A 55196-nucleotide genomic window follows, 5' to 3' on the forward strand; every position below is an offset into this window, starting at 1 on the left:
TGCGTGTATCGGCAGCACCCGCGTCGCCTGTCTGGACCAATGAAGATCGTTAGGGGAGGAGATCGCTCATGTCTACGCCTGCGGAAACCACCAACCCGGTCACCGAGGAAGCGCCTGTCCTTCCGCCGCTGCCGGAGGTTCCGAAAGAGGACCACGACCACGATCACGACGTCACCACCAACTGTGCTGGTGGCTGCCCTCAGAAGATCGAGCCCTGAGGCGCCGAACGTGATTTGACAGCCCGCCTGCCCAGCTCCTATGGGCAGGCGGGCTTGTTTTGCCTACAGCCTGTGTTGTCATAGTGAGGTGCCCGTAACGAAGCTTGGACCACTCGACACCATCAGAAAGGCTCGTGAACTCCACCGAGCCGGCGTCGACGCGGCATGCTCCGAGCGTCAGCGTGAGGGAATCCGGCTACTGCGACGCGGTATGAGCCTGCTGGAGTCGATTCATCCGGTCGACGCGGACTACCACGACGAGTGGCTCGTGGTCCGCATTCGGCTGTCGAGCACCTTGGCGTTCTGGTCGTCCGAGACACGGGGCGGCGTCGCTTCGGGCCTTGCCGGGCTGGACGACGTCCGCTTGCTTACGCGGGGAGTGTCCGACCCCGGAATCCTGGCGGAGCTGAGCGGGGCGATCGATCACAACTACGGGCTGCTGCTCATGGCGTCAGGCCGCAACGAGGACAGCATCCGGTACTTCGACGCCTCGATCGAACACCAGGAATGGCGGCTGGCCAACACCGCCGAACCGGCCGCGTTGCTGGGCGGGTACCTGAATACCCTGTCGACACGAGGAATGGCGTACACCCGGCTAGGTGATGTCAAGAGGGCACGCGAGGATTTGACCAGGGCCATCGCGACCGCGGAGAAGGGCGAACTTTCGTTACTGGCCGCGGATATCCGGCGGCGTCTCGGCGCTCTGGAACTACGGATCGGTGATGTCCCGGTCGCGTTGAGTCTTCTGGAGAAGAGTGAGCGGGCTTACCGCGCGATCCCGGCGGAAATTCCTCCCCTGCTCCGATGGGAGCAGGCGCAGGCGCTGTTGACCGCCGGTTTGGCCGATGAAGCCGGTAGGTATCTCGACGATGTACTGCCTACGATGCGCGAGAAACACAGCCTCACCAGAGATCTGGGAAGTGTGGAGCTGTTTCGGGCCGTGGCCGCGTTGATGCAGGACGATCTGGATCTGGCACGACGGTCCGCGGCGTCGGCACGCCGCCGGACGCTGCGATGGGGCTGCCTGACCTGTGTCGCGGAAGCGACTGTCGTCGCCTTACGAGCCGACGTACGGGATGCCCTGAGTTCCCACGACATCCCGCCGACGCTGTCCGCGCGCGTGCTGCGAGCGGCGAAAGCGATGCCACCACGGCTGACCGAGCAGGCGGGATTGGCGCGAATGCTGGCGACAAGACTCGAAATCGCCCGCGGAAAACTCAAGCGGGCAGCGGAACTGCTGGCACAGGTGCCCCGCCCCGGGCAGGTCACCTCGATCGACTACCGCATGCTGCGCCGGCTCTGCCGCGCCGAACTCGCCGCCGCGGAAGGAAACCAGCGCAAGGCACTCACCGAGATCCGTGCCGGGCTGACCGAGCTCGACCGGGTCCGCGACCGCATGGGCGGGCTCGAACTGGTCTCCGGCACCGCTCTGCACGGCCAGGAACTCGCCGACCTCGCGGTGAAGCTCGTCCTCGCCGGTGCCAACGCCAAACGGCTCTTCGACTGGCTCGAACGCACCCGCGCCCAGACCTACCGCTACGAGCCGCTCGCGGACTCCGAGGATCCCGAACTCGCCGACCGGGTCGCCGAGGTGCGCGGGCTCAGCCAGGCCATCCACCAGGCCCAGCACGACGGCCATCCGACGGCCGCGCTTGAGGCCCGGCACGCCGAGCGGCTGCGCGAGGCGCACCGGCTCGGCTGGCACAGTGGTCGCTGGGGCAAGCCGAGGCCCGTCGTCGACCTGGCCGACGTCGCCGAGCAGTTGGGTGAGCGCGCGCTGGTGAGTTTCGCGTCGTCCGGGGACGAACTGGTGGCGGTGATCGTCGCCGGGGGCAAGTCGCGGTTGGTGCGCCTCGGGTCCACCGCGCAGGCCGCGCAGAGTGCCCGCACGCTCAATGCCGACCTCGACGCGCTCGCGCCGGACAACCTGCCGCCGATGCTCGTCACCGCGGTCCTGAGTTCCGCCCGCAAACAGGCCGACCGGCTCGACGAGCAGCTGATCGCGCCGCTGGCGGAGTCGCTCGGGGACCGCGAACTGGTGATCGTGCCGACGGGAGCGCTCTACGCCGTGCCGTGGGGCGTGCTGCCGAGCCTGCACACCCGCCCGACGGTCGTCGCGCCCTCCGCGACGGCGTGGGTCGCGGCGGAGCACACCGAGACACCGCGCGCCCGCAAGGTCGTCCTCGTCCGCGGGCCAGGACTCCTTGCCGCACAAGGGGAACTCGACAAACTCGCCACCCACTACCGGACCGCGAAGGTGCTCGACGGGAAGCGCGCGACGGTCAAGTCCGTGCTGCAGGCGCTCGACGGCGCGAAACTCGCCCACATCGCGGCGCACGGCGCGCACGAGCCGGAGAACGCGTTGTTCTCCCGGCTCGAGATGACCGACGGCGCGCTGTACGCCCACGAGATGGCCGGGCTCAAACAACCGCCACGGCAGGTCGTGTTCGCGGCCTGCGAGCTGGCGCTCAACCGCATCCGGCCCGGCGACGAAGCGCTGGGTTTCGCGAGCGCGCTGCTCGCCGCCGGCTCCCGCACGGTCATCGCGCCGCTCAGCCGCGTCGGCGACCAGGCCTCGGCGGCCGCGATGGACGACTACCACCGCGGCCTGGCGGGAGGGGCGAGCCCGGCGACCGCACTGGCCGACGCGATCGCGATCGACCCGTTCCGGCGCCCGTTCGTCTGTCTCGGCGCCGGGTGACGGCCGAGGCGATCACGGCGCTGACACCCCGGCCGGTGGGGCTCTCGACGTTCGTCCAATGGTGGCGTGACGTCACGTTCCTGCACTGGGCGGTCGACCCGGAACTGGTGGCTGGGCTGCTGCCCACGGGTACGCGCCCGGACACCCTCGACGGCGTCACCTACATCGGGCTGGTGCCGTTCCTGATGGACCGCGGCGGGATCGGGCCCGGACCCGCGCTGCCGTACCTCGGGAAGTTCTGTGAGACCAACGTCCGGCTCTACTCCGTGGACGACCAGGGCCGCCGCGGTGTGGTGTTCCGGTCCCTCGACGCCGCGCGGCTGCTGCCTGTCCTCGTCGGCCGGACTTTGCCGCGACTGCCCTACAAGTGGGCGAAGATGAGCGTGCGCCGCGATGGAGACGTGCTCACCTACACCTGCCGCCGCCGATGGCCGGGACCTCGCAGCGTCGAGAGCCGCGTGGTCGTCAAGGCGGGGGAGCCGATCACCGAGCCGACCCCGGTCGAGCGGTTCCTGACCGCGCGCTGGGGCATGCACCTCGAGTGGCGCTCCCGCACGCTGTATCTCCCCAACGAACATCCGAGCTGGCCATTGCACCGGGCTGAACTGCTGGCGCTCGACGACCGGCTGATCACCGCCGCCGGACTGTCACAACCGTCCGAGCCGCCGGTCAGCGTGCTCTACTCGCCGGGGGTCCCCGCGAGGTTCGGCACCCCGGCGGACCGTACGTCCTCTGGAAACGAAAGGGAAACCGCGAATTGACCACGGATGCCGGGCCCCGGGTACTGATCACCAACGATGACGGAATCGACTCGCCGGGCCTGGCGGCACTCGCCCGGTGCGCGATCGACAGCGGCATGAGCGTGGTGATCGCCGCCCCCGCGAAGGAAGCCAGCGGCACCAGCGCGGGTCTGACGGCGGCCGAGGGGGACACCCGGCGGGTCGAGGTCGAGAAGCGGGAATTGCTTGGCCTGGAAGGCATCGAGACCTACGCCGTCGCCGCGCATCCCGGCTTCATCGTCCTGGCCGCCTGTGAAGGCGGACTCGGCGTCAAGCCCGACATCGTGTTGTCCGGTATCAACCGGGGTGCCAACGTCGGCCGCGCCGTCGTCCACTCGGGAACCGTTGGTGCCGCGCTCACCGCCGCCGTCAACGGTGTTCGGTCGATGGCGGTTTCGCTGGACGTCGGCCTGACCGAAGAGCCGGGCCGGCATTGGCAAACCGCCGCGAACGTGGTCCGGGAGCTACTCCCGGTTCTGATGGCCATGGACAAGGACACCGTCCTCAACGTCAACGTGCCCGATGTCCCGCCAGACACGCCCTTGAAGTTCACGTGGGCAGCGCTGGCCGAGTTCGGCACCATCCGCAGCCGCGTCGAACGGCCGGAGGACGGCGTCATCCAGACCACCGCGGTGATCGCGGACGGCGAGCCGGCCCCCGGCACCGACGCCGCCCTCCTCGCCCAAGGCCACGTCACCCTCACGCCCCTGAATTCCGTCACCGAAAACACCACCACCCACCGCCCCGCCCTCTGACGACCACGCTGCCAGCCGACCCCGAGTCGTTACAAAGTCGAAGAGAAGCCGCCTGAAAGCGCCCCCGCTTACGTTTCCCCCGCACGCCCATGACCGGGATGTGCGATCGCACTTTTCGGAAGCGGGGGCTTGGGCCGAATGTCGCGTGCACAGACGAAACGAAGACTGGGTTTCCTGGGGCTGCTGGCTCACTGGCCGGTCAAGCTCATCGCGGTAGGTCTGACCATCAGTCTCCTGGCGGGCACCGCCGGGGACGCCGTGCTCGGCATCCCCGGCAGCGGCACCGGCAACCCCCAGGCACCGCAAACCCCGGTCCAGCAATGGGGTTCCGCGGCCGGAGACCTCGACCACCTCGACGGCCGGCCGAACAACCGAACCCTCCCCACCTCACTGCGTGGCCGCTATCCGCAGCAGGTCTGGGACCAGAACCTCAACACCGCCTCGGTCGAAACCCCGCCGCCCGCCGAAGTCCGCGGCTTCGACCAGGCGACCAGCAAGGAACTCCCCGAGAGCCGCGGCGCCCACGACCGCACCTACGCCAACACCGACGGCACGGAAACCACCGAGTTCTCCACCGACCCGATCAACTACCGCACCGAGTCCGGGACCTGGTCGCCGATCGAGACCGCGCTCGTCGCGATCGAAAACGGCACCGGCTGGCACAACACCGCCGACGCCGTCGACGTCCGCCTCGCCCCGACCGCCGACGCGCCGGAGCTGGCCACCCTCGCCGTCGACGCCGACCACGCCGTTTCGTACTCTCTCGCCGGTGCCGCACCCGCCGCGGCCAGGATCGACGGCAGCACCGCCACCTACCCCGGTGTGCAGCCCCACGTCGACCTCCGGCTCGAATCGCGCCCGGGTGGCGCCAAGGAAACCCTGGTCCTCACCGCGCCCGAAGCCGCGACCAGGTACCTGTTCCCCTTGAAGCTCAAGGGACTCACGGCCACCATCGCCAACGGCCAGGTCGTGTTCAGCGACGCCTCCGGCGCGCAGCGGGCGGTCATCCCGGCCGGCGACATGGTCGACGCCCACCAGGCGCGCTCCACCGGCGTCACCTACCGGCTGATCACCACCGGCGCGCAGCCGGCGCTCGAAGTCACCCTCGACACCGCCTGGCTGCGGGACCCGGCACGCGCCTACCCGATCCTGGTCGACCCGACCGTCCAGCTCCCAGTGACCGGCGAAGCCGCCGACAGCGCCATGTACGTCCAAGGCGACAGCTCGGCTTCGGGGAGTTCCCAGCTGCGCGTCGGCACGATCGACGGCGCGAACTCCGCCTCCTACCTCAAGTTCGGCGGCCTGGTCTCGAAACTGCAGAACCACACCATCTTCGGCGCGCAGCTCTGGGCGGTGAACTACGACGCCGACTCCTGCACCCCACGGGAGGTCAGCGTGCACCCGGTGACCGGCGCCTGGACGGCCGGGACCGGCTACTCCTACCCTGGGCCCGCCGTCGGCGGGGCACTGGCGAGCAAGTCGTTCGCGCACGGCTACATCGCCTTCGGCCAGTCGTCGTCGGCCTGCCCGACCGCCGGTGAGCTGTTCAACCTCGGCGGCGGTGGCCGGGACCTGGTCCAGCGGTGGGTCAACGGCGAGCAGGCCAACAACGGCCTGTCCCTGCGGGGCTCGTCGGATTCCCTGTCCGGCAAGCGGTTCACCGGTCCGGGCACCGCGAACCCGCCGAAGCTGTTCGTCACGCACAGTCCGTACAACGCGACCTACGCGATGCCGAACCCCGTGCCCAACCCGCCGGTCCTGCAGAACCAGGACGGCAAGGTCAAGATCACCGTCACCAACAAGAGTGCCGCGGCCTGGGCGCCCGGCGACTACTACCTGGCCTACCGCGCGTTCGACGCCAAGACCGGCGCGGCGGTGGTCCAGCAGCGCTCGGTGAACCTCACCACGACGGTCGCCAGGAACGCCCGGGTCACCCTCGACGCGACCATCAAGGCGCTCCCGCCGGGCAAGTACTTCTTCGACTTCACCATGGTCAAGTCGGGCGGCCCGGTGTTCACCGACCACCAGGTCCCCCCGGCCAGGCTCGTCCTGCAGGTGTTCGACATCCCGCCGGTGGTCCAGGAACTGTTTCCCCCCAACGGTTATCAGGCGTCGACCCTGACCCCGATGCTGTGGGCGAGGGCGCTCGACATCGACGCGCCGCCGAAATCGTCGCTGCAGTTCAAGTTCGAGATCTGCGAACGCGACCCGGCGGACAAGCCGGTCAAGTGCGTGAACTCGGGCTACCAGGCCAAAACCGCGTGGACCTTCCCGGCGGGCACCCTCAGCTGGAGCAAGGCCTACCTGTGGCGCGCGTTCGTCCAGGACGCCACCACCGAGATCATCTCGCCCTACTCGACGCTGCTGACGACCGTCCCGCAGCCCGAGATCACCTCGCACGTCGCGGGTTCGCCGTACAGCACCGCGAACCGGGAGTTCGACCCGCAGGCCGGCAACTACACCACTGCCGCGATCGACGCCTCGGTGACCACCGCGGGGCCTGGTCTCAGCCTGGTCCGCACCTACAACAGCCTCGACCCGCGCCGCGACGGGCTGTTCGGCGCCGGGTGGACCACCCAATACGACATGAAGCTCGTTCAGGACGACGACGGTTCGGGCAACGTCGTGCTGACCTACCCGGACGGCCAGGCAGTGCGCTTCGGCAAGAACGCCGACGGCACCTACGCCGCGCCCTGGGGACGCACCGCGTCGCTCACCGTCGACGGCACCGCGTGGAAACTGCTCGACCAGACCGGCACCACGTACCAGTTCTCCCTGAGCGGCAGGCTGAACAAGATCACCGACAGCGCCTCGCGCTCGGTGGTGCTCACCTACAACACCGCCGACGGGAAGCTCGCCAAGGCGCAGGTCTCCAACAGCCAGACCAACACCGCCGGGCGGGCGCTGAGCTTCGTCTGGTCCGGCGCGCACGTGAAATCGGTCAGCACCGACGCGGTCAACGGCGCCCCGCTGACCTGGAACTACACCTACTCCGGCGATCTGCTCACCACGGTGTGCGGGCCCACCGTCGCCTGCACGAACTACGAGCACACGCCCGGCTCGCACTACCGCACCACCGTGCTCGACTCGCGGCCCGACTCCTACTGGCAGCTCGGTGAGCCCGACGGCACCGGCGCGGGCAGCGAGGTCGCGATCAACCTCGGCAAGGACGCGGGCCTCTACAAGTCCGTGACACTCGGTACCCCTGGCCCGATCGTGGGCAGCACCGGCACCGCGGCGACGTTCAACGGCACGACGTCGGCGGTCGAACTCCCCAAGGGAACGGTCAAGAAGAGCCGCGACGCGGCCGTCGAGCTGTGGTTCAAATCCTCGCTCACCGGCTCCGGCGGCCCGCTGATCGGTTACCAGGACAAGGCGCTCGGCACCGCGTCGGCCACCGGGGTCCCGGTCCTCTATGTCGGCACCGACGGCAAGGTGCGCGGCCAGTTCGCCACCGGCGCGGTCACCCCGATCACCTCGGCGGCCGCGGTCAACGACGGCAAGTGGCACCACGTCGTGCTCTCGTCGATGGGCACCTCGCAGACGCTGTACCTCGACGGCGCCAAGGCCGGAGAGCTGACCGGCAAGACGATCGACCACTCACTGCTGACGTTCAACCAGGTCGGCGCCGCCTACGCGAGTACCCCGGCGTCCTGGCCCGGCTGGGGTTCCACGGCCCAGCGCTCGTATGCGGGCACGATCGACGAGGTCGCGATCTACTCCCACCCGCTCGGGCAGGCGTCGGTCACCGCGCACCTCCGCTCGGGGCTGGCCCAGTCCGACTCGCTGAGCAAGGTCACGCTGCCCAGCGGGAAGGTCGCCTCCTCGGCGGTCTACGACGTCGCCGCAGACCGGGTCAAGGAGTACACCGACGCCAACGGCGGTACCTGGAAGATCGGCCCGCCCGCGGTCTACGGCGACAGCACCGACCTGCGTCGCAGCGTCGAGGTGCTCGATCCGGCGAACCGGCCCAGCCTCTACGAGTACGACGCGCTCGGCGGCTGGGTGCTGCGCCTGGGTGTCCCGCTGGGCATGGAGACCCGGCCCGACGACAAACCGGGGGAGCCGGCCGTGCCCCCGGCGCCGCCGGTGGAGAGCTGCACCAAGCCCGATCTCAACGACCCGGCGTTCTGCACCACCATCCCGAACAGCTCCGGCGGCCCGGTGTTCGTCCGCTACGGCTCCGAGGGCATGAGCATCCGCACCTTCTTCTACGACGATCTCGGCAGCCTGACCTCGGTCACCGACGAGAACGGTGATTCGGTGTCGATGACCTACGACGCCCGGGGCAACGTCACCTCCAGCAAGACCTGCCGCGGCCCGAACGACTGCCAGACCAGCTACACCACCTACCCGGCGACCGCCACCAACCTCTACGACCCGCGGAACTCCCTACCGATCGAGACCAGGGACGGCCGGTCCGCGAGCGCGACCGACAACACCTACCGCACGAGCTACGCCTATCACGCGAGCGGTCAGCCCGCCTCACAGACCGCGCCGGACGGCGGCGTCATCCAGAACACGTTCACCAACGGCAGTGAAGCGGCGATCGGCGGCGGCTCGCCCCCGGCCGCGCTGCCGGCGACCACGACCGACGAGCGCGACAAGGTCACCCGGTTCACCTACTACGCCAACGGCGACCTGGCGAAGATCACCGAGCCGTCCGGTCTCGTCACCGAGATCACCTACGACGCCATCGGGCGGAAAACGTCCTCGAAGGACATCACCACCGCCTACCCGGCGGGGCTGGTGACCACCTACACCTACGACGGGATGTCCCGGCTGCTCACCCAAACCGATCCCGCCACTGCCAACGCCGTCACCGGCGCGAAGCACCAGCTGCGCACCACCAGCACCTACGACCCGGACGGCAATCTCACCGCGCTCGGAGTGGCCGACGCGCTCGCCAACGACCCGGTCCGCGTGACCTCCTACCGCTACGACGAGCACAACCAGCTCGTCCGGCTCACCGACGCCGGGGGCAACGAAACCTCCTACGGCTACGACGCGTTCGGCAACCGGACGTCCGAAACCGACGCCAACGGCAACCGCTACGACTTCGCCTACACCGCCCGCAACAGCCTCGCCGAGGTGCGGCTGCGGGACTGGCGCAGCGACCCGGCGGGCGCACCGGCCACCGGCACCGGCGACTACCTGGTGCTGCACTCGTACTCCTATGACTTCGCCGGCCGGATGACCAGCGACACCGACGCCATGGGACGCCGGCTGGAGTACAGCTACTACGGCGACGGCCAGGTACGCCGGAAAACCCTGAAGAACTTCCGCAATCCCGACGGCACCAAACGCGACTTCGTCGTCGAGGACAACACCTACGACGGCGCGGGCAACCTCAGCCGGCAGATCACCGGTAACGGGAAGGCCGTTACGCAGTACACCACCGACAAAGCAGGCCGGGTCGCGTCGGTCACCGCCGATCCCGGCGGGCTCGCCCGCTCCACGACCTACAGCTTCGACCAGGGCGGGAACGTCCTGCGTGCCACCACCGCCGGGAAACCGTCGAACGTGCCGTGGATCGTCTCCACCACCCCCGCCGTCGTGGACTACACCTACGACGACGCCGGCAACCGGACCCTGGAGACCGTCACCGACGGCACCGCCAAGCAGAGCACCAAGTACGGCTATGACCAGCGCGGGCTGCTGATCTCCACCACCGACCCCCGCGGCAACGCGGCAGGTGCGGACCCCGCGGCCTTCACCACCAAGTACGGCTACGACGAGGCCGGCCGTCAGGTCAGCACGACCGGGGCGCCGGTGAGCGCCGAGAGCACCGGGCAGCCGGCGAGAACGGTCACCCCCGTCCAAATCTTCGGCTACAACACCTACGACGAGCCGACCGAGGTGAAGGACGAACTCGGCAAGGTCAGCACTTCGGCGTTCGACCTGACCGGACGACTGGTCAGCGCGACCGCGCCTGCCTACCAGGCCCCCGGCCAGCCCGCCGCGGTCACCGCCACCATCACGGCGAAGTACGACGGCAACGGCAACGCCGTCGAGATCACCAGCCCGCGGAGCGGCGTCACCCGCGTCACCTACGATCAGCTCAGCCGGATGGTGAGCCTCGACGAACCCGCCTCGACCGACCTCGAGCGGGCGGTGTGGAAGTACACCTACGCCAGGGCGGGCGGGTCGCTTTCGGTCACCGACCCGGCGGGCGGGCGCACCGAGGCCACCTACGACGACCTCGACCGCCAGGTCAGCAGCACCCAGGTCGAACGCCGCCCCACGGCGGGCGTGTTCACCACCAAGTTCGCCTACGACGACATGGGCAATGTCACCAGCGCGGCCGCCCCCAGCGGCGCGAACACGGTCAACGTCTACGACGCCGTCGGCGAGCTGACGAAGTCCACCGACCCCGCGGGCGTGCCGACCCAGCTCGGCTACGACTACGCCGGGCGTCAGGTCCGCGCCACCGACGGGCTCGGCCGCACGAACCAGGTCGCCTACGACCTGTTCGGCAGGCAGGTCGCCGAGTCGGACCTCAAACCCGACGGCACAACGCTGCGTACGTCGAAGTTCGGCTACGACCTCGCCGGGAACCTCCTCACCGCCACCGACCCGCTGCAGGCCACCACGACGTTCGCCTACGACGCCGCGAGCCGGATGGTCAAGCAGGTCGAACCCGTGTCGGGCACCAAGACCATCACCACGACGTTCGGCTACGACGAAGCGGGCAACCGCACCCGCCTCACCGACGGGCGCAACAACTCCTCGATCACCACCTACAACAGCCTCGGCCTGCCCGAGTCGACGATCGAACCGGCCACCGCCGCCCAGCCGAACGCCGCCGACCGCACCTGGACCGCGGCCTACGACCGCAACGGCAACGCGGTCAGCCTCACCGCTCCCGGCGGTGTCGTGCGGACACGGACCTTCGACGCCGCGGACCGGCTGACCGGCGAGACCGGCACCGGTGCGGAAGCGGCCACCGCCGCCCGCACCCTCGGCTACGACCTCCTCGGCCGGACCACCGCGGTCAACGGCGCCACGGGCACGAACGCCTACACCTACGACGACCGCGGCAACCTGCTCACCACGACCGGCCCCGGCGGCACCGCCGGGTTCGCCTACAACAGCGACGGAAACCCCACCACCCGCACGGATTCGGCGGGCACCGCGGGCTTCGGCTACACCAGCGGCAGGCTGACCTCGATGACCGACGGGATCACCGGCGCGGCCCAGCAGATCTCCTACGACGGCGCCGGGGCCCTCAAGACGGTCGGCTACGGCGCGGGCCGCACCCGCACCTTCGGGTACGACGACCTCGGCAGGCGAACCTCCGACACGCTGGTCAACTCGGCGGCCAAGCCGGTGAGCTCCTCGGTCTATGCCTTCGACCTGAACGACAAGATGGCAGGAGAGACCACGACCGGCACGGCCGGAGCGGGCGCGCAGAGCTACGACTACGACCAGGCGGGCAGGCTCACCGGGCTGACCGCGGGCGGCGTGTTCACCGAGTACGCCTGGGACGACTCGGGCAACCGGGTCAAGGCCGGCGCGAAAGCGTCGGCCTACGACGAGCGGAACAGGCTGCTCTCCGACGGCGACTACACCTACGCCTACAGCCCCCGGGGAAACCTCAAGACCAGGACGAGTTCCGGGCTCACCGAGCAGTTCTCGTTCGACGCCTTCGAACGGCTCGTCACCGCTGCCGGGCAGAACTACACCTACGACGGCCTCGACCGGGTGGCCGCTCGCAACGGCACCGCGTTCACCTACGCCGGGCTCGACGACGGTGTCGTCGCCGACGGCGCCGGGACCTACGGCCGGGGCGCGAGCGGCGAACTGCTCGCCACCGCCAAGGGCGGCACCGAGCGACTGTCCCTTTCGGACGGTCACGGTGACGTCGTCGGCGGGTTCGACCCGGCCGACACCGGATTGGCCCAGCTGCCCGATTCCACCGCCTACGACCCGTTCGGCAAGGTGACCGCCAAGTCCGGCAGCACCGGCTCGCTCGGCTATCAGGGCGATTGGACCGACCCGGCCACCGGCCAGGTCGACATGGGCGCCCGCTGGTACGACCCGGGCACGGGCGCGTTCAACGCCAAGGACGACGTCGACTACTCCGGCGGCGATTCGGTACTGGCCAACCGCTACACCTACGGCGCCGGCGACCCGATGGGCTCCGTCGACCCGGACGGGCATTACCCGACTCCGAGCGGCAACCTCGTGACCTGCGACCCGAGCTTCATGAACTTCGTCTGCCTGCAGTACCAGTCCCAGTTCACCTACTACGCGATCATGGACCAGGTCCGCGCCCAGCAGCGGGCGGCGGGCAAGAAGTCGAACTCGCAGAAACCCCGCACCAGCTATCCCTCCTACGCACCCGGTCCCGCCTCGAGCGGGCGGGGCAGTGGCGGGGGCTGTGGCGCCTGCTACGACCCGGCCGCCGCCGCGCGCGAGGCCGCACGGCAGAAGTACCTGAAGGCCAAGGCCACCAGCGACGCCGCCAGGGCGGGCAACGCCGCCAACGCGCGAAACGTACCCCGAGGGGTCTCCTCGGCCGCGAAGAAGCCGGTGGTGTCCTCGTCCGACGTCGCGTCCTCGAGCCCGTCGCTGCCCGCGCAGTCGACCGGTTCGAACGGGAACGTCGTCGCGGACCAGAAGAAGGCGACCGACAAGATCTACCAAAAGGCGGTGGAGGCGGTCGGCCCCGTCGTGCAGAACACGTCGAAGGCCTCCGGTGCGCCCAGCGAATCCACCTCGGCTGGTGGATTGGGTGGCGGATCGGGCGGCGACTTCTCCTTCGGCGACCTCTTCAAGAAGAAAACCTGGCAGGACGCGGACTTCAGCGAACTGGGCGACCCCGGCATGTGGTGGGAAGGGGCCAAGGGCGCGGCCGACGTCATCGGCGAGGTGACCGGGATCAACGACGCCCTCGACTGCGTCACCGAGCTCGACCTCGAAGCGTGTGCGTGGACCGCCGTCACCGTCGCCAGCATGCTGACCGGCCCCGGCGGGGTCGCGGCGGTGCGCGCCGCCAGAGCCGGGCGGGTGGCCGCGAAGTACGGCGATGACGTCGTGGACGCCGTCCGCCAGAGCTCGAAGGTCCTCGACGACGTGTCCTGCGCGGTCACAGCCGTGGCGAAGAACAGTTTCACCGCCGACACCGAGGTCCGGATGGGCGACGGCACGGCCAAGCCGATCAGCGAGGTCAAGACCGGCGATCAGGTACTGGCCACCGATCCCACCACCGGCCGCACCGGCGCACAAGCGGTGACCGCGGTGATCGTCGGCGACGGCGTCAAGAACCTGGTGGCGGTCACCGTCGCCACCGGCGAGATCACCGCGACCAGCGAGCACCCCTTCTGGCTGGCCGACGAGCGGCGCTGGGCCAACGCCGGAGAACTCCGGGCCGGGCAACGGATCCAGACCGCCGACGGCCAGGGCGCCGTGGTGACCGCGACGCGGGCGTGGACCGAGCAGGAACGGGTCTACAACCTCACCGTCGACGCCCTGCACACCTTCTACGTCGTCGCCGGCGGCGTGGATCTGCTGGTGCACAACACCGAAGTCAACAGCAATTGCCCGGTGCACGGGTCCACTGCCGTGCCGGGGACCGACCCGGCGAAGTGCACCTGCCGGCACAGCGCCAACGAAGACAGCACCCAGAGCGAGTCGGTCGTCAAACAGCAGCAGGAGCAACGGGAGACACAGGCCAAAGCCACCGTCGGCACGGCCCCCAATATCGCCAAAGGGCTCGGGCACCCCGCGGGCAGTCCCACCGACGCCTGGAGCGCGATCGCTTTGGCGGTCAGCGTGGTGGGCATCAAAGCCACCCAGGCGGGCCAGAAGATCGCCCGCTGGTGGAAGGCGCGCGGAAGCCGTTAGCGACGCACCATAACCGCGGTCCCGCACCGATTTCACGGTCTCAACGAACACAGGGAGAATGAAGTGTCCACAAAGGATTTGACGGTTTCCGGCACCGGTCGCCGGAGACCAGGGAGATGGACGGCGCTCGCCGCCACCTTCCTGATCACGGTCGCCGGCGCGGTGTCCTCGCCGCTGGCGCCCGTCGCCCACGCCGACGCCGCGGGCGGTGCCGGTGACTTCATCCCGCTGCCGGCCGCCCCGGTCGTGCTCGACACCCGGGTCGGCACCGGTGGGGTCACCGGTGAGCGCGGCCCGGCGAGCACGAGCTCGTTCCCCGTCCTCGGTGTCGGTGGTATCCCGGCGACCGGCGTCGGCTCGGTGCTGATCCGGCTGGCGACCCTCGCGCCGACGGCGTCGACCTTCCTGACCATGTTCCCCGAGGGCACCACCCGGCCCACGCCGACCCATCTTTCGGCGGGCGCCACCGAGAACATCTCCGTCGCCGCGGTGGTGAAGGTCGGTGCCAGTGGCAAGATCTCGGTGTACAACAGCGCCGGCAAGACCGACCTCACCGCCGAGGTACAGGGATACTTCAAGTCGACACAGGGCAGCACGGGCGGCGGGTTCTTCCCGGTCACCCCGACCCGGCTGATCGACACCCGCAGCGCACTCGGCACGACGAAGGCGACCATCGCCGCCGGCGCCACCCGCACGGTGACGATCACCGGCGCGCTGGTCCCCGCCGGCTCTTCGGCGGCGTTCGTGAACCTGCTCGTCCCCAGCGCACCCGAACAGGGCTGGCTGACGGCCTCACCGGCCGGCGGCACCGCCCGGCCGATCATGAACTACGAGAAGGGCTCGACGCAGACCGCCGCGTCACTGGCCCTGCCCGCCGACGGCAAGGTCACCTTCACCAACAAGGGCGCCTCGGCGGTCAACCTCGTGGTGAACGTGGAGGGCTACTTCTCCAAGAGCCCGCTCGCCGGCGCTGGACTGCGCCAGGTGTCCGGCAGGCTGGTCAACACCCGCAACGTCGGTTCCGGGCTGCCGATCCCCGCCAACGGCACCCTCGACGTCCAGGTCGGCGGCACCTTCGGCCTGCCGACCCGTGGCATCGCCGGAGCGGTCCTGTCCCTGACCGGGACCCCGGAGAAGACCGGGTACATCAAGGCGTGGCCGCTCGGTGAGACCGAAAGCACGCTGTCGATCCAGGACTTCGTCACCGCCGGGGTGTGGCGGACGAACACCATGGTGCTCAAGCCCGGCACCGACGGCAAGATCCGGATCCGCAACAGCACCGCGGGCACCATCCACCTGATCGCCGACCTGCAGGGCTGGTTCGCCGACCCGCTGCCCGCGGCCCCCGTGCGACCCGACACCCGGATGAGCGCGCTGCAGCTGGCGCCGGTGGTCGGCGCCGGAGCGGGCGCGATCGAGTACGCCTACGTGGACAACTCGGGCCGGGTCGTCCACGGCACCCAGACCAACGTGGACAACTTCGGTTCCGTGGTGTGGACCGTGCTCTCCGGCAACGAGGCGTTCACCGGGCAGCCGACCATCACGCAGCTGGCCGACGGCCGGATCCAGATCACCGCGCAGTACAGCGACGGCGACATCTGGGCCATCAGCCAGACCGCGGCCGGGGCGAAGACCTGGAAGGCGTGGGAGGACCTCGGCGGATCGATGGCCTCACCACCGGTCGCGGCGAAACTGTCCACCGGCACCGTGACCCAGTTCGCCGTCGACGCCGACGGCAAGCTCTGGGTGTTCGCGCAGACTGGCTCGGTGCCGTTCTGGCGGAACCTGGGTGACCAGGACCTGACCGCCACCTTGAGCGTGACCCCGGTGCGCGACGGACTACGGGTCTTCGCGCTGAACGGCGCCGGCACGGTCAAGACGATCCTGTACTACAACGACGGATCGCTGTCCCCGTGGACCGACCTGGGCGGCACGGGCTTCTCCGGCGCACCCGCGGTCGTCGTCCGGCCCGGTTTCCTCCTGCAGGCCTTCCTCCACGCCGCCGACGGCACCATCGTGACGAAGGTGCAGGACGCGGCCGGCGCCTGGTCCGCGGACTGGCTGCCGATCGGCTCCTACTCCGACCCCGCCCAGCCCGACGCTCCGGTCGCGCCGCACGCGGCCGGTGCGCCCTCGGCGATCCTCGATTCCGCGGCGGGCAAGGTCGTGGTGGTGGTCCGCGGCACCGACGGGGAGATCCACCACCTGTGGGAGACCGCCACGGGCAGCAACAGCTGGGGCCGGTGGACGAAGTCGGTGGAGGCGACCGATCCCGCCGCGACCGACCCCACGGTCATGGCCTTCGCCAACTCCAACGGCCAGTCCAGGCTGATCACGTTCCTCAGCAGCAACGGCACGCCGCGGTTCTACGGCCAGGAGGGTTCGGGGAGCTGAGCCGCCGCTGACACGTATCGATTGAGCAACATCGACGAACCGGAGATCCTCGCCCGACAGGCGAGGATCTCCGGTTCGCGCCACCAGATAGCCCGAACCGCCGGTATGAGGTGACCGAAGGTAATAGGGTGCCTCCGCGCGGGTCACGGAGCGCCACCCGGAGCCGCCGGACGTGCACTGACCGTGTTGGGCAGCCATTGCGCAACTAGCGGTGGTGTGCGTTACTTTTCGGCCTTGGGGTGGACCAGACACAACGACAGAGGTGGTCATGGTGCGTTTTTCCAACCGGCGGCGCGGACGAAGCGCGGTCGCGATTCTTGCCGCGGGGATGCTGGTGGCGGGTCCGTTCGCGGCCCCGGCGCAGGCGCAGCAGCAGGGCAAGACATTGCGGGTGGCGATGGTCACCGGGATCGACCATCTGAACCCGTTCACCGCGCAACTGGCGGCGAGCGCGCAACTGGGCCGGCTCATGTTCGAGTTCCTGACCCTGCCCTCGGCCGAGAACACCCAGCCGACCGGCGGTGTCGCGGAGAAGTGGGAGACCTCGCCGGACAAGCTGACCTGGACCTTCACCATCCGCCAGGGCATGAAGTGGTCCGACGGGCAGCCGGTGACGGCGAAGGACCCGGCGTTCACCTTCAACAAGATGCTGACCGACGAGAACGCGCGCACCGCCAACGGCAGCTACGTCGCGAACTTCGACACCGTCACCGCGCCGGACGACCGGACCCTGGTCATCAAGAACAAGGTCCCGCAGGCCAACATGCTCTCCCTCGACGTGCCGATCGTGCCCGAGCACATCTGGAAGGACATCACCGACCTCAACGACCCGAAGACCGACACGCTCGCCGTCGTCGGTGTCAACGACGGGCCGTTCGTGCTGTCGGAGTACAAGCCGAACGAGTTCGTGAAGTTCAAGGCCAACAAGGACTACTGGCGCGGCGCCCCGAAGTTCGACGAGCTGCAGTTCCTCGTGTTCAAGGACGCCGAGGCCGCGGTGAACGGCCTCAAGCAGAACGAGGTCGACATCATCAACCGGCTCACCCCGACGCAGTTCGACGCACTGCAGGGCCAGCCGAACATCGGCACCAACAAGGCGCCCGGCCGCCGCTACACCGAGATGCTGCTCAACTTCGGCGCCACGACCAACAAGAACGAGCCGATCGGTGACGGCCACCCCGCGTTGAAGGACCTGCGTGTCCGCCAGGCCATCGCGAAGTCCGTCGACACCCAGGCGATCGTCGACCGTGTCATGGGCGGCTACGCCCAGCCCGGCGGCAGCGTGATCCCGCCGGTCTACAGCGCGTTCCACTACGACCCCACCGCGACGCAGAAGCTGAAGTTCGACACCGCCGCGGCGAACGCACTGCTCGACCAGGCCGGCTACCCCAAGGGCGCCGACGGCGTGCGGACCGGTCCCGGCGGCAAGCTGGAGTTCCGGCTCGTCGGGCACTCCAACCGCAACTACGACCAGCGTGCCACCGAGTACGTCACCGGCTGGCTCAAGGACGTCGGCATCACGGTCAAGCCCGAACTGGTCTCCGACAACGAGGTCGACGAGCGGACCTCCGCCGGGCAGTACGACCTCGCGTTCTCCGGCTGGGGCACCAACCCCGACCCGGACTACGCCCTGTCCCTGCAGGTCTGCGACAGCCGCCCCAACGCAGGTGGCTCCGGCGGCAGCAGCGCCGCGTTCTTCTGCGACCCACAGTTCGACGCGCTCTACAAGCAGCAGGCCACCGAGTTCGACCCGGTCAAGCGCGCCGACCTCGTCAAGCAGGCCCAGTCCCGGTTGTACGACCAGGTCCCGAGCGTCGTCCTCGACTACGACAACGCCCTCGAGGCCTACCGGTCGGACAACTTCGACAGCTTCCGCAAGCAGCCGCAGCCCGACGGCGTGATCCTCGAGCAAACCGGCTACTGGGGTATCTACGGCGCCACCCCGCCTGACAACAACAGTGTGCAGGGCTCGTCGTCGCCGAACGACGACGGCAACGACAACACCGGCCTCTGGATCGGGATCGGTGCGGTCGCGCTGCTCATCCTCGTCGGCGGTGGCGTCCTGCTCTCCAGGCGCGGCAAGTCCTCGGACGACCGGGAGTAGGACCGGTTGACCGAGGCATTGAGTTCGATCGACACAGCCGCGCCGCTCGTCGACCCCGACGAGCGGCGCGGTGGTACCGGAACAGCCAGGTTCGTGGCGACCAAACTGGCCGAAGCGGCCGGCAGCCTGATCCTGGTGGTGGTACTCGGGTTCCTGCTCTTCCGCATGATCCCGGGCGACCCGGTGCTCACCATGACCAGGAACCGGCCCACCACTCCGGCCCTGCTGGACGAGCTGCGCGCCAAGATGGGCGTCGACAAGCCGATCCTGACGCAGTTCGGCGACTACATCGGCGGGCTGTTCCGCGGTGACATGGGCACCTCGTACATCCTGCAGCGCCCGGTCGCCGACCTGATCGCGGAACGGACCTGGCCGACGGTGCTGCTCGTCGGCACCGCCACGCTCCTGGCCATCGCGCTCGGGCTGTGGCTCGGCGTGCGGGCCGCGTGGCGCCGGGGGAGCTTCTTCGACCGCGCGCACACCGGCATCGCGCTGACGCTGTGGTCGGTCCCGCAGTTCTGGCTGGGACTGCTGCTCCTGGTGGCCAGCAACGGGTTGTTCCCCAGCCGGGGCATGCACTCCCCGGACGCGGCGCCGGACTTCCTGTCGCAGTCCCTCGACGTCGCCCATCACCTGGTGCTGCCGTGTTTCACCCTGCTCGTGGTGTTCTACGCGCAGTACATGCTGGTGATGCGGTCGTCGCTGCTCGGTGAGATGAACGCCGAATACCTGACCACCGCCCGCGCCAAAGGCCTGAAGGAAGACCTCGTCAGGCGCCGCCACGCGGTGCCCAACGCGTTGCTGCCCACGGTGACGCTCGTGTTCCTCCAGTTCGGCATGGTCGTGTCCGGCTCGGTCTCGGTCGAGGCCGTGTTCAGCTGGCCAGGACTCGGCCAGCTGACCTTCGACGCGCTGCACGGCCCGGATCTTCCTCTGCTGCAAGGGGTTTTCGTGGTGCTGGCCGGAGCCGTGGTCGTGATGAACCTGCTCGCGGAACTGCTGTACCGCGTGCTCGACCCGAGGGTGCGTGCCGCATGACCACACCGGCGAGCCCGCGGGCGATCGTCTGGCAACGACGCCGCGGGGCGGTGGCGAAGATGTGGCACGAGTTCGCGAGCAACAAGGGCGGCCTGATCGGGCTCGGGTTCCTCACGCTCATCGTGATCCTGGCGCTGCTCGCACCGGTGATCACCGACGAGTCCGGGCTCGACGTCACGAAGGTGACCGGCGGCCTGCTCAAACCGCCCAACGGCGAGTTCTGGCTGGGCACCGACGAAGCCGGCCGCTCGGTGGCGCTGATGACGTTCTGGGGCACGCGCGTGTCGCTGCTCGTCGGGTTCGCCGCGACGATCCTGTCGGTGCTGATCGGTACCATCATCGGCATCGCGGCCGCGCACTTCGGCGGCTGGCTGTCCGCGATCCTGTTGCGGTTCACCGACTTCTTCCTCGTGCTGCCGTCTTTGGTGCTGGCGATCGCGTTGTCCGCGGTGCTGCCGCCGGGGATCGCGACGATCATCCTGGCGGTCGGCGTGACGTCGTGGCCCACCACCGCGCGCCTGGTGCGGGCGCAGACGCTGACCATCGAAAGCCGGCCGTACATCGAGCGCTCGAAAGCGCTCGGCGGCGGTCATCTGCACATCGTCGGCAAGCACGTGCTGCCCGGCGTCATGCCGCTCGTGCTGGCGAACACCACGCTCGTCGTCGGCAACTCGATCATCGCGGAGTCCACGCTGTCGTTCCTCGGTGTCGGCGACCCGACGGTCGTGTCCTGGGGATCGATGCTGTCGACGGCGCTGACCACCGGCGCGGTGACCAGGGGAGCGTGGTGGTTCCTGCTGCCACCCGGCGTCGCGATCGTCGCGATCGTGCTGTCGTTCACGCTGGTGGGCCGCGCGCTGGAGACCGTGCTCAACCCACGGCTCAGGGGAGAGCGTTCATGATCCGACCGTTGCTGGAACTGAAGAACCTCGATGTCACCTACTCCACCGGCAGCGGCGAGGTCGCCGCGGTGCGCGACGTCAACCTGCGTCTCGGCGCGGGCGACACGCTCGGTGTCGCGGGGGAGTCGGGGTCGGGCAAGTCGACCGTCGCGATGAGCGTGCTGCGGCTCCTGCCGCGCTCGGCGAAGGTGACCGGCGAGATCCTCCTGGGCGGCGAGGACGTCACCACGATGAAGTGGGGACGGCTGCGCGCGGTGCGCTGGGCCGAGGCGTCGGTGGTGTTCCAGGGCGCGATGCACGCGCTCAACCCTGTCCGCAAGATCGGCGAGCAGATCGCCGAACCCATCCGGATCCACGCTCCTGCCGGGGAAACGCCGTCGGACGCGCAGGTGAAGGCCAGGGTCGCCGAGCTGCTCGGGCAGGTCGACCTGCCGACGGCCCGCGCCGGGGCGTACCCGCACGAGCTGTCGGGCGGGCAGAAGCAGCGCGTGATGATCGCGATGGCGCTGGCGTGCGAACCCCAGCTGATCATCGCCGACGAGCCGACCACCGCGCTCGACGTCATCGTGCAGGCACAGGTGCTCGATCTCCTGCGTGCGTTGGTCGCTTCGCACGGTCTCGGGCTGATCATGATCAGCCACGACCTGTCGGTGCTCGCCGCGACCTGCGCCCGGATCGCGGTCATGTACGACGGTGAGATCGTCGAGGAACGTCCCAGCGCCGAGCTCATGAGCGCGCCGCAGCACGCGCACAGCAAGGCGTTGGCCGCGGCGTTCCCGACCGTCGGCGACCCGGTGTCGAGGTTCGCGCCCGCCACCGCCACCCCGCTGCCACCGGAGCCGGAACGCGACACCGGACCGGACCGTCCGCCGCTGCTGTCCGCCGACGACCTGCGCGTGACCTTCCGGGACCGCACGGGCGCCAGGATCCACGCGGTGGCCGGGGTGAGCCTCCAGGTCCGCCACGACGAGATCGTCGCGCTGGTCGGCCAATCCGGGTCCGGGAAGACGACACTGGCCCGCACACTGCTCGGGTTGCAGAAGCCGACCTCGGGCACGGTCAATTACCAAGGCGCGCCGGTACCGATGTCCGGCGCCGGGCTCAAGGCGTACCGGCGGCAGGTACAGCTGGTGCTGCAGGACCCGACGAGCGCGCTCAACCCACGGCACACGGTCTACGAAGCCGTCGCCGAGGGCCCGCGCATCCACGGCCTGACCGACAACGAACTCTCGATCGTCACGAAGGCACTGGAGTCGGCGGAATTGCGGCCGGCCGAGAAGTACTTCGCCCGGCTGCCGCACGAACTCTCCGGCGGACAGCGTCAGCGGGTCGTCATCGCCGGTGCGCTCGCGCTGGAACCCGGCATGCTCGTCGCCGACGAACCGGTCGCGTCGCTGGACGCCTCGGTGCGCGGTGAGATCCTCGGGCTGCTGCTGCGACTGCGCCGCGAACTGGGCCTCGCCGCGCTGGTCATCACCCACGACCTCGGGCTGGCGTGGAACATCGCCGACCGCGTCGCGGTGATGTACCGCGGCGAGCTCGTCGAGGTCGGCACCGTCGAGAAAGTACTGCTCGATCCCCAGCACGAGTACACGAAATCGCTGCTCGCGGCACTGCCCGGCGGCACCAGCGTCCGGACGGCGGTTGACAGGTGAGCGTTACGAGTGCGTTAAAGACGTCCACGGGAGGCTACAAAAAGGCTGCTGCCGCGAGTACACGCGAGCGCGGTGTGTAATCTCCATCTTCGACATGGCGACCACCACAGACCCCGCCTCCAGCAGCGGCAGGGGCACCGCGCAGACCTCCCGAACGGCCCCGGCGAGCCCGCTGGCCGAGCGGATCCACGTTGCACGCTTTCCGTTCCGGACCATCGCGATGGGCACCGTCGGGAGCATGTTGCTGATGCTCGCCGCGCTCGGCGCGGGCGGCATCCTGATCCACGATCCCGTCCTCGGTCACGGCCCGCTGTCCTGGATCCGTTACGGACACGGACGGGCGCTGGCCAACGTGGTCCTCTACACCGGCTTCGGCCTCGTGGTGTGGGCCTGGGTCCGCCTCGGCCGCTACGCGCTCGACGGCCGCATCGGCAGCCGCCCGATCGTGATCGCCGCGCTGTGCTGGATGGCGCCGCTGCTCATCTCGCCGCCACTGTTCACCCGCGACGTCTTCTCCTACCTCGGCCAGGGCGCGCAGCTGCTCTACGGGCTCGACCCGTACAACCACGGCCCGGTCGAGCTCGACGTCCTGCCCGACGTGGTGCAGAACGTGCACCCGCTGTGGCAGACCACCCCGGCGCCGTACGGCCCGCTGTTCCTGGCCATCTCCAAGGGCATCGTGTCGATCACCGGCGACAACATGATCGCCGGTGTCATTCTCACCAGGGTCGTGCTGCTCATCGGCCTCGGCGGCATGCTCTGGGCGTTGCCCCGGCTGGTCAAGCATCTCGGCGGCAACCTGCCGATCACCATGTGGCTCGCCATCGCCAGCCCGATGACCGTGATCCACCTCGTCGGCGGACCGCACAACGACCTGCTGATGCTCGGGTTCCTCACCACCGGCGTCCTCGCCGCGCTGGAACGCAAGCATGTGCTTGCCGTCGTCCTGATGACCGTCGCCGCGCTGATCAAGCCGTCCGCGGTGCTCGCGTTGCCGTTCCTGGTGTGGATCTGGGCGAACCACCTGCCCGAAGAGGGCAAGGTGCGCAACTTCTTCCGCGCGATGCTGCCCTCGTTCGGGATCTTCCTGGTCGTGTTCGGCATCGGCACCTGGCTCTCGCTCGGCCGGATCAACCTGGGCTGGATCGGCGGCCTGCAGGCCCCGAGCCTCATCGCCAACTGGTTGAACTTCCCGACCGGGATCGGCGAGATCGTCTACTCGCTGGTGCACCTGATCGTCGACGTCCAGTCGTCACCGTTCGTGACCGTCGCCAGGACCGTCGCGTGGGTCGGCCTGATCGCGCTGCTGATCCGCCAGTGGTGGCTCGCCCGGATCGGTGGCAACCAGGCCGTCTTCCGGATGGCGGCCGCGCTGCTGGCACTGGCCATCATCGCGCCGCCGACGCTGCCCTGGTACCTCACCTGGGGCTTTGTCCTGGCGTCGGCGTTCCAGTGGCAGCGCAAGCACCTGGCCGTCGTCGTGGCGGTCTCGGTGTTCCTGGTCTGCGTCTACTACCCGACCGGCGAACAAGGTCTCTACGACTGGTGGTTCATCGCACTGGTCGTCGCGGCCAGCCTGTACGCCGCCGCGTCGCTGCTGCGCCCGGACCCACTGGGCCTGATCGCCGCGTGGCGCAAGCCGACGGGCACCGAGTTCATCCCGCCCGCCCCGGCGCCTTCGCAGCAATAGTCGCGTGAGCGACTCGGACGCCGAACTCACGCGCGGCGCGCAGTCCGGGGACGTGGTGGCGCTGGGTTTGCTCCTGGCACGCCACCGGCCCGGGATGCGCGCGGTGGCCCTGAGTCTGCTGGGACACGGGCACGACGCGGACGACGCCGTCCAGGACGCTTCGCTGGTCGCGCTCCTGCGGATCGGCGATGTCCGCGATCCGGCAGCGGTGGGACCGTGGCTGCGGATGATCGTGCGCAACGCGTGCCGGACGCGGCCCCGGACCAGGTGTTGGAGAACCGCGCGCTGCGCGACTGGACTCGCCGAGGCCCTTCGCGACAGCGGAACTCGCCACCCTGATCCCCGACGCCGAGCTGGTGATCCTGGAGCACAGCGGCCACTTCGCCCACCTGGAAGAACCCGACACCTTCACCCGAGCCGTCAGCGACTTCGCTCAGGACCGCTATGAACGGACCCTTCCTCTCAAAAACCGAGAGGAAGGGTCCGTTCATAGCACCGGCTATGCCAATCTCAGCCAACCCACCACCATCACAAGCCGCCTCCACACAGCGAAAGCTCACCGAGCCCTAACCGCGGTGCTCCCCGGGTGAGGCTGGCGCGCGGGAGGCGAAGCGCAGTGTTCGAAATGCCACCATTCGTTGTCGTAGCGGCGATAGAGGCCGTAGCGGTCGCCGTGGGTTTCCAGCCACAGCGCGCCTTCGGTGGGGCGGACGTCCAGCGCGGTGCCCGTGACGTGACGGGATTCCTCCGGGGGCAGGACCCGTTGTCGCGCCGCGGTTTTCGAGCCGGTCCGGGCCACTTCGGCGGTGAAGAGTTCGTGTTGGTCGGCGGCGTCGCGGTGGCCGGAGGTGAGGCCGATCAGCTGGCCGTGTCGCCAGAAGGCTTCGGCGCGGGCGGTTCTGAAGGCTGCGGCGGTCGCGTGGTCGACGCCGTCGAGGGTTTCGACGGGGAAACGCAGTGCCAGTGCCCATTGGCACGCGAAGTGGCGAGCTTGGCCGGGAGCGTAGAGGTACGCCAACGGCAGCAGCAGGACGGCGATGATCTTGGTGAGCGTTTCCAGCACGGTGTCTCGGGTCATGAGTCCACAGTCGACGGTCACTGTTCGGCGCCGTTGCGCGCTCGGCGACGGGACTTCGATGACTGCGTAACAGTTCCGCACGGAATTCGTGCCCGCCGGACTGTGACAGAACGATGACATTGCGCGGACGGTCCGCGAACCTCCGCGCCCGATCATGGACCTGGTGTACTCACAACCTGCCGCTCCCGTTGTCGCCCGCAAGCCAGCGCCCGACGAGTCCGTCCGGCTGGCCGGCGCCGCACTGGGTTACCTGACGCTGCTGGGCGTGGCGTGCGTGATGTTCGTGTGGACGCGGGGCGGGCAGCGGCTGGACGGTGTCTTCGTGCCGCGGGCCGAGCGGCGGGGGATACCAGCAGCGGACCCCGCTGGCCGAGCCGGCGCTGGCCGTTCTCTCGTTCATCGGCGACGCGGCGATCCTGGCGGTCCTGCTGCTGGCGGTGCTGGTGGTCGGCGCGCTGACCAAACGGCTGTGGGCGGGCGTCGCCGGAGTCGCGATCGTCCTGTGCTCGGTCGGGGCCGCGAGAATCCTCAAAACGCTCCTCTGGCGACCGGATCTCGACGTCCACGGGTCCACCACGCACAACAGTTTTCCCAGCGGGCACGTCTCCGCCGCGATGGCGTTGTTGCTCGCTTTCCTGCTGGTGGTGCCGCCGTGGGGCCGGTGGTGGCTCGCCGTGCCGGGTACGGCCGCGGTCTCGGCCGTCGCGTCGGCCAAGATGATCATGGGGTGGCACCGGTTCAGCGACACCGTCGGCGGGATTCTGCTGGCATCGGCGCTCTGCTGCGTGGGCGCGGCGGCGTTGACGCGCTTGCGTCCGGTGCCGCGTGTGGACACCGGACACCACAGTCACGTCAAAACCGTCAAAACCATCGTCGGCGGCTTGGTGGGCGTACTGATCACGATCATGGCGTTGTTCACCGACGAAGGGCTGTTCAGCGCCTGGTGGACGGGCGAACCCCGCCCGGTATTGAGATAGTGAGCGCCATGTCCCACGTCCTGCTGATCGAAGACGACCCGGCCGTGCGTGACGGCCTCCAGATGGTGCTGACCCGCCAGGGACACACGGTCGACGCCGTCGAGACGGGCGAACTGGGACTGGAACAGCTGGCCGCGGTTACTCCCGACGTCGTGGTGCTCGACCTCATGCTGCCCGGGATGGACGGGTTCGAGGTCTGCCGCCGGATCCGCGCCGACGGCGACCTGCCCATCATCATGCTGACCGCCCGCAGCGACGACATGGACGTCGTGGCCGGTCTGGAAGCCGGAGCCGACGACTACGTGGTCAAACCGGTGCTGGCCAGGGTGCTCGAAGCGCGTATCCGCGCGGTGCTGCGCCGGACGGGCAGCGCCCCGCGCCACCCGGACAAGGACCAGCCCGACGTCGAGCGGCATGGTGCGCTCACCATCGACCGTGGCGGGCTGGCGGTCACCAAAAGCGGCACACCGATCGGTCTCGCGCCGACCGAACTCCGCCTGCTGCTCGAACTGTCCGGCACCCCGGGACGTGTGCAGAGCCGTCAGCATCTCCTGGAGGTGGTGTGGGAACACGGCTATCTCGGCGACTCACGGCTCGTGGACGCCTGCGTGCAGCGCCTGCGTTCGAAGATCGAGGACGACCCGGCGGCGCCGGTCTACGTCCAGACGGTACGAGGCTTCGGCTACCGGTTCGGGCCGCTGTGAGCCGGAGGCGGTGGCTCACGAGCCTGCGAGCCCGGCTTCTGCTCGCGTTCATCCTGCTGTGCGTGGTCACCGCGGCGGGGGTCGCGGGCGCGACCTACGTCCGGGCGCGTGACGTCATCCTGCAGAAGGCCCAGGACTCCGCCGTGATCTCGCTGACGGACAAGGTCAAGACGTTGTACCCGGTGGGTGGCCTGCCTCCGAGCCAGGCAGTGCTCGAAGAGATCGCGGGCAAACTGTCGGGCCGGGACGACAACGCGGTCGTCGTCTACGAGGGCCGGAAGTCCAGGGGCAGCATCGACCTCGCCGAGTTTTCCCCGGCGCTGCGGCAGGCGGTGGCCGACGGTGACGTCGCCTGGCAACGCATCGTTCGCGGTTCGACGCCCGGTCTGGTCATCGGGACCCAGATGGTGTTCACCCAGCCAGACGGGACGCCGAAGGCCGCGCTGGAGATCTACTCGGTGCGCAGCCTCCTGCCCGAGCAGCAGAGCATCGACGATCTCGCGTCGTCGGCCGCGCTGGTCGGCGGAGCGGCCTTGGCTTTCGCGGTACTGCTGGCCTTGCTGGCCACCAGGAGCGTGCTGCGCCCGGTACGGGAACTCGGCCGGGCGGCGCACCAGTTGGGGGAAGGAGATCTGACGACGCGGCTGACGGTCCGGGGTGCCGACGAACTCGCCGGCGTGGCCCGAACCTTCAACAACACCGCCGAAGCACTCGAAAACCAGGTCGGCGAACTCCAGCGGATGGAGGCCGACGCCCGGCGGTTCGTTGCCGACGTGTCCCACGAACTGCGGACCCCACTGGCCGCGATGACCGTGGTCACCGACGTCCTCGACGAAGAGGCGCCCGGGCTGTCCGGGGACGTCGGCCGGGCCGCCCGGCTCGTCAGCCAGGAGACGCACAACCTGACTCGGCTGGTGAACGACTTGATCGAGGTCACCCGGTTCGACTCCGGCGCCGCGGCGACCGCGCTCGACGAGGTGGATGTGGCCGCGGCGGTGAACGCGACGCTGCGCGCTCGCGGCTGGACGGACCAGGTCGAGACCGAGCTGACCCCGGACGTCCGGGCCCGGCTGGACCCGCGGCGCCTCGACATCATCCTCGCCAACCTGGTCGGCAACGCGTTGCGGCACGGCGCGCCGCCGGTGTCGGTACGGCTGTTCGCCGAACCGGACTGGATCACCTTTGAGGTCGGCGATCGCGGACCCGGGCTGGATCCGCGGGTGCTGCCACACGTGTTCGACCGGTTCTACAAGGCGGACACGGCCAGGACCCGGTCCGAAGGCAGCGGGCTCGGCCTCGCCATCGCGTGGGAGAACGCCCGGCTGCACCGCGACGGCGAGCGGCAGGGCAGCCTCGTGGCAGGCAACCGCCCGGACGGCGGAGCGGTGTTCGTGCTCCGCTTACCGCGCTACGCAACGAATGCCGCGGATCTCGGAGGCCCACAATGACCGCGAAAAAGCTGCTCGCCGGACTCGTGGCGCTCGCCGTCCTCGGCTCGGGCTGCGGAGTCCGGGCGAGCGGGGTCATCACCGGCGGCAGCGCCCCGACCGGCCCCGCCGACGGAGTCGGGCTCTACCTGGTCGCGAACAACAGGCTCACGCCCGTGCTCCGAGCCACCCGAGGACAGCTCACGCCGTCGGAGACGCTCACCCTGCTGGCGGGCGGACCCGACGCCGACGAACTGGCGCAGGGCATGACCAGCGCCATCCCCGCGGACATCGGGATCGTCGACGTCGTCTCGGATCCCTCGGGGGCGAAAGTCATGGTGTCGGCCGATGTGACGACTCTGTCCGCCATCGCCGTCGACCAGATCGTGTGCACCGTCAGTGGCACCACCGCGGCGAACGTCCGAGCGCCCGGCTCGGGCTCCTTCACCGTCACCCTCGTCGGCGCCGGCGGCCGATCCCGCGGCCCCAAATCCTGCCCCGTCTGACCGCCCTGAAGTGCCACCATGGCCCCTGGAACGGCTAGGGGGCGGAGCCGGACCAGCCGTGCCAGGCGGACACGGTGGTGGCGACGACGACCCCGGCCGGTGGGCGGTCCCGGTACTGCGGGTACTTCTCCCGCAACCGCCGCACCGGCCCGGCACGATCCGCCGCCGCACTGAGAATCCGGGCGACACCGTCCGCGCGCACCCACCACAGCCGGGCCCAGTCCTCGTCGTACTCGTCGGCGAGGAAGCTCACCGCGGAATTGGCCTCGATATTGCGCAGCCGCCGCAGATCGGTGGTGGACTTGGGTTTGTGGTCGATCGCGAAGACGATCTCGTCGCCCACCACGGCGAAGGTCACCGGCACCAGATGCGGCACGCCGTCGGCGCCCGAGGTCGCCAGCCGAGCCACCCTGGCGGCCACGAACCGTTGCCTGGCCGCTGTTTCCCCGAGTCGCATACCTGTCACGGTAGTGGCAAGCACGCGACTCGGGGGAGCGTCAACGGCCGGACTGCACCGGCGTCCCGCCGGTTACCTCCTGCCAGCCGAGCACGCGGCCGGCGAACGCCGTCCCGGTGGAGCGCAGCGTCCAGAGTCGCGTCTGGTCGGTGGTGTGGACCACGGCGAGGTCGGCCTTGCCGTCGAGGTCGAAGTCACCGGTGCTGATCACCGCCTTGGCGTCGAACTCGCCGCTCCGGCGCCACCACTCCTGCGGGACGAACCCGGAGGCCGAGGTGAACGCCGTCATGGCGATGTCGGAGTTGCCGTGGTCGTCCAGCGCGACGATGTCGTCACGGCCGTCTCCGTCGACGTCCCCGGTGACCGGCGCACCGCGATCCGAGCAGTACGCGCCTTCCCACGTGAGCACTCCGGTTTCGAAAGCGGTGCCGGTGGAGCGATACGTCCGGACGCTGGTCTGGCAGTTGCCCTGGTCCCGGACCTCGGCGAGCTCCGCGGTGCCGTCACCGTCGAAGTCGCCCGCCACCAGCCGTGCGTGCGCGAAGTCGGCGTCGCCCGACTGGAACCAGGTGGTCGCCGCGCCCACCGCCCCACCGGGGAAGACCAGCACCCGCCAGCCACCTGGTGTGCCTAGCTGCAGCGCGATGTCGGTCTTGCCGTCGTGGGTGAAATCGCCGGACAGCGTTCGTGCGGCGCTGATCGAGAGGACTTCCGAGCCGCTGTTCCAAACCGACCGGGCGGCGTAGTACGCGCCGTCGGAGACGAGCTCCCACAGTTGCAGTGTGCCGTTGGACAGCTGGGTGAGCATCGCGATGTCCGTGCGGCCGTCACCGTCGAAGTCGCCCCGGACCTGCCGGAACCGGTCCTGCGGGGCACCGATGTCACCGCCGGTGTCGAAAACCGTGGTGGCCGCGTGGAAACCGCCGTCGCGGGCGACGACGTTCCACGTCCTGGTCTGGCCGTTGCCGTAGTCCAGCAGGGCGGTCACGTCGGCTCGCCCGTCGCCGGTCAGGTCGCCGGCGGTGTGTGCCCGCGGCGCCGGGTTGGGCAGTGCGTCGAGATCCCAGGTGGGCGTGATGTCACTGCGGTTCCCGGCCTTGTCGATCGCGTGGACGTAGAGCCGTTCACTGGATCTGTGGGTCAAAGGATCGGGGAACAGGGTGAGCGGCAGCACCGCGGATCCGTCCGGGCCCGCCTTGATCGTCTGGCCCATCCGGACGTTGTCGAACCCGTAGTCGTACGCGGCGATGTCGGTGTCGCCAGGTGCCGGGCGCAGGGTCACTGTGCCGGTGGTGCGTTCGAGGATCGCCGGTTCACCGTCCGGGTAGTCGGTGGACGAGATGCTCGGGACACCGGGGCTCACGGTGTCGACGGTGAAGTAGCAGTCCGGGCTGTAGGGCCCGGCGTCCTTCCCGTCGTCACTGCGGGCCCGGTAGTGATAGGTCTCGCCGTGCACCAGCCTGCCGTCCGGGACATCCGGCCACAGGTAACGGAATCCCGATGGCGTCGAGATCTCGGCCGAGTGGGCGACCGAACCGTCCGCGCGGAGGATTTCGAGCCGGGTCGTGACCTGGCCGCCGTCGGGATCGGCCGCGATCGACTGCCAGTCGAAGCCGCTCGAGTTGGTCATGAGAGGCGCCTGCGCGGGGGCGCACTGAGTCGGCCGGAGCGTGGTCACCACGGGTGCGTCCGGTGGCGTGTTGTAGTCGACCGAGAGGTAGACGGACTCCGGGTGGAACAGTTTCTCCTGCCGCGGGTCGTACTCCTTGGGCGCCCGCAGACCGAGGGCGAGCACACCGGTCCGCTCGTCGGCGGTGCGCTGCACGAGGTCTCGCAGGGCGGGGGTGGCGAATCCGATGCCCATGTCGAACTCGGCGCAGGCCTGCCCCGAGCCGGACGCGAGCGGCCCGCCGCCGAGCCAGTTGTTCTTCGAGTTGTTCCACGTCAAGGGCACGGCCGGGTCGATGGGCTTGACGTGCCACAGGTCGACCGGCGACGGCTCGCAGAAGTTCGAGTCGTCGAGGGTGATCCGGAAGCCCGCGTCGTGCACCCTCGAACCGGCCAGCAGTGAGGTGTCCATCTGGAAGAACGACCGGAACACGCCCGCGGGCTGGACCGACAAGCCCACCCGCGCTCCTTCGGCGCGGCCGGATTCCCAGTACGAGCGGTTCGGGGCCGCCTGGTTGACCTGGGTCCACCGCTCCTGCGGCCCGACCTCCTGCACCAGCGTCATCATCCCGGACGGGTTGGCGTAGACCTTCCGCGTCGCGGTTCGCAGCCCGGTCACTTCGACCCGCTCGCCGGTCCGCTTGGCCGTGGCCATCGCCGAGGTGTCCGGTACGGCGTGAACCGGTTCTGCCACGGCCGGGCTCGCGATTCCGCCGAGCAGCCCCACGGCGAGCGCTACGGCGAAATACGCGGGTCTTTTCCGAATACTTTTACGCACCACAAAACTCCTTTGGCAAAGCACAAAGAAACGAGTGTTTTTCGGCACCGGAAATACGCGGTCGCGCTGATCAACCCCAGCGATCAGCGTGACCGCGTATTTCGGAAACTCAGGTCAGGCGGCTGTTCGCCTACCGCGGACTCAGCCCCATAAATGTCCCTCCCTCGCAGGCCAGGCCACCGCGCCCGGTCTCTGGGTCATTCACGCCGTACAGCGGTAATGGTTGCTCCCACGGTTCCTCATCCACCCGAATGGCCTAACGCAGTGCGGGCTCCAGAAGCGTCAAAGTGCCTACTTCGGTGTCCAATTCGGCGTCGATACCGAGTGGCACTGTCGGTGCCGACGGGACGTGACCGAAACCGAGCTCACCCAGGATCGGCACGCCCAGTGTTCCCAGCCGCTCCAGCAGCAACGCCCTCAGTTCCGCGGGATCACCACACCGTGACCACGAGCCGAGCACGATCCCGGCGACCCCGGAGAACCAGCCGGACCGCAGCAACTGCGTCAGCATCCTGTCGATCCGGTAGACGTCCTCGGTCACGTCCTCCAGCACCACGATCCCGCCGGTCGCCGGCCGGTGCCCCGGAGTACCGATCCCGGCCGCGACGAGCGACAGGTTGCCGCCCACGAGCGTTCCCCGCGCCCGGCCCGGCACCAGAACGTCCGACCCGGCCAGCGACAGCGCCTTCTCCGGCTCGAACAACGTCTGCCGCAGGTGCTCGGCCGCGAACTCGTCGAAGTTGACACTCGCGGGCATGGGGGAAAAGAGCGTCGCCAGTCCCAAGTGGACACTCACGGCCTCGTGCAGAGCGGTGATGTCGCTCGACCCGGCGAGCACCTTCGGCCCGGCCGCACGCAACGCCGGCCAGTCGACGAGGTCCAGCATGCGCGTGGTCCCGTAGCCACCGCGGGCGGCGAACACGCAGTTCACCGCCGGATCCAGCCACGCCTCGGTGAACTCCGCCGCGCGCTGCTCGTCGGTCGCTGAGAGGTAGCGGACCGTCTTGTGCCTGCTTCGGACACACGCACCGACGCGGACACGCAAACCCCACGACTCCAGCACCGGGATCGCCGCGTCGAGCAGGTCCCGTGGCACCGGACCGGCCGGGGCCACCAGCGCCAGGGTGTCGCCGGGCACGAGCCGTCCCGGCCTCACCGGTGCAGGTCCAGCGGTGGCACTCCCGGGGTCGCGAAGCCGAAAACCTGGCCGTAGAAGGAAAGTTCGGCCTCCAGTGTGGCGATGATCGTCTCGGCCTTGCGGAATCCGTGCTGCTCACCCTCGAACGTCAGGTACGCGTGCTGGATGTCCCGCCCGCGCAGCCCCGCGACGAACCTGTCCGCCTGCTCCGGCGGGCAGATCTGGTCGTCGAGGCCCTGCAGGAACAGCACCGGCCCGGCGAGGGTGTCGGCGTGGTTGATCGGGGACCGCTCGCGGTAGCGCTCCAGGGCTTCCGGCAGCGCGCCGATCATGCTGTCGAGGTACCGCGACTCGAAGTCGTGGGTCTCGCCGCCGTCGCCGGTCCAGCGGTAGAGGTCCAGGATCGGGTACTTGACCGTGCCGGCGCCGTAGGTCCGCGTGGTGGTCATGGAGGCGGCCGCGGTGAACCCGCCGGCGCTGCCGCCGCGGATCGCGAGCCGGGCGCCGTCGGCGATGCCCTCGGCGACGAGCGCTTCGGCCACCGCCACGCAGTCGGTGACGTCGACCACGCCCCACTGTTCACGCAGCCGCTCGCGGTACCGCCTGCCGTAACCGGTCGAACCGCCGTAGTTGACCAGGACGACCCCGATGCCGCGGCTGGTGAAGTAGGCGACGTCGAGGTCGAGCACCGGGTAGTTCCGCCCGGTCGGGCCACCGTGCACATGGACGAGGAACGGCGGCAGTTCGCCGCCCGGGCCCTCGAAGTCCGGGTTGGCGGGGGAGTAGACGTACGCCGGGATGGGCTCGCCCCCGGGCGTGCTGAACATCCGCTCGACCGGCACGGGCAGATACGCGGCGGGCGGGACTTCCGCGGGTTCCGGGGTCAGGTCGGTGACGGCGTTCGTCGTGAGGTCCACGTGCACGACCGCGGTCTCCTTCACCGGTCCGGCGGCCACGCCGACGACTCCGCTCTCGTACGCGGCGAACGACGGCAGCCATTCGGTCAGCCCGGCCACGGCCTCGACCGGCGTCACCTCGCCGGTGCGCTCGTCGATCACCGCCAGTCGCCCGGAGTTCAGCACCGCGTGGCGGCCGTCGCCCAGTGGCACGAACCACCGCGACCCGACCTTCCACAGCGCGCCACCGAGCTCCTCGGTCACCGGGGACAGGTTCACCGCCGTCCCGTCGAGTGCGACGCGGTGCAGGTTCCACCAGCCGCCGGGGTCCATCACCGTGAGCAGGGTGTCCGCGGAGCCCCATTCGAGTTGGCACACCGAGATTTCCGGGCCGCCGGCGAGCACGCGATGCGGGCCGAAGGTGCCGTCGGCGAGCACCTCGGCGACACAGAGTTCCGTGCCGTCCCACGGCATCGCGGGATGGTCCCAGCCGAGCCACGCCGCATGCCGTCCGTCCGGGGACAACTGCGGGCCGGTGAGGAAGTGATGGCTCGCGGCGAGCGCCCGGGGTTCGCCGCCGGACAGCGACAGCGCCACCAGGTCCCTGGCGACGTCGGGCCGGCGCGGTCCGGTGCTGGTTTCGCGGACCGCCCAGATCTCCCCGCTCGGTCCCTGGCGCAGATCGCCGTAGCGGACGCCGTGCGGCGTCGCCGGATCCGGTGTGATCGCGCTCACGGTTCCGCTGGTGAGATCCCGGACATAGACGCGCTGGTCGTCCCAATGCGTGAACACGAGTGCGTCGCCGACGACGGTCCACGGTCGTCCGCCGTACTCGTGGAGCCGGTTGCGGGCGTTCCACGGAGCGGGAAGAACCTCTTCGACAGCGCCGTCTTCACCGGCTCTCACCAGTGCTACACGACCACCTTCCGCAGGTCGCGCCTCCGCCCACCAGACCGCGCCGGCCACGACGTCCAGCCATTGCGCCCCACCCCCGGCGGCTGCGGCGTCGGCGGCGCTGATCGGCGAGGTCCACGTTCCGTGCGGCGTAATCTGTGACACAAGTCAGAGACTAGCGATGGCGTAGCCGGGGCGGCAGATGCCGATCATGCAGGCGTGGCTTAGGGTCGGAGGTGCCATGTCTCGAGTAATCCATGTCTTCCGCAAACCCGACCGGTTCGTAACCGGAACCGTCGGGGAACCCGGCGACCGCACTTTTTATCTCCAGGCGTCCGAGGACGTCCGCACGATCAGCGTCGCGATCGAGAAACAACAGGTCGCGGTGCTCGCCGAGCGCCTCGGCTCGTTGCTCGAAGAGGTCGCGAGCAGATTCGGCGCCGAGATCCCCGAAGACGTCCCCGCCGACCTCGTCGACGTCGACCCGCTGGAGGTTCCTCTCGAAGAGGAGTTCCGCGTCGGCACGATGGGACTGGGCTGGGACGCCGAGAGCAGCGCGGTGGTCATCGAGCTCCTCGCGATCACCGAGGGCGAGGTCGACGAGACAGTGGTTCTCGACGACACCGACGAGGGCCCGGACGCCGTCCGGGTGTTCCTCTCCCCGGTCGAAGCGCGGGCCTTCGCCGAACGCACCGACAGGGTGATCAACGCCGGGCGCAGGCCGTGCCCGCTCTGCGCGGAACCGCTCGACCCCGCCGGCCACATCTGCCCGAGGCAGAACGGGTACCGGCGCGACGTCGACGTCATCGAGGGCTGAGGAGCGCGTGACAGAAACGACGGGGTCCGGCATCGACCTGAACGGTCCGGTGGCCAAGGAGCTCCTGACCCATGGCCGTCTCGAAGTCGAGGGACGGCTGGTCGACGCCTCGAACGTCACACTGTTCTGCAAGATCGAGCTCGACGGTCTCGTCGGCAACGCGGTCTACAAGCCGATCTCCGGTGAGCGCCCGCTGTGGGACTTTCCCGACGGCACCCTCGCCGGGCGTGAGGTGGCGACCTTCCTCGTCGCACAGGCGTCCGGGCTGGGCGCCATCCCGCCGACGGCGTTGCGCGACGGGCCGTTCGGCGAGGGCATGGTCCAGCTCTGGGTCGACACCCTCGAAGACGAGCTCGTCGACGTCCGAGCCCCGGGCGAACTGCCGGAGGGCTGGCGAATCGTGCTGCACGCCCACGACAGGATGGGCGAACCCGCGGTCCTCGCGCACGCCGACCATCCCGGGATGCGCGAGCTCGCACTGCTCGACGTCGTCGTCAACAACACCGACCGCAAGGGCGGGCATGTGCTCGCCGGGATCGACGGCCGTGTCTACGGCGTGGACCACGGCATCTGCCTGCATTCCGAGCCGAAGCTGCGCACGGTGCTGTGGGGCTGGATCGGCGAGCCCATCCCGGAAGACGCGGTGGAGAAACTGGTCGGCCTGCGTGCTGACATCGATGGCAAGCTCGGCGAGGTACTGGCCGAGCACCTGACGGGCTTCGAGATCGCGTCCATCGCCAGCCGGACCGAGCAGCTGCTCGACAGCGGCGTCTTCCCGGCCCCGAGCGACGGCCGCGACGTCCCCTGGCCCCTGTTCTGAGCCCAAGCCACGAGTGGGCGGCAGGGTGTCCTGGCTCGGCTAAGTGGGTGGCTCGTGAGTGGCAACAAGTGTTAGAACACTCGTAGCCACTCACGACACCATCGGCGGTATCTGCCGGGTGAACGGCGTTATTAACCTCGGCGCGGTGGTGACTACCGAACAGGCGAGACAGAAGTACGACCAGATCGCCGACCGGTACGAGGAGATCTTCTTCTACGTAGCCGATGTCGGCCGCACGCTCGTCCGGTTCGCCGCCCCGCCGGCAGGTGCACGGGTGCTGGACATCGGCGCGGGCAGGGGCGCGGTCGCCCGCGCGGCGCTCGACCGGGGCTGTTCGGTCACCGCGATCGACGCGTCCCCGCGCATGATGGAAAAGCTCGCCACCGACTACCCCGCGATCACCGCGCTGACCATGGACGCCGCGCACCTCGGCTTCCCGGACCACTCGTTCGACCTGGTCACCGCCGGATTCGTGGTCCAGATCCTGGACGAACCGGCTGCCGTGCTGACCGAAGCGCGCCGCGTGCTCAAGCCGGGCGGAACAGTCGCGCTGTCACTGGAAACCCAAGCTGTCGGCAGACTCGGCTGGCTGCAGGAACTCAGCGTCGAATTCTTCTCCGCGATCCCGGCCGGTGAGGCACCCGTGCCCGCCGAGGACCAGCCCGCGCCGCCCGGCCCGATGAACCGGGAACACCTGGACACACTGCTGTCCGAAGCCGGATTCGTAAGCCCGGTAACGGAATCGGTCGAAATGCCCCTCCCCGTCGCCGGCCCCGAAGCATTGTGGGACTGGCTGGTTCCCCGTGGTCTCACCGAAGCCGTCCAACTCCTTCCAGCCGATCGCGCCGAGGAGTTCCACCAGCGGTTCCTCGCCGGAGCCGGGCGGATGCACGACGACGGTGGCATCGTCCTCGACTTCGCCGCGACGCTGCACCGAGGAAAGTCGCCTGCCTGAGCCGGGCGACCCTGGCAGGCTGGGGTCATGACTCGAACGTCCTACCGCGACAGACTCACCTCGCCGCTCCCCACTCCGCGCGACATGATCAAGATCCTGCGCGAAGGCGGTTTCCGCGGGGAGTCGACCAACGCCGACCGCATTCCCGTGCTGCGCACCGGGCTTGCGGCGCTGGAGCCGGGCACGGCGAGCTGGACGTGGGTGGGACATTCGACGTATCTCGTGCGGCTGGGCGGCGTGACGATCCTGACCGATCCGGTGTGGTCGACGAAGATCAGCGGCGTCCCGCGCCGCCTGACCCCGCCGGGGCTGGCGTGGAACGAACTGCCGAAGATCGACGTCGTGGTGATCAGCCACAACCACTACGACCACCTCGACACGCCGACGATCAAACGGCTTCCACGGTCGACACCGATCCTTTGTGGAGCGTCACTCGGCGGCTGGTTCCGCCGCCGCGGCTTCACCGAGGTCACCGAGCTGGACTGGTGGGAGTCCACGGAGGTGGCCGGAGTGCGGTTCGACTTCGTGCCATCGCACCACTGGAGCCGCCGCGGCCTGTTCGACACCTGCGCGACGCTCTGGGGCGGCTGGGTGATGACCGCGCCGGACGGCACCCGGACCTATCACGCGGGCGACTCCGGCTACGGGCACCACTTCGCCGAAATCGGCGAACGCTTCCCCGGGATCGACCTCGCGATGATGCCGATCGGCGCCTACGACCCCCGTTGGTTCATGCGCGCCGCGCATATGAACCCCGCCGAAGCCGTCCGGGCGCTCGACGACGCCGGCGCGAAGCGGCTCGCCTCGATGCATTGGGGCACCTTCATCCTCACGCGCGAGGCGGTCGACGAGCCGCTGGGCGAAATCCACAAGGCGTGGGCCGCCAGCGGGCGTGACCCGCAGGACCTGTGGGCGCTGGCCGTCGGGGAGACGAGGACGCTGCCGATGCGGGGGACCGAGTGATCCTGCTCGACGAAGCCGCCCGCACCCGGCTGGTGGATCGGTTCGGGCCCGACGTCGCGCCGTGGTGCGACGCCCTGCCCTCGCTCGTGGACTCACTCACCGCGCGGTGGGGCCTGGAGGTGGTTTCGGCACTGGCCGGCAACACCGGCCGGACGCTGATGTGCCGCGACCGGGTCGGTCGGTCGACGGTCCTGAAGCTGACGCCCCAGCTCGACATCGCGGCCACCGAAGCGGCGGCGCTGCGCGCGTGGGCGGGCCTGCCACGGGTCGTCCGGCTGCTCGACGCCGACTACGAGGCCGGAGCCGTCCTGCTCGAAGGCATCGAACCCGGCACACAGATGGTCACCGAAGAGGTCCCGCTCGGCGAACTCGCCGAACTCCTCACCCAGCTGCACTCGGTCCCGGGCGCGGACGGCGTCCCGACCATCGCCGAGCGCCTGGTCGGGTTCTTCGATCTGGCCGAACGACGATGGCGGGAATCGGTCGTCAAGGAGTACATCCCGCTCGACGTCCTGCACCGCTCACGCGCGGCCGCGACCGAACTCGCCACCAGCGGCCCGACCGCACTGGTCCACGGCGACCTCCACCCCGCCAACGTCCTGCGCGGCCCCGACGGCATCGTCGCCATCGATCCGCGACCCTGCGTCGGAGACCCCGCCTTCGACGCCGTCGACTGGATTTTCCTGCCGGTCTCCCGAGGTCAACGCCTCGGCGACAGCATCGCCACACTGGGCGCCGCGCTCCCGGAACTCGACACCGACCGCGTGCGGGGCTGGTGCGAAGCGCTCGCCGTGATCGTCGCGCTCAGCCCGCTCCGGCGCGACGGACCCACGCCGTACACCGACATGCTGCTCCGGATGACTCCTTGACCGGCGTGGCGCGAGGACGGGAGGGCCCGGGCACCACTAGCGTCGCTGCCCGTGCACTCCCATTCATATGACGACGTGCTGGCCGGGCCCCGAAAGCGCAAGATCCCCGAGATCGACGCGGAGCCAGGCCTGGTCGTCGAGGACGCGGGCAGCGGGTTCTGCGGCGCCGTCGTGCGCTTCGAGTACGGCAACGTCGTGCTGGAGGACCGCAAAGGCAACCACCGCGTGTTCCCGCTCGAACCGGCCGGATTCCTCCTCGACGGGAAACCCGTCACGCTCGTCCGGGTGAAAAACGTGGCGCCGCCGGTGAAGAAGGTGTCGGCGTCCGGGTCGGTCCAGGTGCAGCGGCATCAGGCGCGCGTCGCCAAGGATTCGCGGATCTGGGTCGAGGGCAAGCACGACGCCGAACTCGTCGAACGGGTCTGGGGCCACGATCTGCGCGTCGAAGGTGTGGTCGTGGAACCACTCGATGGGGTGGACGTGCTCTCCGATCGCGTCGAAGAGTTCGGCACCGGACCCGGCCGGAAACTGGGCGTCCTGGTCGACCATCTCGTCAAGGGCAGCAAGGAATCCCGCATCGTCGCCGGCGTCCGCGATGAATACGTGCTGGTCACCGGTCATCCGTACGTCGACATCTGGCAGGCGGTGAAACCGGCGGCCGTCGGGATCAAGGCGTGGCCGACGGTCCCGCGCGACATCGAATGGAAGGTCGGGATCTGCACCGCGCTCGGCTGGGGTGAACCGTACGAAGGCTGGCAGCGGGTGCTCGCCGCCGTCAGCAGCTACCGCGACCTGGAAACCCCGCTGATCGGCGCGGTGGAACGACTGATCGACTTCGTCACGGTGGAGGAGTCCTAAGTCATGCTCAGGTCGAGGTCACGCCGGGATCACGTCGGGTCACTTCGTCGGTGCGAAGGGTGCGTTTCTGAGACGATGAAGCCATGACAGCGGCACTCATCTGGCTGATTCTGGGGCTTGTGCTCATCATGGCCGAGGTCGTCTCCGGCGACTTCGTGCTGATCATGCTCGGAGCGGGTGCGCTGTTCGGCGCCGGTTCCGCCGCGCTGACCGGCAACATCTATATCGACGTCGCGGTCTTCGCGGTGACGTCGATCGGTTTGATCTTCGGCGTCAGACCGATCCTGAAGCGGCGTTTCCTCGGCGGACCGGGGATCCAGACCAACTCCGACGCCCTGATCGGCGCCCGTGCGATCGTCCTGTCCACAGTGGACTCCGGGGACGGACGGGTGAAGCTCGCGGGCGACACCTGGTCCGCCCGGGCGCTGCATGCGGGGGAATCGCACGAACCCGGCGCGGCGGTCACCGTCGTGGAGATCAACGGTGCCACGGTGATCGTGGCGGCGGAACTATGATCGAGACCGACCACCAAAACTGAAGAAACGACACCGAGAAGAGGAAAGTTTTGTCGACGATAGCGATAGTCGTTGTCGCGCTGATCGTGCTCTTCGTGATCGTCACGGTCGCGAAGGCGATCATGGTGGTCCCGCAGGCGCAATCGGCGGTCATCGAGCGACTGGGCCGGTTCCGTACCGTGGCCTCACCCGGGCTGACGTTCCTGGTGCCGTTCCTGGACAAGGTGCGCGCCCGGATCGACCTCCGGGAGCAGGTCGTCTCGTTCCCGCCGCAGCCGGTGATCACCGAGGACAACCTGACCGTCTCCATCGACACGGTCGTGTACTTCCAGGTCACCGACTCGCGTGCCGCGGTCTACGAAATCTCCAACTACATCGTCGGTGTCGAGCAGCTGACCACCACCACGCTGCGTAACGTCGTCGGTGGCATGAGCCTCGAGCAGACGCTGACCTCGCGTGACTCGATCAACACGCAGCTGCGCGGCGTCCTCGACGACGCGACCGGCCGCTGGGGCATCCGCGTCGGCCGCGTCGAGCTGAAGGCGATCGACCCGCCGCCGTCGATCCAGGACTCGATGGAAAAGCAGATGCGCGCCGACCGTGAGAAGCGCGCGATGATCCTCACCGCCGAAGGTCAGCGGGAAGCGTCGATCAAGACCGCCGAGGGTCAGAAGCAGAGCCAGATCCTCGCCGCGGAAGGTGCCAAGCAGGCCACCATCATGGCCGCCGAGGCGGAGCGGACCTCGCGGATCCTGCGCGCACAGGGTGAACGTGCCGCGCGGTACTTGCAGGCGCAGGGCCAGGCGAAGGCGATCGAGAAGGTGTTCGCCGCCATCAAGGCCGGCCGCCCGACGCCGGAAGTCCTTGCCTACCAGTACTTGCAGACCCTGCCGCAGCTGGCGCAGGGCGACGCGAACAAGGTCTGGATGATCCCGAGCGACTACGGCAAGGCCCTCGAGGGCTTCGCCCGCACGCTCGGCGCGCCCGGCGACGACGGCGTCTTCCGGTACGAACCGGCCGCCGACGACCACACCGAGCGGCCCGTCCTCGACGACGACGAGGTCTCCGACTGGTTCGACACCTCCACCGACCCGCGGATCGCGGAAGCCGTCCGCGCGGCCGAAGCCGTGGCACGCCAGGAAGTCCCGGGCGTGCTGGGCTCAACCCCGCGGCCGAAGCCCGTCGTGGTGGAGGAGGAGCCCGAAGAGCCGCAGCAGCCGCCCGCCGAGGAGTCGACCCGGCAGATCCCGCCGCCTCCGCGCCCGCAGGCCCCCGGCGCCACCGGCTACCAGCAGGGTCCGCCTCCCGGCCAGTTCGGCGGCCCTGGCCCGTCCGGACCGCCCAGCGGCCCGTTCCCGCAGCAGGGCCCGTTCGGCGGCCCCCGCTAGTCAGTCCCTCCATGGCCACCTTGGTTGCGGTCAACGCAACCAAGGTGGCCATGTGGTTTTTGGTGAGGCGACGTGCGCGCGGAAATGGAAGTGCGCGGCAACGGCGTCCGGCTTTAAGGTGCGAAGGTGCCTGACGAACCTGTGATCAGCCGTTCCCTGTTCCTGCACGCACCTATTCGGCGCATGCCGCACGACGTCCTGACGCGGTTGCTCGACCGGCTCCCCGCGGACACCCCGGAAACCGCGCCCGTCGCCCAGTTGGAAGAGCGCATCGCGGCGTTGCTGGGCAAGGAAGCCGCGTTGTTCTTCCCATCCGGCACGATGGCTCAGCAGGCCGTGTTGCGCGTGCACGCCGAGCGCACCGGGCGCCATGCGTTCGCGGCGCATCCCCAGTGTCACCTCGACGTCTGGGAGAAGCAGGGCTACAGCGCCGTGCACGGCCTGCGGTTCCACGCCGTCGGCGACCGCTATGAACTGATGACCCTGGAAGCTCTCCGCGAGGTCGCCGAACCGCTGGCCGCGGTCGTCTGGGAACTGCCGCAGCGTGGGATCGGCGGTGAGCTGCCGACGTGGGAAGAGCTACAGGAGCAGACGGCGTGGGCGCGGCAACGCGGCGCCGCGGTCCATCTCGACGGCGCCCGGCTGTGGGAGGCGCAGACCTACTACGAGCGCCCGTTCGCCGAGATCGCCGGGCTCTTCGACTCGGTTTACGTCTCGATGTACAAGGGTCTCGAAGGGGTCCGTGGTGCGGTGCTGGCCGGTGACGCCGAGACGATCGGCGCGGTGTCCGTGTGGCGCCAGCGTCTCGGCGGGGCGGCCGCCAACGCCGCGTGGCCGTTGGCGGCGATAGCGCAACTCGGCCTCGACGACGTCCTGCCACGCGTGCCGGTGTTCCGGGACCACGCCGTCGCCATCGCCGCGGCCATCAACGCGAACGGCGTCGCGCACACCGTGCCGGACCCGCCGAAGACCCCGCTGTTCCACGTCCACCTGCCCGCGCCCAAGGCCGCGGTGGAACGCGCGGAGGCGGAACTGCAGGCCGAGCGCGGTATCCAGCTGTTCGGGCGGGCCATCACGACCGCCGACCCGCGCCGCTGCCGGTTCGAGGTCACCGTGGGGGAGAACGCGATGGACTTCAGCCCCGACGAGGTCGTCGAGCTGATCGGCGAACTGGTGAAACGAGCACTGTCATGATCTTCCTCGAAACCGAACGCCTGACGCTGCGCCGGTTCACGGTGGACGATCTCGACAACCTCGTGGCCCTCGACGGCGATCCCGAGGTCATGCACTTCATCACCGGCGGCCGGACGACGTCTCGCGAGGAGCTCGAAACGGATTTCCTGCCCGCGTTCCTCTCCTACTACGAACGATTCGACGGCTACGGCTTCTGGGCGGCCATCGAGAAGCCGACCGGCGACTTCCTCGGCTGGTTCCACTTCCGGCCACCACCGGATGCCCCGGCGGACGAACCCGAGCTGGGCTACCGGCTGCGGAAAACCGCCTGGGGCAAGGGATACGCCACCGAAGGCTCACGCGCGCTGATCCACAAGGGATTCACCGAGTTCGGCGTTCGCCGCGTCACCGCGTCCACGATGTCGGTCAACATGGCCTCCCGTGGCGTGATGGAGAAGTCCGGGCTGAGTTTCGTGCGCACGTTCTTTCAGGACTGGCCTGACGTCATCGAAGGCGCCGAACACGGCGACGTCGAATACGCCCTGACCCGCGAAGACTGGGTTTCGCGGTAACGCGATTGTCACGAGGGTGTCCACGTGAAGCCCCTGGTGGAAGTTGATCTCTGGTCGAGGCCTACTTCCACCAGGGGCTTCACGCCGTTCGACGGCAGGGCTCGAACATCGTGGCCAGCGACGTCAGACCCCTGCGTCACTACACACAATCACTGCCGGTTACCGGGAAGGGGTCACTGCCCAGGCGCCAGCACCGGGCTGTTGTGATAGGCGGCGATCAGCCACTGGCCGTCCCGCTTCTCGAAAACCCAGGTCGCGTTCGCCTTACCCGTGTCCGGAACCTCGGTCTCGCCGGCGAACAGGATGCCGGATTCGCTGACGACGATCGCGGCGTCCCTGCCGACGAAGCGGAGGCTGAGCTGCTTGTTGTAGGTCGAGCTGCCCTTGAGCGGCCCCTCGAAGGCCAGGGCCATGTTCTCGCGGATCTCGTCACGGCTGTCGCGGAGCGAGCCGGTCATGATGGCGGTCGCGTCCGCGGTGTAGTCGGCGACCATGCCGTCGGCGTCGCCGGCCTCCCACGCCTTGTAGGAGTCAACCAGTACGGCCCGGATGGCGGACTCGTCTTCCGCACGACTGTCTGACATCGGATTCTCCTTTGTGATCGGTTCGCCCGGGGTATTCCGGCGAACTCGTCACTACATACCGGCGGTGGGGTCGGAACTCATCGCGCCCGCGGTAAAGAGGTGTTGAGCAGACGTTGAGCTTGTACGTGGAGGGGAGACACGCCTGCACAAACGGGAAACACAGCCCCGCCTGCGCAGGCGTGTCTCCCGTTAGCGGCGCCGGTAGCTCAAGAGCACGGCGGCTCCCTTGCGCTCGACGGAGCTGAGCTGCAGATCTGTCGGTCCGGTATGGTCGGTGAAGAGGCGCCGGCCCTTGCCGGCCACGGTCGGGATCACCATGAGCCGGTACTCGTCGATCAGGTCGTGCTCGGCCAGCACGGTGACGACGCTGAGGCTGCCGGTGACGATGACGTCCTGGTCGCCCGTGCGGCGGCGCACCGTGCTGATCAGGTCGTCCTCGACCAGCGACGAGTTCTGCCACGCATCGGTGCTGGTCAGCGACCGCGAGGCGACGAGCTTGGGGATGGCGTTCATCTTGGTCGAGAACTCGTCGGTCTGGTTCGGCCAGATCGACGCGAAGGTCTCCCAGGTCGTGCGGCCGAGCAGCAGCACACCAGTGTCGAGAAGCGGTCCCATCCCGAACTTGTCGCCCGCGACCGGCTCGGGGCCATGGCGGAACATCCAGCCGCCGGCCGCGGTGCCGCTGGATCCGTCGGGGTCCTCGACGACGCCGTCCAGCGTGGTGTACTCGATGACGATCACGTTGTTCATGACGAACTCCTCTGTACCGGCCGGTGTGGCTCGGTACCGGTACATACCGGCGGGGTCGCTATATTCATCGCGATGAGCTCCACCAATTTCCCGCTCGACTTCGAGTCGCGCACCGAGCCGCACCGGCGCGAGCTCGTGGCGTACTGCTACCGGATGCTCGGGTCAGTGCACGAGGCAGAGGACCTGGTGCAGGAGACTCTGTTGCGGGCGTGGAAGGCGCGGGAGCGTTACGACGAGCGCAAGGCGTCGGTGCGGACCTGGCTGTATCGCATCGCGACGAACGTGTGCCTGACCGCGCTTGAGGGCAAAGCGCGCCGGCCGCTGCCTTCCGGGCTCGGCGCACCAAGCATCGATCCGGACACACCGCTGCTGCCGGCCTTCGACATACCGTGGCTGCAGCCGTTCCCCGACGCTCGGCTCGGCGACACCGGCGACCCGGCGTCACGGGCAGTCAAACGGGGCAGCATGCGACTGGCCCTGATCGCGGCCATGCAGGTGCTGCCGCCGCGACAACGCGCCATCTGGGCGCTGCGCGAGCTGCTGGAATTCAGCGCCGCCGAGGTCGCCGAGCAGCTCGACGCCTCGGTCGCCTCGGTGAACAGCGCCCTGCAACGGGCGCGAGCGGGACTGGCGGCCGCAGGCCTCGTCGAGGACGAGATCGTCCAACCCGACGACCGTGCCGTCCACGAAACCGTCGAGGCCTACGTGAGAGCTTTCGAGGCCGCCGACGTCGACACGCTGGTCGGATTGCTCACCGAGGACGCGATCCTGGAAATGCCGCCCGTGCCGCTGTGGTACCTCGGCCGCGACGACTACGGCAGCTTCATCCGGCGCGTCTTCTCGATGCGCGGCATGGGCTGGCGCATGGTTTCGACCTCGGCCAACGGCCAGCCGGCCGTGGCCGCGTATGCCCCAGACCCCGACGGCGGGCACAGGCTGCACACCCTGCAGGTTTTCGCCGTCAGGCAAGGGAAAATCGCGCACACCGTCGTGTTCCAGGATCCTGCGGTCTTCGCAGCCTTTGATCTGCCCGGCGTACTCGGCTGACGCCAACTCGGGGTCCTGTCGATCGTCGAGTGGCTCAGCGGGCGTAGGTCGCGTCGTCGGTGATGTCCTTTCGGGACCGATCCGGCAACGCCGCCAGACACAGCAAAGTGACCGTCGCGGCCAGCACCATGTACACCGAAATCGAGTACGGCGTCCCGGTTTCGTGCAGCAGCCAGGTCGCGAGCAGCGGCGCCGGGCCACCGGCGAACACCGACGCGAGCTGGTACCCGAGACCGGCGCCGCCGTACCGCAGATGCGTCGGGAAGCTCTCGCTGATCAACGCTGCCTGCGGGCCGTACTGCATCGCGTGCGGGATCATCGAGACCACGATCGCGAGGAACACCACCGTGGATGTGCCGTAGGTCAGCAGTGTGAAGTACGGGAACGCGATCACCGCGGTGATCAGCGCGCCGAGGGCGTAGACCCGTTTTCGGCCGTACTGGTCGGAAAGCCGGGAGAACAACGGGATGAAGGCGAGCTCGAGCGCGGCGCCGACGAGGACGCCGTTGAGCACGAACGTCTTGCTGAAGTCGCGTTCGGCCACCACATAGACCAGGACGTAACTGGTGAACAGGTAGAACGGCATCTGCTCGCTGAAGCGCAGCCCTGCCGAAAGCAGGATCTCCCGCCAGTGGTGTTTGATCACTTCGCGGACGGGGTTTTTCGCGGTGCGATTGGCTTTGACCACCGCGGCGAACATCGGGGTCTCGAGGATCCGCAGCCGGATCACCAGTCCGACGCCGACCAGGATGAAGCTCGCCAGGAACGGCACCCGCCAGCCCCACGACGAGAACGCCTCGTCCGACAGCGTCGCGGAGAGCAGGGTCATGCCGCCGGTACCGAGGACGAGACCGACCGGTACCCCGATCTGCGCGAAACTCCCGAGCAGGCCGCGTTTGCGCTGGTCGCCCCACTCCATCGCGAGCAGCACCGACCCGCTCCACTCGCCACCGATCGCGATGCCCTGGATCAGGCGCAACGCCACCAGGATCACCGGCGCGGCAACGCCGATGGCCGCCGTGCCGGGCAGCAGGCCGACGATCGCCGACGAGATGCCCATCAGCAGCAGGGTGATGATCAGCGTGGTCTTGCGGCCGATGCGATCGCCCCAGTGCCCGAAGATCGCCGCCCCGACCGGGCGGGCCGCGAAGCCGACGGCGTAGGTGGCGAACGACTGGATGACCCCGGCGTAGCTGCTGGAGGCGGGGAAGAACAGCTGCGGGAAGATCAGGGCCGCGGCGGTGTTGTAGAGGAAGAAGTCGTACCACTCGATGGTCGTGCCGATGGCGCTGGCCAACGCCGCGCGCCGGACCTGCGCTCTGCGTTCGGGATCAGGCGCTTCGAGTGCTTTGCTCGCTTCGTCATGTCCCAGAACCATGAAGCACCTCCTGTGACGGCCGTCACCCGAACGTGTACACCCTCTCACGTGGACCGCGGGGTCCGCATCACTTGACCGCGCTCGCGGCGCCCGTTGGGCAGCCGGGCTTACGATCACGGGATGACCGAGCCGAAACCGCTGCGTGCCGACGCCCGGCGAAACCGCGCCCGGGTACTGGACGCCGCTGAGGTCGTCTTCGCGGCGAAGGGAACCTCAGCCACCACAGAGGAAGTCGCCCGGGAGGCGGGTGTCGGTGTCGGCACGCTGTTCCGCCACTTCCCGACGAAGGAAGCGCTTCTCGAAGCGGTGCTCTTCGACCGCGTCCGCCGCTTCGCCGACGAAGCCGAACTCGTTGCCGCGGCGGACAAACCCGGCGAAGTGTTCTACACCTTCCTGACGAGCTGGGTCGAGATGTCCTCGGCGAAGAACGCGTACGGCGACGCGCTCGCGGCGGCCGGCGTCGAGATCCCGAAACCGCCGTCGATCGCGGGAATCCGGGTACTGGAAACCCTCGCGACAGTCTTGTCGCGCGCCCAGGACGCCGGTGCGGTGCGCAAGGACATCAGCGTCGACGAGCTGATCCCGGTGATCATCGGCGCTTCCCGCGCGGCCGAACACGTCGGCGGTGACACGGAACTGCGTGACCGCACCATTTCCGTCATGCTCGACAGCCTCCGGCCACGCGTCGGCTCCTGAAGGTCACGGCCTGCTGGTAGTCGGCTGGGAAGGTACTGGCAGGAACTCCGCGTCAGGGCGGTGAGCCGGTGTTCCTCCCAGCCGCGCGTCATTTTTCCGCAGCGCTGTGGAGGCAGGAGCACTTCCGCCATCGAGGCACACGGCCTCACCAAGCGCTATCGCGACAAACTCGCTGTCGACGAGTTGACCTTCGACGTCGGTTCCGGCCGCGTCACCGGCTTCCTCGGCCCGAATGGCGCCGGCAAATCCACCAGGATTCGGCTGATCCTGGGCTTGGACAGTCCGTCTGCTCATCGGGTTCGCCTCGTTCTGGGCCAGTCGGTCATCGCCGGTACCGGAGCTCCCACGGCGACCATCGGGCAACCGGGTGTGCTGCGCGCAGTCATCGGCTGTGGTCTGTACCTCGCGACGCTGGGCCTGATCGGGCTCGCCCTCGGCGCTATCGCCCACACCCCACCGGGCAGCCCGATCCGGATCCACGTCGGCACCGCCGGCGGCCTCGCGGTACTGGAGATCAGCGATCACGGCCCGGGGCTCAAGCGCCGCAGGCGGCCCGTGTCTTCGATCGCTTCTACCGCGCGGATTCCTCGCGCAGCCGCTCCACCGGCGGCGCCGGTCTCGGGCTGTCGATCGCGCTTTCCCTTGTCACCGCTCATGGCGGCGTGCTGGAGCTGCACACCACTCCGGGCGAGGGCGCGACCTTCCGGCTCGCGTTGGTCACGCTCACAGGTCGCGCGGACTCTGCGAGAGAGGCACTTGCGTGGGAAAGCGCGCCGCGTCGTGACCCCAATGCGGCGTTGGGGGCATTGAGCGACCCCAACGCCGCTTTGGGGTACTTCCAAGCCCACCCCGCGCTATGAAGCGGGCCCTTCCTCGCAGAAAACCCGACCCGGACCTTCCAGCCCTTCGGGACCCCGTTGCGTGCGCCGGTCGGGTTCTTGCCCGCGCAGTGGCTGGCTGTCAGCACCCATTGCGGCGCAAGGACTTCCACGCCGCAGCCGTGCCCGTCAGCACGCGGTGGCGCGGGGTAGGCCGGCTGGAACGAGCCCATGAACGAGTACGCCTGTGCCGACTCGGTGCCGCTCACGATGGCCTGCGCCGAGTAGGAGCTCAACAGGGTCGTGGCCAGTGCGAGCACAGCGCCGACCGGTAGGTACAGAGAACGACTTCGCATACACCTCAGCGTGTTCGGCCGATGTCAGCGGACCGCGATCGCCGTGCCATCGTTCCGTAACAAGATCACCTTCCGGGCGGCGGCCGGTTAGGAGAAGTCCTTGGTCAGCCAGCGATCCGGCCGGATCTCGACGTACTCGGGCTCACCGGCGGGGTTCTCCCCGCCGAGCTCACGCGCGATCCACGAGTCGATCCGGTCCACCGGAAGGTAGCGGCGCCCGACTCCGGCGAGTTCGTCGGCCGTCGGGCGTTCCTGCCGGACGACCGTGCCCTCGACGGTGACGTACCGGTACGGGACTTCCGTCTGCTGCACGGAGAACGACACCGTCCCGGCACGCCGGATGAGCCGCGATTTCCGGCGGTCCCTGCGCGTGATGATCCCGATGTTGCCGCCGGGCCGGTAGGCGTACCAGGTCGGTAACGCCGAGGGTGGACGGTCGTCGTCGCTGCTGACGCTCAGCACGCCGATATGGGGCTGGGCAAGGAATTCTTCGCGTTCCGCTTCGCTGAGTTTCCGTGACACGTCTGTCGCAACCCGCCTGCCGCGCCGATCATTCCCCGCTCGGCGTGGTCAGCAGCGCCACGCTGACGCCGAGGTCGCGTCGCTGGTCGTCGGTCCAGACGTTCTCGCTCCCGGCGAGGGCCAGGTTTCCGTGCGCCAGCGTCAGAATGTGGTCGAGCAGCGTGTCCGCGGGGAGCGCGGTGCTGACGAGCCCGGCCTCCTGCGCGCGGGCGACGGCGGCGACCTTGTCGGCCATCGTGCGCACCACCGGGGTCAGGGACGGCATGAGATCGGGCCGCTCCAGCGCCTGCCACAGCGACAGCCGCACGAGGTTCGTCTGGGTGCGGTAGACGTCGAAGACCTGCTGGGCGTACCCGGGCAGATCGGTGGCGTCGAAGGTCACCGAGTCCTGGGCGAGCAGGACGTGGTGCTCGAGGACGGCGTCGAACAGGCCGTCCTTGCTGCCAAAGTAGGCGTAGATCATCCGCTGGTTGGCTTGGGCGCGGTCGGCGATGCGGCCGACGCGCGCGCCCGCGAGTCCGGCGGCGGAGAACTCGGCCGTGGCGGCTTCGAGGATCCGCTGCCGGGTCGCGGCCGCGTCGCGGACAGTGCCGGTCATGCGTCGACCGAGCGGCTGAGCGCGTCCCACCGGTCCAGCTCCGCGAGTTTGCGCTGTTCGGCCTGGCGGATGTAGTCCACGGCCTGGCCGGAGAGCGGGAACCACAGCGGGGGCTCGCGCAGCTCCAGCACGCTCAGGACGACTTCGGCCGCGCGGGCCGGGTCCATACCGGTCATGGTGCTCCGCGCGTTCCTGCGCACGCCGAGCATCGGGGCGAGCGCGTCGGCGTAGTGCGCGCTAGGTTCAGCCGCTTTCATCGCGGTGTAGAGCGACGTCGCCATCGTCCCCGCCTCCACGATGGTCACCTTCACCCGGAACGGGGCCATCTCCATCGCGAGCGCCTCGGAAAACCCCTCCAGGGCGAACTTCGCGGTCACGTACGGCCCGAGTCCGGGCATCGGGGCGACGCGGCCGCTGACCGACGAAATCTGCACGATGTGCCCGCTGCGCTGGGCCCGCATCAGGGGGAGGGCCGCCCGGGTCACGTGCACCGCGCCCCACAGGTTCGTCTCGACCTGCGCCCGGAAGTCGTCGAGCGGGGTGTCTTCGAGACTGGAGATGTTCGAGTAGCCCGCGTTGTTGACCACCACGTCGACCCCGCCGAACGCCTCGACCGTGGCCGCTACCGCGTCCTCCGCCGCCCGCGGATCCGTCACGTCCAGCGCCACCGCCCGCGCCGTGTTCGGGTTGCGCTCGACCAGATCCCGCACCGCCTCGGCGTCGCGCGCCGTAGCCACCACTCGATACCCGGCCGCCAGCGCCGCCTCCGCCAACGCCCTGCCCAACCCACGGGAACTCCCCGTCACCAACACCGTCCGCATGCCCGCCCCACCCGTAAGTAACCACCTACTTACCACCGTAACCCCGCCTGTGTAGTCGTGTGGCGCGGCGGTGTAGGTGAACTACGCGATCAGGGTGCGGGGAAAGTGTCGACTGGGGTCAGGGTGGGGCGTTTGGGGGAGAGGGTGTCGCCGGAGGACTCGCCGCGCAGGCGTCGGCGGATCCACGGGACGGCGTGTTCGCGGCCCCACTGCAGGTTCTGCGCACGGCGTTCGCGGGCGCTCGGGATCTCGCGCGGGCCGAGCTCGGCGGGCGCCAGAGAGTGCGGAGCGCCGAGGAGATCGAGGACGGCGATGGCGACGTCGGTGTGGCCGAGTGCGTTGAGGTGCAGGCGGTCGGGAGCCCAGAGCCGCCGATCGCGCAGGCGCCGCATGGACCACATGTCGACGATCGCGGCACCTTGGCGGACGGCGATGCCGCGGACGTTCTCGTTGTAGATCGCGACCCGGCCGCGGATCGTGCGGAACAGCGGGTCTTCGACGCCGTCGACGCCGGTGAAGAGCATGACCTTGGCCCCGGCCTCCGTCAGCCGGGCGACGGCCTTCTCGAAGTCGTCGGTGAGCGCGTCGATGTCGACCTTGGGGCGCATGACGTCGTTGCCGCCGGCGTACAGCGTGACGAGGTCCGGCCGCAGGTCGAGGGCGTGGTCGAGCTGCTCGTTGAGGACCTGGCCGAGCAGTTTGCCGCGAACCCCGAGGTTCGCGTAGAGGAAGCCGGGCGTGTGCGCGGCCAGCTGCTCGGCGGTCCGGTCGGCCCAGCCGCGGACACCGTTGGGATAGGCGGGGTCTTCGTCGCCGACACCCTCGGTGAACGAGTCTCCGAGGCACACTAAGCGCTTGCTCATACCGTCACCTTATTCGTTCGGCCGATGTGTCCTGTCACACACGCTGCCGATCGCGGTGCTCGGAGACGTGGACCCGGGTCGCGCACCGCGTCGAGCAGTAGCGGCGCCGGCCGTTGCGGGAAGTGTCGACGAAGACGACCTCGCAGTCCTCCCGCGCGCAGGCGCCGATGCGGCCCGGGTCGTCGCAGACGAGGTGCGCCAAGCCGCCCGCGCTGTAGGCCATCACCCGGCGGACGCGATCGTCGTCGTCCAGGGCGTAGTGCAGGTGGGGGGCCATTTTGTCGTGCCGCGAGACGAACGGGCGGCACGCCGAATCCGCGAGCAGCTCGTTGACCAGGTCGACCTGTTTGTCCGGCTCCGGTGTGGCGAACACCGGCCGCAGCCGGCGTCCCCATTCGACGACGGCCGCCGCCTGGGCAGGTGTCAGGGAGGCCAGTGTCATGCCTTCGGTGCGCATCATCTCGACGAGCCGGGCCGCCGGGACATCGCCGATGTTGACCAGTCCGGCGGCGACTTGCGCGGCCGATCCTCCGTAAGGGTTGAAGTGCATTAAACCATTACAGCACCATCGAGGCATGGACGAAACCCGCTGCCCCCAATGCGCCTGGCCCACCGCCGAACTACCCCACACCGCGGAGCGCCCGATGTCCCGAGGTCGCGTCGACTACCGCCACTGCGTCTGTGGCAGCTGGCTCGCGCTCCTCAACGGCGACGTCGTCGGCGCGACCCGCCCCGCCCTCACCCAAGTGCAGTCCATGGACACCTGAGCGCGATCGGTTAGCGAATTCTTAGTGGCGCCTGCGAGGCTCGAACAACTTCGGCGCCCGGGCAACCTCATCAGATGACTCCGGCGTCATCGGCTCAAGACAGACGACAGCGAAACGATGGGGGATCGACATGATCAAGCGGACACTGGTGGCGTTCTCGCTGATTCTCGGCGCGACGATCGCACTGCCGGTCAGTGCCCAAGCCGCGACCGGAGGTTGGTGTTCCGGGGCCGCTCCCTGCACGTTGGGCTGGTGCTACGACCAGCCCGTCGACAGCCCGGATATCTGCAGGCGATGGTGATCATGCCGGGAGACAAGCTGTCGTACCTGATCATGCGCGCGCTCCCGCTGTCGGTGGGAGCGCTACCGCTCGCCGTCGGCGTGGCCATCGCCGCCCATTGCCACTGATCAGCGCGGGGCGTCGGTCTTCAACAGTCGTTGGGGGCCAGGGCCTTTCGCGCCCATCTTGTCGCCGGGGTTGACCAGCGGGCACCGGTCGATCGACATGCAGCCGCAGCCGACACAGTCGGTGAAGTCGTCGCGGAGCTGCTGGAGCCGCAACATGCGCTCCTCGAGGTCGGCCTGCCAGCACTCGGAAACGCGCGCCCAGTCTTCCCGGCTGGGCGCGTGGTCGTCCGGGAACAGGGCGAACAGCGCGGCGACCTGTGCCAGCGGGATCCCGGCGCGCTGGGCGATCCGGATCATCGCGACGCGGCGCAGCATGTCCCGGCGGTAGCGGCGCTGGTTTCCCGCGGTGCGGCGGCTGTGGATCAGGTTCTGCCGCTCGAAGAAGTGCAGCGCCGACACGGCGACTCCGCTGCGCGCGGCCAACTGCCCGACAGTCAGCTCCAACGACATCTCGCTCATGGTTCTTGACCTTAACATTGGTTTAGGTTCTAGCGTTGATCCTCGTCACACCGGACCGACCGAGGAGAACCCGATGCCCGAAACCCCGATCCGCCTTGCCGTGATCATCGGCAGCACGCGGAAAGGCCGGTTCGGCCCCACCGTGGCCCGCTGGTTCGCCGCGCAGGCCGAGTCCCGCGCCGATCTGCATGTCGACGTCATCGATCTGGCCGACGGCGAAGGCATCACCGAACGGCTCGGCGCCGCCGACGCGTTCGCCGTCGTGACCCCCGAGTACAACCACAGCTTCCCCGCCTCCCTCAAAGCCGCGATCGATGATCACTTCGTGGAGTGGCGCGCGAAACCGGTCGCGTTCGTTTCTTACGGCGGTATTTCCGGCGGGCTACGGGCGGTCGAGCAGTTACGGCTCGTCTTCGCGGAGTTGCACGCGGTCACCATTCGGGACACGGTCAGTTTCCACAACGCGCACACCAGGTTCGACGCCGCGGGGAACCCGACGAGCCCGGACGAAAGCGTTGGTGCGGCGAAGATCCTTCTCGATCAGCTGACCTGGTGGGCAGATGCCCTGCGTGAGGCCAGATTAATTCGGACCTATACCGGTTAAGCCATTCGCCTCTAAGTTGGTCTCGTGCAGAATAGCGAGGCGCTGATCGTCGCGTGGTGTGAGCGTGAACTCGGCGGAAGACCGGTCGAGTTGCTGTTCGCCACCGCGCATATGTCGGATGTCATCGGGGTGCGGCTGGACGACGGCCGCGCCGTGGTCATCAAGTCCCGTCCCGACGAAGCCGGTCGCGCGGGCTCGTGCGTCACGGTGCAACGGGTGCTCGCCGAACGGGGACTGCCGGTCGCGCGCCCGCTCACCATGGCGACCGTGGTCGAAGGACTCGCGATCCATGCCGAGGAATGGCGCCCCGGCGGCGACATGCTTCGCGGTGACGGTCCCGAGGTCGCCGCGAAGTTCGGTTCGCTGCTCGCCGACGTCGTCACCCGCACGAAGGGCGTCAACATCCGGCCGCCGCTGCCGAACCCCGTGTGGCTGTGCTGGGACCACAATGGACCCGGTGTCTGGCCGCCCTACGACTGGCACGACGCCCGCGCCGACCAGGTCCCGGTTCCCGACTACATCGAGGACACCGCGATCCGCGCACTCAACCGGTTGAGACGGGCGGATCTCCCTTTTGTGCTCGGGCACGGCGACTGGCAGGCGCAGAACATCCGGTGGCAGGGCTCGCAGCCGTACGCCATCCACGACTGGGACAGCCTGGCGTGGCTGCCGGAAGCGGCGATCGCGGGCGCGGCGTCGGGTGCCTTCGCCAGCGCGGAAAACCCGACGCTCGCGCCGCTGGAGAGCTCGGCGTGTTTCCTCGACATGTACCAGCAGGCCGCGAGGCGGCCCTTCACCTTCGACGAACTCCAGGTCGCCTGGGCGGCGAGTCTCTGGCTGGCGACGCACAACGCCCGCACGGAGGCGCTCTACGAAACCGCGCCCATCGCTGGGCAGGCGTTGCTCGAACAAGCCGACGCACGGCTGCTGCTGGCGGGGGCCTGACCCAGCGTGGCTCGTGAGTGGCTACGAGTGTTAGAACACTCG

General features: G+C 69.0%; 47 protein-coding genes and 1 pseudogene. 34 read left to right on the forward strand and 14 right to left on the reverse strand.

All coding sequences use genetic code 11. From position 1 onward, the window contains the following. Positions 1–68 precede the first annotated feature (68 nt). The 12 genes from VGP60_RS03865 to VGP60_RS03920 all read left to right on the forward strand — a co-directional run bounded on the left by VGP60_RS03865 (position 69) and on the right by VGP60_RS03920 (position 24533). On the forward strand, positions 69–218 hold the full coding sequence (locus VGP60_RS03865) for a hypothetical protein (protein WP_327546438.1): 150 nt from the start codon (positions 69–71) through the stop codon (positions 216–218). Between the two features lie 211 nt (positions 219–429). Then, positions 430–2919, forward strand: coding sequence for a CHAT domain-containing tetratricopeptide repeat protein (locus VGP60_RS03870; protein WP_327546439.1), 2490 nt, complete (start codon positions 430–432; stop codon positions 2917–2919). Beyond that, entirely contained in the window at positions 2916–3680 is a 765-nt protein-coding gene (locus VGP60_RS03875) for a DUF2071 domain-containing protein (RefSeq protein ID WP_327546440.1), read from the forward strand. The genes VGP60_RS03870 and VGP60_RS03875 overlap by 4 nt, the downstream gene beginning before the upstream one ends. After that, positions 3677–4453, forward strand: a complete 777-nt coding sequence (gene surE, locus VGP60_RS03880) for a 5'/3'-nucleotidase SurE (RefSeq protein WP_327546441.1) — start codon at positions 3677–3679, stop codon at positions 4451–4453. Before VGP60_RS03875 ends, surE begins: the two co-directional genes overlap by 4 nt. Before the next feature lie 138 nt (positions 4454–4591). After that, positions 4592–14302, forward strand: a complete 9711-nt coding sequence (locus tag VGP60_RS03885; protein ID WP_327546442.1) for a polymorphic toxin-type HINT domain-containing protein — start codon at positions 4592–4594, stop codon at positions 14300–14302. A gap of 63 nt (positions 14303–14365) precedes the next feature. Beyond that, complete coding sequence (locus VGP60_RS03890; protein ID WP_327546443.1) at positions 14366–16696, forward strand: hypothetical protein; 2331 nt, start codon at positions 14366–14368, stop codon at positions 16694–16696. Between the two features lie 268 nt (positions 16697–16964). After that, positions 16965–18800 carry an ABC transporter substrate-binding protein gene (locus VGP60_RS03895; RefSeq protein ID WP_327546444.1) on the forward strand — a complete coding sequence of 612 codons (1836 nt, stop codon included), beginning with the start codon at positions 16965–16967 and terminating at the stop codon, positions 18798–18800. A gap of 6 nt (positions 18801–18806) precedes the next feature. Then, on the forward strand, positions 18807–19838 hold the full coding sequence (locus VGP60_RS03900; RefSeq protein WP_327546445.1) for an ABC transporter permease: 1032 nt from the start codon (positions 18807–18809) through the stop codon (positions 19836–19838). Continuing rightward, positions 19835–20740: an ABC transporter permease gene (locus VGP60_RS03905; protein WP_327546446.1), complete on the forward strand. Its 906-nt coding sequence runs from the start codon at positions 19835–19837 to the stop codon at positions 20738–20740. Before VGP60_RS03900 ends, VGP60_RS03905 begins: the two co-directional genes overlap by 4 nt. Further along, positions 20737–22395: an ABC transporter ATP-binding protein gene (nikE, locus tag VGP60_RS03910; RefSeq protein WP_327546447.1), complete on the forward strand. Its 1659-nt coding sequence runs from the start codon at positions 20737–20739 to the stop codon at positions 22393–22395. The genes VGP60_RS03905 and nikE overlap by 4 nt, the downstream gene beginning before the upstream one ends. A gap of 94 nt (positions 22396–22489) precedes the next feature. Then, entirely contained in the window at positions 22490–24085 is a 1596-nt protein-coding gene (gene mptB, locus VGP60_RS03915) for a polyprenol phosphomannose-dependent alpha 1,6 mannosyltransferase MptB (protein WP_327546448.1), read from the forward strand. A 55-nt stretch (positions 24086–24140) separates the two neighbouring features. Further along, positions 24141–24533, forward strand: a complete 393-nt coding sequence (locus VGP60_RS03920) for a sigma-70 family RNA polymerase sigma factor (protein WP_327546483.1) — start codon at positions 24141–24143, stop codon at positions 24531–24533. 108 nt (positions 24534–24641) lie between these two features. Here the strand turns inward: VGP60_RS03920 and VGP60_RS03925 are convergent, their stop codons facing one another. Continuing rightward, complete coding sequence (locus tag VGP60_RS03925; RefSeq protein ID WP_327546449.1) at positions 24642–25163, reverse strand: D-alanyl-D-alanine carboxypeptidase family protein; 522 nt, start codon at positions 25161–25163, stop codon at positions 24642–24644. Positions 25164–25477: 314 nt separating this feature from the next. On the opposite strand from VGP60_RS03925, the gene VGP60_RS03930 reads away from it, so the two are divergent. From VGP60_RS03930 to VGP60_RS03945, 4 genes are read left to right on the forward strand one after another with little or no spacing between them, the layout of a single operon-like run. After that, positions 25478–26140 (forward strand): phosphatase PAP2 family protein, encoded by a 663-nt coding sequence (locus tag VGP60_RS03930; RefSeq protein WP_327546450.1) that lies wholly within the window; start codon positions 25478–25480, stop codon positions 26138–26140. Positions 26141–26148: 8 nt separating this feature from the next. Then, positions 26149–26844, forward strand: a complete 696-nt coding sequence (locus VGP60_RS03935) for a response regulator transcription factor (RefSeq protein ID WP_327546451.1) — start codon at positions 26149–26151, stop codon at positions 26842–26844. Further along, positions 26841–28292, forward strand: a complete 1452-nt coding sequence (locus VGP60_RS03940; protein ID WP_327546452.1) for a HAMP domain-containing sensor histidine kinase — start codon at positions 26841–26843, stop codon at positions 28290–28292. Before VGP60_RS03935 ends, VGP60_RS03940 begins: the two co-directional genes overlap by 4 nt. Continuing rightward, on the forward strand, positions 28289–28777 hold the full coding sequence (locus tag VGP60_RS03945) for a hypothetical protein (protein ID WP_327546453.1): 489 nt from the start codon (positions 28289–28291) through the stop codon (positions 28775–28777). Before VGP60_RS03940 ends, VGP60_RS03945 begins: the two co-directional genes overlap by 4 nt. 34 nt (positions 28778–28811) lie before the next feature. On the opposite strand, the gene VGP60_RS03950 is transcribed toward VGP60_RS03945, so the two are convergent. From VGP60_RS03950 to VGP60_RS03965, 4 genes are all read right to left on the reverse strand, one after another. Beyond that, positions 28812–29234, reverse strand: a complete 423-nt coding sequence (locus VGP60_RS03950; protein ID WP_327546454.1) for a TIGR03668 family PPOX class F420-dependent oxidoreductase — start codon at positions 29232–29234, stop codon at positions 28812–28814. Positions 29235–29274: 40 nt separating this feature from the next. Next, positions 29275–31680, reverse strand: a complete 2406-nt coding sequence (locus VGP60_RS03955) for a VCBS repeat-containing protein (RefSeq protein ID WP_327546455.1) — start codon at positions 31678–31680, stop codon at positions 29275–29277. Positions 31681–31936: 256 nt separating this feature from the next. After that, complete coding sequence (locus VGP60_RS03960) at positions 31937–32836, reverse strand: LD-carboxypeptidase (RefSeq protein ID WP_327546456.1); 900 nt, start codon at positions 32834–32836, stop codon at positions 31937–31939. Then, complete coding sequence (locus tag VGP60_RS03965; RefSeq protein WP_327546457.1) at positions 32833–34773, reverse strand: prolyl oligopeptidase family serine peptidase; 1941 nt, start codon at positions 34771–34773, stop codon at positions 32833–32835. Before VGP60_RS03965 ends, VGP60_RS03960 begins: the two co-directional genes overlap by 4 nt. 76 nt (positions 34774–34849) lie before the next feature. On the opposite strand from VGP60_RS03965, the gene VGP60_RS03970 reads away from it, so the two are divergent. The 10 genes from VGP60_RS03970 to VGP60_RS04015 all read left to right on the forward strand — a co-directional run bounded on the left by VGP60_RS03970 (position 34850) and on the right by VGP60_RS04015 (position 43538). Continuing rightward, positions 34850–35425 (forward strand): DUF3090 domain-containing protein, encoded by a 576-nt coding sequence (locus tag VGP60_RS03970; RefSeq protein WP_327546458.1) that lies wholly within the window; start codon positions 34850–34852, stop codon positions 35423–35425. A 7-nt stretch (positions 35426–35432) separates the two neighbouring features. Continuing rightward, a complete protein-coding gene (locus VGP60_RS03975; protein ID WP_327546459.1) occupies positions 35433–36245 on the forward strand; it encodes an SCO1664 family protein in 813 nt (270 codons plus the stop codon). Positions 36246–36390: 145 nt separating this feature from the next. Continuing rightward, the gene (locus VGP60_RS03980; protein WP_327546460.1) at positions 36391–37200 is read left to right on the forward strand and encodes a class I SAM-dependent methyltransferase; all 810 of its coding nucleotides are present in this window, start codon (positions 36391–36393) and stop codon (positions 37198–37200) included. A gap of 27 nt (positions 37201–37227) precedes the next feature. Continuing rightward, on the forward strand, positions 37228–38163 hold the full coding sequence (locus VGP60_RS03985) for an MBL fold metallo-hydrolase (protein ID WP_327546461.1): 936 nt from the start codon (positions 37228–37230) through the stop codon (positions 38161–38163). Beyond that, a complete protein-coding gene (locus tag VGP60_RS03990) occupies positions 38160–39032 on the forward strand; it encodes an aminoglycoside phosphotransferase family protein (RefSeq protein WP_327546462.1) in 873 nt (290 codons plus the stop codon). Before VGP60_RS03985 ends, VGP60_RS03990 begins: the two co-directional genes overlap by 4 nt. Positions 39033–39083: 51 nt before the next feature. After that, positions 39084–39890 (forward strand): DUF3097 domain-containing protein, encoded by an 807-nt coding sequence (locus VGP60_RS03995; RefSeq protein ID WP_327546463.1) that lies wholly within the window; start codon positions 39084–39086, stop codon positions 39888–39890. 83 nt (positions 39891–39973) lie between these two features. After that, the gene (locus tag VGP60_RS04000) at positions 39974–40405 is read left to right on the forward strand and encodes an NfeD family protein (RefSeq protein ID WP_327546464.1); all 432 of its coding nucleotides are present in this window, start codon (positions 39974–39976) and stop codon (positions 40403–40405) included. Between the two features lie 50 nt (positions 40406–40455). After that, complete coding sequence (locus VGP60_RS04005; RefSeq protein WP_327546465.1) at positions 40456–41793, forward strand: SPFH domain-containing protein; 1338 nt, start codon at positions 40456–40458, stop codon at positions 41791–41793. A 126-nt stretch (positions 41794–41919) separates the two neighbouring features. Continuing rightward, positions 41920–42987 carry a threonine aldolase family protein gene (locus VGP60_RS04010; RefSeq protein WP_327546466.1) on the forward strand — a complete coding sequence of 356 codons (1068 nt, stop codon included), beginning with the start codon at positions 41920–41922 and terminating at the stop codon, positions 42985–42987. Further along, the gene (locus VGP60_RS04015; RefSeq protein ID WP_327546467.1) at positions 42984–43538 is read left to right on the forward strand and encodes a GNAT family N-acetyltransferase; all 555 of its coding nucleotides are present in this window, start codon (positions 42984–42986) and stop codon (positions 43536–43538) included. Before VGP60_RS04010 ends, VGP60_RS04015 begins: the two co-directional genes overlap by 4 nt. Positions 43539–43711: 173 nt before the next feature. Here VGP60_RS04015 and VGP60_RS04020 read toward each other — a convergent pair whose 3' ends face one another. After that, positions 43712–44122: an SgcJ/EcaC family oxidoreductase gene (locus tag VGP60_RS04020; protein ID WP_327546468.1), complete on the reverse strand. Its 411-nt coding sequence runs from the start codon at positions 44120–44122 to the stop codon at positions 43712–43714. Between the two features lie 189 nt (positions 44123–44311). Next, complete coding sequence (locus VGP60_RS04025) at positions 44312–44872, reverse strand: dihydrofolate reductase family protein (RefSeq protein WP_327546469.1); 561 nt, start codon at positions 44870–44872, stop codon at positions 44312–44314. A 72-nt stretch (positions 44873–44944) separates the two neighbouring features. Between VGP60_RS04025 and VGP60_RS04030 the strand changes: the two genes are divergently transcribed. Next, positions 44945–45919, forward strand: coding sequence for a sigma-70 family RNA polymerase sigma factor (locus VGP60_RS04030; RefSeq protein ID WP_327546470.1), 975 nt, complete (start codon positions 44945–44947; stop codon positions 45917–45919). Positions 45920–45953: 34 nt separating this feature from the next. On the opposite strand, the gene VGP60_RS04035 is transcribed toward VGP60_RS04030, so the two are convergent. Then, positions 45954–47297, reverse strand: a complete 1344-nt coding sequence (locus VGP60_RS04035) for an MFS transporter (protein WP_327546471.1) — start codon at positions 47295–47297, stop codon at positions 45954–45956. Positions 47298–47417: 120 nt separating this feature from the next. On the opposite strand from VGP60_RS04035, the gene VGP60_RS04040 reads away from it, so the two are divergent. The 3 genes and pseudogenes from VGP60_RS04040 to VGP60_RS04050 all read left to right on the forward strand — a co-directional run bounded on the left by VGP60_RS04040 (position 47418) and on the right by VGP60_RS04050 (position 48853). Beyond that, positions 47418–47993: a helix-turn-helix domain-containing protein gene (locus VGP60_RS04040; RefSeq protein WP_327546472.1), complete on the forward strand. Its 576-nt coding sequence runs from the start codon at positions 47418–47420 to the stop codon at positions 47991–47993. A gap of 129 nt (positions 47994–48122) precedes the next feature. Beyond that, a pseudogene (locus VGP60_RS04045) lies at positions 48123–48299 on the forward strand (ATP-binding cassette domain-containing protein); the annotation flags it as partial. Positions 48300–48382: 83 nt separating this feature from the next. Continuing rightward, positions 48383–48853: a sensor histidine kinase gene (locus VGP60_RS04050; protein ID WP_327546484.1), complete on the forward strand. Its 471-nt coding sequence runs from the start codon at positions 48383–48385 to the stop codon at positions 48851–48853. Between the two features lie 401 nt (positions 48854–49254). Here VGP60_RS04050 and VGP60_RS04055 read toward each other — a convergent pair whose 3' ends face one another. The 5 genes from VGP60_RS04055 to VGP60_RS04075 all read right to left on the reverse strand — a co-directional run bounded on the left by VGP60_RS04055 (position 49255) and on the right by VGP60_RS04075 (position 52521). Beyond that, positions 49255–49689 (reverse strand): pyridoxamine 5'-phosphate oxidase family protein, encoded by a 435-nt coding sequence (locus VGP60_RS04055; protein WP_327546473.1) that lies wholly within the window; start codon positions 49687–49689, stop codon positions 49255–49257. A 28-nt stretch (positions 49690–49717) separates the two neighbouring features. Beyond that, the gene (locus tag VGP60_RS04060) at positions 49718–50287 is read right to left on the reverse strand and encodes a TetR/AcrR family transcriptional regulator (protein ID WP_327546474.1); all 570 of its coding nucleotides are present in this window, start codon (positions 50285–50287) and stop codon (positions 49718–49720) included. Continuing rightward, complete coding sequence (locus VGP60_RS04065; protein ID WP_327546475.1) at positions 50284–51108, reverse strand: SDR family NAD(P)-dependent oxidoreductase; 825 nt, start codon at positions 51106–51108, stop codon at positions 50284–50286. The genes VGP60_RS04060 and VGP60_RS04065 overlap by 4 nt, the downstream gene beginning before the upstream one ends. Positions 51109–51197: 89 nt before the next feature. Then, positions 51198–51971 (reverse strand): SGNH/GDSL hydrolase family protein, encoded by a 774-nt coding sequence (locus VGP60_RS04070; RefSeq protein ID WP_327546476.1) that lies wholly within the window; start codon positions 51969–51971, stop codon positions 51198–51200. Positions 51972–52005: 34 nt separating this feature from the next. After that, complete coding sequence (locus tag VGP60_RS04075; protein ID WP_327546477.1) at positions 52006–52521, reverse strand: CGNR zinc finger domain-containing protein; 516 nt, start codon at positions 52519–52521, stop codon at positions 52006–52008. Between the two features lie 25 nt (positions 52522–52546). Here VGP60_RS04075 and VGP60_RS04080 point away from each other — a divergent pair, with 25 nt between their 5' ends. After that, complete coding sequence (locus VGP60_RS04080; RefSeq protein WP_327546478.1) at positions 52547–52738, forward strand: hypothetical protein; 192 nt, start codon at positions 52547–52549, stop codon at positions 52736–52738. A gap of 252 nt (positions 52739–52990) precedes the next feature. Further along, a complete protein-coding gene (locus VGP60_RS04085; protein WP_327546479.1) occupies positions 52991–53146 on the forward strand; it encodes a hypothetical protein in 156 nt (51 codons plus the stop codon). Here the strand turns inward: VGP60_RS04085 and soxR are convergent, their stop codons facing one another. After that, a complete protein-coding gene (soxR, locus tag VGP60_RS04090; RefSeq protein ID WP_327546480.1) occupies positions 53147–53605 on the reverse strand; it encodes a redox-sensitive transcriptional activator SoxR in 459 nt (152 codons plus the stop codon). 73 nt (positions 53606–53678) lie between these two features. On the opposite strand from soxR, the gene VGP60_RS04095 reads away from it, so the two are divergent. Both VGP60_RS04095 and VGP60_RS04100 read left to right on the forward strand, forming a co-directional pair. Further along, positions 53679–54209 (forward strand): NAD(P)H-dependent oxidoreductase, encoded by a 531-nt coding sequence (locus VGP60_RS04095; RefSeq protein WP_327546481.1) that lies wholly within the window; start codon positions 53679–53681, stop codon positions 54207–54209. 24 nt (positions 54210–54233) lie between these two features. Further along, positions 54234–55154 carry a phosphotransferase gene (locus VGP60_RS04100; protein WP_327546482.1) on the forward strand — a complete coding sequence of 307 codons (921 nt, stop codon included), beginning with the start codon at positions 54234–54236 and terminating at the stop codon, positions 55152–55154. Positions 55155–55196: the final 42 nt, after the last annotated feature.

This window comes from Amycolatopsis sp. (assembly GCF_036008905.1).
Taxonomy (GTDB): Bacteria; Actinomycetota; Actinomycetes; order Mycobacteriales; family Pseudonocardiaceae; genus Amycolatopsis.

Excerpts from the sequence above, each read along its gene's own strand:
- VGP60_RS03865 (WP_327546438.1), top strand. The coding sequence starts at position 69 with ATGTCTACGCCTGCGGAAACCACCAACCCGGTCACCGAGGAAGCGCCT.
- VGP60_RS03870 (WP_327546439.1), top strand. The coding sequence starts at position 430 with ATGAGCCTGCTGGAGTCGATTCATCCGGTCGACGCGGACTACCACGAC.
- VGP60_RS03885 (WP_327546442.1), top strand. The coding sequence starts at position 4,592 with ATGTCGCGTGCACAGACGAAACGAAGACTGGGTTTCCTGGGGCTGCTG.
- VGP60_RS03895 (WP_327546444.1), top strand. The coding sequence starts at position 16,965 with ATGGTGCGTTTTTCCAACCGGCGGCGCGGACGAAGCGCGGTCGCGATT.
- VGP60_RS03905 (WP_327546446.1), top strand. The coding sequence starts at position 19,835 with ATGACCACACCGGCGAGCCCGCGGGCGATCGTCTGGCAACGACGCCGC.
- nikE (WP_327546447.1), top strand. The coding sequence starts at position 20,737 with ATGATCCGACCGTTGCTGGAACTGAAGAACCTCGATGTCACCTACTCC.
- mptB (WP_327546448.1), top strand. The coding sequence starts at position 22,490 with ATGGCGACCACCACAGACCCCGCCTCCAGCAGCGGCAGGGGCACCGCG.
- VGP60_RS03925 (WP_327546449.1), bottom strand. The coding sequence starts at position 25,163 with ATGACCCGAGACACCGTGCTGGAAACGCTCACCAAGATCATCGCCGTC.
- VGP60_RS03935 (WP_327546451.1), top strand. The coding sequence starts at position 26,149 with ATGTCCCACGTCCTGCTGATCGAAGACGACCCGGCCGTGCGTGACGGC.
- VGP60_RS03945 (WP_327546453.1), top strand. The coding sequence starts at position 28,289 with ATGACCGCGAAAAAGCTGCTCGCCGGACTCGTGGCGCTCGCCGTCCTC.
- VGP60_RS03950 (WP_327546454.1), bottom strand. The coding sequence starts at position 29,234 with ATGCGACTCGGGGAAACAGCGGCCAGGCAACGGTTCGTGGCCGCCAGG.
- VGP60_RS03970 (WP_327546458.1), top strand. The coding sequence starts at position 34,850 with ATGTCTCGAGTAATCCATGTCTTCCGCAAACCCGACCGGTTCGTAACC.
- VGP60_RS03985 (WP_327546461.1), top strand. The coding sequence starts at position 37,228 with ATGACTCGAACGTCCTACCGCGACAGACTCACCTCGCCGCTCCCCACT.
- VGP60_RS04000 (WP_327546464.1), top strand. The coding sequence starts at position 39,974 with ATGACAGCGGCACTCATCTGGCTGATTCTGGGGCTTGTGCTCATCATG.
- VGP60_RS04015 (WP_327546467.1), top strand. The coding sequence starts at position 42,984 with ATGATCTTCCTCGAAACCGAACGCCTGACGCTGCGCCGGTTCACGGTG.
- VGP60_RS04020 (WP_327546468.1), bottom strand. The coding sequence starts at position 44,122 with ATGTCAGACAGTCGTGCGGAAGACGAGTCCGCCATCCGGGCCGTACTG.
- VGP60_RS04025 (WP_327546469.1), bottom strand. The coding sequence starts at position 44,872 with ATGAACAACGTGATCGTCATCGAGTACACCACGCTGGACGGCGTCGTC.
- VGP60_RS04030 (WP_327546470.1), top strand. The coding sequence starts at position 44,945 with ATGAGCTCCACCAATTTCCCGCTCGACTTCGAGTCGCGCACCGAGCCG.
- VGP60_RS04035 (WP_327546471.1), bottom strand. The coding sequence starts at position 47,297 with ATGGTTCTGGGACATGACGAAGCGAGCAAAGCACTCGAAGCGCCTGAT.
- VGP60_RS04040 (WP_327546472.1), top strand. The coding sequence starts at position 47,418 with ATGACCGAGCCGAAACCGCTGCGTGCCGACGCCCGGCGAAACCGCGCC.
- VGP60_RS04060 (WP_327546474.1), bottom strand. The coding sequence starts at position 50,287 with ATGACCGGCACTGTCCGCGACGCGGCCGCGACCCGGCAGCGGATCCTC.
- VGP60_RS04065 (WP_327546475.1), bottom strand. The coding sequence starts at position 51,108 with ATGCGGACGGTGTTGGTGACGGGGAGTTCCCGTGGGTTGGGCAGGGCG.
- VGP60_RS04070 (WP_327546476.1), bottom strand. The coding sequence starts at position 51,971 with ATGAGCAAGCGCTTAGTGTGCCTCGGAGACTCGTTCACCGAGGGTGTC.
- VGP60_RS04075 (WP_327546477.1), bottom strand. The coding sequence starts at position 52,521 with ATGCACTTCAACCCTTACGGAGGATCGGCCGCGCAAGTCGCCGCCGGA.
- VGP60_RS04080 (WP_327546478.1), top strand. The coding sequence starts at position 52,547 with ATGGACGAAACCCGCTGCCCCCAATGCGCCTGGCCCACCGCCGAACTA.
- soxR (WP_327546480.1), bottom strand. The coding sequence starts at position 53,605 with ATGAGCGAGATGTCGTTGGAGCTGACTGTCGGGCAGTTGGCCGCGCGC.
- VGP60_RS04095 (WP_327546481.1), top strand. The coding sequence starts at position 53,679 with ATGCCCGAAACCCCGATCCGCCTTGCCGTGATCATCGGCAGCACGCGG.